Origin of the sequence: Roseococcus pinisoli, from assembly GCF_018413645.1 — a bacterium.
GTDB classification, from domain to species: domain Bacteria; phylum Pseudomonadota; class Alphaproteobacteria; order Acetobacterales; family Acetobacteraceae; genus Roseococcus; species Roseococcus pinisoli.
This window is the reverse complement of the sequence record NZ_JAHCDA010000003.1, coordinates 287567-342662: the sequence shown is the minus strand read 5'-3', so window position 1 is coordinate 342662 and position 55096 is coordinate 287567. Positions and strand designations below refer to the sequence as shown.

The 55096-nt window shown below is 68.4% G+C and carries 55 protein-coding genes and 2 tRNA genes (2 of these 57 cut by a window edge); 20 read left to right on the top strand and 37 right to left on the bottom strand.

The annotated features are described in order from the left end of the window. From ychF to KHU32_RS16625, 7 genes are all read right to left on the bottom strand, one after another. Positions 1 to 583 carry the 5' portion of a redox-regulated ATPase YchF gene (gene ychF, locus KHU32_RS16655; protein ID WP_213671278.1) on the bottom strand. Its footprint begins 512 nt before the window's first position, so only the first 583 of its 1095 coding nucleotides appear in the window; its start codon is at positions 581 to 583; the stop codon falls past the left edge of the window. Positions 584 to 596: 13 nt separating this feature from the next. Then, positions 597 to 1043, bottom strand: coding sequence for a hypothetical protein (locus tag KHU32_RS16650; protein ID WP_213671277.1), 447 nt, complete (start codon positions 1041 to 1043; stop codon positions 597 to 599). Next, positions 1043 to 1618: an aminoacyl-tRNA hydrolase gene (gene pth, locus KHU32_RS16645; RefSeq protein ID WP_213671276.1), complete on the bottom strand. Its 576-nt coding sequence runs from the start codon at positions 1616 to 1618 to the stop codon at positions 1043 to 1045. Before pth ends, KHU32_RS16650 begins: the two co-directional genes overlap by 1 nt. A gap of 9 nt (positions 1619 to 1627) precedes the next feature. Beyond that, the gene (locus KHU32_RS16640; protein ID WP_213671275.1) at positions 1628 to 2305 is read right to left on the bottom strand and encodes a 50S ribosomal protein L25/general stress protein Ctc; all 678 of its coding nucleotides are present in this window, start codon (positions 2303 to 2305) and stop codon (positions 1628 to 1630) included. A gap of 191 nt (positions 2306 to 2496) precedes the next feature. Next, the gene (locus tag KHU32_RS16635) at positions 2497 to 3438 is read right to left on the bottom strand and encodes an amidohydrolase family protein (RefSeq protein WP_213671274.1); all 942 of its coding nucleotides are present in this window, start codon (positions 3436 to 3438) and stop codon (positions 2497 to 2499) included. A 146-nt stretch (positions 3439 to 3584) separates the two neighbouring features. Then, the gene (locus KHU32_RS16630) at positions 3585 to 4478 is read right to left on the bottom strand and encodes a hydroxymethylglutaryl-CoA lyase (protein WP_213671273.1); all 894 of its coding nucleotides are present in this window, start codon (positions 4476 to 4478) and stop codon (positions 3585 to 3587) included. Continuing rightward, a complete protein-coding gene (locus KHU32_RS16625) occupies positions 4475 to 5641 on the bottom strand; it encodes a CaiB/BaiF CoA transferase family protein (RefSeq protein WP_213671272.1) in 1167 nt (388 codons plus the stop codon). The genes KHU32_RS16630 and KHU32_RS16625 overlap by 4 nt, the downstream gene beginning before the upstream one ends. Positions 5642 to 5772: 131 nt before the next feature. Between KHU32_RS16625 and KHU32_RS16620 the strand changes: the two genes are divergently transcribed. The 4 genes from KHU32_RS16620 to KHU32_RS16605 are packed head-to-tail and all read left to right on the top strand — an operon-like array spanning position 5773 to position 8968. Then, entirely contained in the window at positions 5773 to 5952 is a 180-nt protein-coding gene (locus tag KHU32_RS16620; protein WP_213671271.1) for a hypothetical protein, read from the top strand. Continuing rightward, a complete protein-coding gene (locus KHU32_RS16615; RefSeq protein WP_213671270.1) occupies positions 5949 to 7313 on the top strand; it encodes an amidase in 1365 nt (454 codons plus the stop codon). Before KHU32_RS16620 ends, KHU32_RS16615 begins: the two co-directional genes overlap by 4 nt. Further along, on the top strand, positions 7306 to 7950 hold the full coding sequence (locus tag KHU32_RS16610; RefSeq protein ID WP_213671269.1) for a phosphorylase family protein: 645 nt from the start codon (positions 7306 to 7308) through the stop codon (positions 7948 to 7950). The genes KHU32_RS16615 and KHU32_RS16610 overlap by 8 nt, the downstream gene beginning before the upstream one ends. A gap of 55 nt (positions 7951 to 8005) precedes the next feature. Further along, a complete protein-coding gene (locus KHU32_RS16605; RefSeq protein WP_213671268.1) occupies positions 8006 to 8968 on the top strand; it encodes a Bug family tripartite tricarboxylate transporter substrate binding protein in 963 nt (320 codons plus the stop codon). 9 nt (positions 8969 to 8977) lie between these two features. Here the strand turns inward: KHU32_RS16605 and KHU32_RS16600 are convergent, their stop codons facing one another. Then, positions 8978 to 9814 carry an SDR family NAD(P)-dependent oxidoreductase gene (locus KHU32_RS16600; protein WP_249681260.1) on the bottom strand — a complete coding sequence of 279 codons (837 nt, stop codon included), beginning with the start codon at positions 9812 to 9814 and terminating at the stop codon, positions 8978 to 8980. A gap of 277 nt (positions 9815 to 10091) precedes the next feature. Between KHU32_RS16600 and KHU32_RS16595 the strand changes: the two genes are divergently transcribed. Further along, on the top strand, positions 10092 to 10652 hold the full coding sequence (locus KHU32_RS16595; RefSeq protein ID WP_213671267.1) for an NADPH-dependent FMN reductase: 561 nt from the start codon (positions 10092 to 10094) through the stop codon (positions 10650 to 10652). 21 nt (positions 10653 to 10673) lie between these two features. Here KHU32_RS16595 and KHU32_RS16590 read toward each other — a convergent pair whose 3' ends face one another. The 7 genes from KHU32_RS16590 to cyoA are packed head-to-tail and all read right to left on the bottom strand — an operon-like array spanning position 10674 to position 17411. Next, a complete protein-coding gene (locus tag KHU32_RS16590) occupies positions 10674 to 11210 on the bottom strand; it encodes a response regulator transcription factor (protein ID WP_213671266.1) in 537 nt (178 codons plus the stop codon). Then, entirely contained in the window at positions 11207 to 12511 is a 1305-nt protein-coding gene (locus tag KHU32_RS16585) for an ATP-binding protein (RefSeq protein ID WP_213671265.1), read from the bottom strand. The genes KHU32_RS16590 and KHU32_RS16585 overlap by 4 nt, the downstream gene beginning before the upstream one ends. Continuing rightward, positions 12508 to 13245 (bottom strand): SURF1 family protein, encoded by a 738-nt coding sequence (locus tag KHU32_RS16580; protein ID WP_347265565.1) that lies wholly within the window; start codon positions 13243 to 13245, stop codon positions 12508 to 12510. The genes KHU32_RS16585 and KHU32_RS16580 overlap by 4 nt, the downstream gene beginning before the upstream one ends. Continuing rightward, a complete protein-coding gene (cyoD, locus tag KHU32_RS16575) occupies positions 13242 to 13598 on the bottom strand; it encodes a cytochrome o ubiquinol oxidase subunit IV (protein WP_213671264.1) in 357 nt (118 codons plus the stop codon). The genes KHU32_RS16580 and cyoD overlap by 4 nt, the downstream gene beginning before the upstream one ends. Further along, on the bottom strand, positions 13595 to 14224 hold the full coding sequence (gene cyoC, locus KHU32_RS16570) for a cytochrome o ubiquinol oxidase subunit III (protein WP_456315948.1): 630 nt from the start codon (positions 14222 to 14224) through the stop codon (positions 13595 to 13597). Before cyoC ends, cyoD begins: the two co-directional genes overlap by 4 nt. Then, positions 14221 to 16194 carry a cytochrome o ubiquinol oxidase subunit I gene (gene cyoB / locus KHU32_RS16565; RefSeq protein ID WP_456315951.1) on the bottom strand — a complete coding sequence of 658 codons (1974 nt, stop codon included), beginning with the start codon at positions 16192 to 16194 and terminating at the stop codon, positions 14221 to 14223. Before cyoB ends, cyoC begins: the two co-directional genes overlap by 4 nt. Positions 16195 to 16238: 44 nt before the next feature. Next, on the bottom strand, positions 16239 to 17411 hold the full coding sequence (cyoA, locus tag KHU32_RS16560) for a ubiquinol oxidase subunit II (protein WP_249681259.1): 1173 nt from the start codon (positions 17409 to 17411) through the stop codon (positions 16239 to 16241). 145 nt (positions 17412 to 17556) lie between these two features. Between cyoA and KHU32_RS16555 the strand changes: the two genes are divergently transcribed. Further along, positions 17557 to 18867, top strand: a complete 1311-nt coding sequence (locus tag KHU32_RS16555; RefSeq protein ID WP_213671262.1) for an MFS transporter — start codon at positions 17557 to 17559, stop codon at positions 18865 to 18867. Positions 18868 to 18891: 24 nt separating this feature from the next. Here KHU32_RS16555 and KHU32_RS16550 read toward each other — a convergent pair whose 3' ends face one another. Next, positions 18892 to 22470 (bottom strand): ABC transporter ATP-binding protein/permease, encoded by a 3579-nt coding sequence (locus tag KHU32_RS16550; RefSeq protein WP_213671261.1) that lies wholly within the window; start codon positions 22468 to 22470, stop codon positions 18892 to 18894. Between the two features lie 111 nt (positions 22471 to 22581). Between KHU32_RS16550 and KHU32_RS16545 the strand changes: the two genes are divergently transcribed. The 4 genes from KHU32_RS16545 (at position 22582) to KHU32_RS16530 (ending at position 27602) form a co-directional block, all read left to right on the top strand. Continuing rightward, entirely contained in the window at positions 22582 to 23481 is a 900-nt protein-coding gene (locus tag KHU32_RS16545) for a LysR substrate-binding domain-containing protein (RefSeq protein ID WP_213671260.1), read from the top strand. Positions 23482 to 23618: 137 nt separating this feature from the next. Further along, positions 23619 to 23870, top strand: a complete 252-nt coding sequence (locus KHU32_RS16540) for a GlsB/YeaQ/YmgE family stress response membrane protein (RefSeq protein WP_213671259.1) — start codon at positions 23619 to 23621, stop codon at positions 23868 to 23870. Positions 23871 to 24033: 163 nt separating this feature from the next. Further along, positions 24034 to 24960 (top strand): DMT family transporter, encoded by a 927-nt coding sequence (locus KHU32_RS16535; RefSeq protein WP_249681257.1) that lies wholly within the window; start codon positions 24034 to 24036, stop codon positions 24958 to 24960. A 347-nt stretch (positions 24961 to 25307) separates the two neighbouring features. Next, positions 25308 to 27602: a PAS domain-containing protein gene (locus KHU32_RS16530; RefSeq protein ID WP_213671258.1), complete on the top strand. Its 2295-nt coding sequence runs from the start codon at positions 25308 to 25310 to the stop codon at positions 27600 to 27602. Positions 27603 to 27864: 262 nt separating this feature from the next. On the opposite strand, the gene KHU32_RS16525 is transcribed toward KHU32_RS16530, so the two are convergent. The 11 genes from KHU32_RS16525 to thrS form a co-directional block, all read right to left on the bottom strand. Next, positions 27865 to 27940, bottom strand: a tRNA-Arg gene (locus KHU32_RS16525). A gap of 78 nt (positions 27941 to 28018) precedes the next feature. Next, the gene (leuB, locus tag KHU32_RS16520; protein ID WP_213671257.1) at positions 28019 to 29131 is read right to left on the bottom strand and encodes a 3-isopropylmalate dehydrogenase; all 1113 of its coding nucleotides are present in this window, start codon (positions 29129 to 29131) and stop codon (positions 28019 to 28021) included. A 10-nt stretch (positions 29132 to 29141) separates the two neighbouring features. Beyond that, a complete protein-coding gene (leuD, locus tag KHU32_RS16515) occupies positions 29142 to 29753 on the bottom strand; it encodes a 3-isopropylmalate dehydratase small subunit (RefSeq protein ID WP_213671256.1) in 612 nt (203 codons plus the stop codon). A gap of 3 nt (positions 29754 to 29756) precedes the next feature. Further along, the gene (leuC, locus tag KHU32_RS16510; protein WP_408887855.1) at positions 29757 to 31193 is read right to left on the bottom strand and encodes a 3-isopropylmalate dehydratase large subunit; all 1437 of its coding nucleotides are present in this window, start codon (positions 31191 to 31193) and stop codon (positions 29757 to 29759) included. A gap of 70 nt (positions 31194 to 31263) precedes the next feature. Beyond that, positions 31264 to 31680 (bottom strand): 50S ribosomal protein L19, encoded by a 417-nt coding sequence (gene rplS / locus KHU32_RS16505; RefSeq protein WP_213671254.1) that lies wholly within the window; start codon positions 31678 to 31680, stop codon positions 31264 to 31266. A 26-nt stretch (positions 31681 to 31706) separates the two neighbouring features. Further along, the gene (trmD, locus tag KHU32_RS16500; RefSeq protein ID WP_213671253.1) at positions 31707 to 32420 is read right to left on the bottom strand and encodes a tRNA (guanosine(37)-N1)-methyltransferase TrmD; all 714 of its coding nucleotides are present in this window, start codon (positions 32418 to 32420) and stop codon (positions 31707 to 31709) included. Next, on the bottom strand, positions 32417 to 32926 hold the full coding sequence (gene rimM, locus KHU32_RS16495) for a ribosome maturation factor RimM (protein WP_213671252.1): 510 nt from the start codon (positions 32924 to 32926) through the stop codon (positions 32417 to 32419). Before rimM ends, trmD begins: the two co-directional genes overlap by 4 nt. Positions 32927 to 32951: 25 nt before the next feature. Continuing rightward, positions 32952 to 33284 carry a 30S ribosomal protein S16 gene (rpsP, locus tag KHU32_RS16490; RefSeq protein WP_213671251.1) on the bottom strand — a complete coding sequence of 111 codons (333 nt, stop codon included), beginning with the start codon at positions 33282 to 33284 and terminating at the stop codon, positions 32952 to 32954. A gap of 49 nt (positions 33285 to 33333) precedes the next feature. Further along, a complete protein-coding gene (gene ffh / locus KHU32_RS16485; RefSeq protein WP_213671250.1) occupies positions 33334 to 34707 on the bottom strand; it encodes a signal recognition particle protein in 1374 nt (457 codons plus the stop codon). 216 nt (positions 34708 to 34923) lie between these two features. After that, a complete protein-coding gene (gene infC / locus KHU32_RS16480) occupies positions 34924 to 35448 on the bottom strand; it encodes a translation initiation factor IF-3 (RefSeq protein WP_213671249.1) in 525 nt (174 codons plus the stop codon). A gap of 73 nt (positions 35449 to 35521) precedes the next feature. Continuing rightward, the gene (gene thrS / locus KHU32_RS16475; protein WP_213671248.1) at positions 35522 to 37480 is read right to left on the bottom strand and encodes a threonine--tRNA ligase; all 1959 of its coding nucleotides are present in this window, start codon (positions 37478 to 37480) and stop codon (positions 35522 to 35524) included. 116 nt (positions 37481 to 37596) lie between these two features. Between thrS and KHU32_RS16470 the strand changes: the two genes are divergently transcribed. Then, positions 37597 to 38412, top strand: a complete 816-nt coding sequence (locus KHU32_RS16470) for an NYN domain-containing protein (RefSeq protein ID WP_213671247.1) — start codon at positions 37597 to 37599, stop codon at positions 38410 to 38412. On the opposite strand, the gene KHU32_RS16465 is transcribed toward KHU32_RS16470, so the two are convergent. Beyond that, positions 38394 to 39299, bottom strand: a complete 906-nt coding sequence (locus KHU32_RS16465; RefSeq protein WP_408887854.1) for a glycosyltransferase family 9 protein — start codon at positions 39297 to 39299, stop codon at positions 38394 to 38396. The genes KHU32_RS16470 and KHU32_RS16465 overlap by 19 nt on opposite strands. Beyond that, positions 39296 to 40408, bottom strand: coding sequence for a glycosyltransferase family 4 protein (locus tag KHU32_RS16460; RefSeq protein ID WP_213671246.1), 1113 nt, complete (start codon positions 40406 to 40408; stop codon positions 39296 to 39298). The genes KHU32_RS16465 and KHU32_RS16460 overlap by 4 nt, the downstream gene beginning before the upstream one ends. A 59-nt stretch (positions 40409 to 40467) precedes the next feature. Here KHU32_RS16460 and KHU32_RS16455 point away from each other — a divergent pair, with 59 nt between their 5' ends. Beyond that, entirely contained in the window at positions 40468 to 41217 is a 750-nt protein-coding gene (locus tag KHU32_RS16455; protein ID WP_213671245.1) for an alpha/beta hydrolase, read from the top strand. On the opposite strand, the gene KHU32_RS16450 is transcribed toward KHU32_RS16455, so the two are convergent. Next, positions 41167 to 42036: a Rossmann-fold NAD(P)-binding domain-containing protein gene (locus KHU32_RS16450; RefSeq protein ID WP_213671244.1), complete on the bottom strand. Its 870-nt coding sequence runs from the start codon at positions 42034 to 42036 to the stop codon at positions 41167 to 41169. The genes KHU32_RS16455 and KHU32_RS16450 overlap by 51 nt on opposite strands. 194 nt (positions 42037 to 42230) lie before the next feature. On the opposite strand from KHU32_RS16450, the gene lexA reads away from it, so the two are divergent. Next, on the top strand, positions 42231 to 42920 hold the full coding sequence (lexA, locus tag KHU32_RS16445; RefSeq protein WP_213671243.1) for a transcriptional repressor LexA: 690 nt from the start codon (positions 42231 to 42233) through the stop codon (positions 42918 to 42920). 3 nt (positions 42921 to 42923) lie between these two features. Here lexA and KHU32_RS16440 read toward each other — a convergent pair whose 3' ends face one another. Next, positions 42924 to 43787 carry an N-formylglutamate amidohydrolase gene (locus tag KHU32_RS16440; protein ID WP_213671242.1) on the bottom strand — a complete coding sequence of 288 codons (864 nt, stop codon included), beginning with the start codon at positions 43785 to 43787 and terminating at the stop codon, positions 42924 to 42926. A 104-nt stretch (positions 43788 to 43891) separates the two neighbouring features. Here KHU32_RS16440 and KHU32_RS16435 point away from each other — a divergent pair, with 104 nt between their 5' ends. Further along, the gene (locus tag KHU32_RS16435; RefSeq protein ID WP_213671241.1) at positions 43892 to 44698 is read left to right on the top strand and encodes a DUF169 domain-containing protein; all 807 of its coding nucleotides are present in this window, start codon (positions 43892 to 43894) and stop codon (positions 44696 to 44698) included. A 117-nt stretch (positions 44699 to 44815) separates the two neighbouring features. Here KHU32_RS16435 and KHU32_RS16430 read toward each other — a convergent pair whose 3' ends face one another. Next, positions 44816 to 45022, bottom strand: a complete 207-nt coding sequence (locus KHU32_RS16430) for a hypothetical protein (protein ID WP_213671240.1) — start codon at positions 45020 to 45022, stop codon at positions 44816 to 44818. 13 nt (positions 45023 to 45035) lie between these two features. On the opposite strand from KHU32_RS16430, the gene KHU32_RS16425 reads away from it, so the two are divergent. From KHU32_RS16425 to KHU32_RS16415, 3 genes are all read left to right on the top strand, one after another. Then, a complete protein-coding gene (locus KHU32_RS16425) occupies positions 45036 to 45644 on the top strand; it encodes a hypothetical protein (RefSeq protein ID WP_213671239.1) in 609 nt (202 codons plus the stop codon). Positions 45645 to 46001: 357 nt separating this feature from the next. Continuing rightward, positions 46002 to 47423 carry an amidase gene (locus tag KHU32_RS16420; RefSeq protein ID WP_213671238.1) on the top strand — a complete coding sequence of 474 codons (1422 nt, stop codon included), beginning with the start codon at positions 46002 to 46004 and terminating at the stop codon, positions 47421 to 47423. A gap of 91 nt (positions 47424 to 47514) precedes the next feature. Beyond that, positions 47515 to 47943, top strand: coding sequence for a DUF4260 domain-containing protein (locus KHU32_RS16415; protein ID WP_213671237.1), 429 nt, complete (start codon positions 47515 to 47517; stop codon positions 47941 to 47943). Positions 47944 to 48119: 176 nt separating this feature from the next. Here the strand turns inward: KHU32_RS16415 and KHU32_RS16410 are convergent, their stop codons facing one another. After that, positions 48120 to 48863, bottom strand: coding sequence for a class I SAM-dependent methyltransferase (locus KHU32_RS16410; protein ID WP_213671236.1), 744 nt, complete (start codon positions 48861 to 48863; stop codon positions 48120 to 48122). A 373-nt stretch (positions 48864 to 49236) separates the two neighbouring features. Then, complete coding sequence (locus KHU32_RS16405) at positions 49237 to 50142, bottom strand: MurR/RpiR family transcriptional regulator (protein ID WP_213671235.1); 906 nt, start codon at positions 50140 to 50142, stop codon at positions 49237 to 49239. Between the two features lie 107 nt (positions 50143 to 50249). On the opposite strand from KHU32_RS16405, the gene KHU32_RS16400 reads away from it, so the two are divergent. Next, positions 50250 to 51599, top strand: a complete 1350-nt coding sequence (locus KHU32_RS16400) for an aspartate aminotransferase family protein (RefSeq protein WP_213671234.1) — start codon at positions 50250 to 50252, stop codon at positions 51597 to 51599. After that, positions 51596 to 52612, top strand: a complete 1017-nt coding sequence (locus KHU32_RS16395; protein ID WP_213671233.1) for an amino acid ABC transporter substrate-binding protein — start codon at positions 51596 to 51598, stop codon at positions 52610 to 52612. The genes KHU32_RS16400 and KHU32_RS16395 overlap by 4 nt, the downstream gene beginning before the upstream one ends. Before the next feature lie 181 nt (positions 52613 to 52793). Here the strand turns inward: KHU32_RS16395 and KHU32_RS16390 are convergent. From KHU32_RS16390 to KHU32_RS16380, 3 genes are all read right to left on the bottom strand, one after another. Further along, positions 52794 to 52870, bottom strand: a tRNA-Arg gene (locus KHU32_RS16390). A 9-nt stretch (positions 52871 to 52879) separates the two neighbouring features. Further along, positions 52880 to 53203 (bottom strand): ETC complex I subunit, encoded by a 324-nt coding sequence (locus tag KHU32_RS16385; RefSeq protein ID WP_213671232.1) that lies wholly within the window; start codon positions 53201 to 53203, stop codon positions 52880 to 52882. A 38-nt stretch (positions 53204 to 53241) separates the two neighbouring features. Next, positions 53242 to 53982, bottom strand: a complete 741-nt coding sequence (locus tag KHU32_RS16380; RefSeq protein WP_213671231.1) for an SGNH/GDSL hydrolase family protein — start codon at positions 53980 to 53982, stop codon at positions 53242 to 53244. Positions 53983 to 53998: 16 nt separating this feature from the next. Between KHU32_RS16380 and KHU32_RS16375 the strand changes: the two genes are divergently transcribed. Then, positions 53999 to 55096, top strand: partial view of an OpgC family protein gene (locus KHU32_RS16375; RefSeq protein ID WP_213671230.1) — the 5' portion only. It continues 63 nt past the right edge of the window; only the first 1098 of its 1161 coding nucleotides appear in the window; its start codon is at positions 53999 to 54001; its stop codon lies beyond the right edge, outside the window.

Genomic DNA, 55096 nt, shown 5'->3' with positions numbered 1-55096 from the left:
CGAGGCGGCGGGCCGCCTCCTCCTCGCCCTTCGGCACGGCCGTCCGGGCGGAGCGGCCCGCCTGCAGCGCCGGCAGGATCGCCTCGATCAGAGCGAGCTGGGCAGCGGCCTCCTTGTCGTTCCCGCGCGCCTTCTTCTGCAGCGCGGGCACACGCTTCTCGAGGCTGTCGAGGTCGGCGAGCATGAGCTCGGTCTCGACCGTCTCGGCGTCGCGCAGCGGGTCCACGGCGCCATCCACATGGGTGACGTCGCCATCCTCGAAGCAGCGGAGGACATGCACGATGGCATCGACCTCGCGGATATTGCCGAGGAACTGGTTGCCCAGCCCCTCACCCTTCGAGGCGCCGCGGACCAGGCCCGCGATGTCGACGAATTCCAGGCTGGTCGGGACGATCTTCTGGCTCTTGCCGATGGTGGCGAGCTGCTGAAGCCGGGGATCCGGCACCGCGACCCGGCCGACATTCGGCTCGATGGTGCAGAAGGGATAATTGGCCGCCTGCGCCGCGACCGTCTGGGTCAGGGCGTTGAAAAGCGTGGACTTGCCGACATTGGGAAGGCCGACGATACCGCAGTTGAAACCCATCTTTCCGATCCGTTCAGGCGTTGAGCGCGGCAGCCAGTTCCTGCACGCGGATAGCGGCGGCGATGCGCGCGGAGGCGTCGTCCGTCGGCAGGGAGAGGGAGGCCGCGCGCAGCGGCGGCAGCAGGATCTTGGGCGGCAGGCCGGCGCGCTTCGTGGCGGCAGCCAGCGCCGCGGCGAGCTCGGGCACCGTGCCGCCGGGGGCCAGGATATCGGCGGTCTCCAGCAGCAGGGCCGCCCGGCTGGCGGCCTCGGCGGCGGCGAGGGCCACAGACTTCGCGCGGCGGATGTCGCTGATCGGGCCAGGGTCGGTCGCGCCCGGCAGGCAGGCGCGCAGGCCGGCAGCGGCCTGGGCCTCCGTCGCGGCGAACTGGCGAAGCGCCTGGGCGATGGCGGCCGCCGCGTTCAGTAGGTCCTCGGGCCCGGGGCCGCCGAAGAACTCATCCACCACCAAGGGTTCCATCAGTTCTTCTCCTGGGTCAGCAGCGCGACCCGCGTCATGAAATCCTCGGGCTTTCCCTGGGCCAGCAGCGGCGCGGCATCGGCCAACGCATCGAGCAGCGGCTCCACCCAGGTCTCCACCTTGGCAAAATTGCCCAGCACATGGCCGGTCACGCGGTCCTTATGGCCGGGATGCCCGATGCCGAGGCGGATGCGCCAATAATCCGGCGTGGCGAGGGCGCGCTGCATGTCGCGCAGCCCGTTATGGCCGGCAGCACCACCGCCCTTCTTGATGCGCACCTTGCCCGGGGCGAGGTCGAGCTCGTCGTGCCAGGCCCAGATATCGGCGGGGGGAATCTTGTGGAAGCCGGCGGCCGCCTGCACGGCATTGCCGCTGGCATTCATGTAGGTCATGGGCTTGAGGAGCAGGATCTTCTGCGTCCCGAGGCTGCCTTCGGCCACCTCGCCCTTGTACTTGGACCGCCACGGGGAAAACCCGTGGCGGCGAGCAATGGCGTCGAGCGCCATGAAGCCGATATTGTGGCGCTGCTTCGCGTATTCCGGCCCGGGATTGCCGAGCCCTACCCAGAGCAGCACGATGCGGCCTTACTTCTTCTTCGCAGGGCCCTTGGTCGAAGCCGAGGCGGCACCGGCCGGGTTCTTCTGCTTGGCGGCTTCCGGAGCGGCAGGGGCAGCCGCGGGGGCATCCTCCACCACGGTCGGCGCGGCCAGCGTGGCCACGACGAAGTCACGGCCCACGATGACGGGCTTCGTGCCGGAGGTGTCCTTGACCGCAGACCAGCGCAGGCTGTCGCCGATCGTGGCTTCGCCCAGGTCGATCTCGAACTTCTCGGGCACCGCGTCGGGGTCGGCCAGCACTTCGATCTCGCGACGGACGACGTTCAGCACGCCACCGGTCTTGAGGCCCGGGCTGGTGTCCTCGTTGAGGAAGGCCACCGGCACCTTCACGCGGATGCGCGCGCCAGGGGCCAGACGCTGGAAGTCGATGTGCAGGGGACGATCCGTGACCGGATCGAACTGCACGTCGCGCATCAGGGCGCGCTCGGTCGGGCCGTCCTTGACCGCCACCTCATAGAGGTGCGACTGCCAGCCGCCCTTGTTCAATTCCTTCATGATGTCGCGGGGATCGAAGGCGACCAGAGTGGCCTCCTGCTTCGCCCCATAGACAACACCGGGGACAAGCCCCTCTCGCCGGGTCGCGCGCGCCGCCCCCTTACCGGCACGCCCGCGCGCCGCAGCCTCGATCCTGATGGTTTGGACCATGCTACTCGCTCCTATTGGGTGTGTTTGCTTCCGCACAAACGGAAACGGGCGGCCTCCAGGGGTGCCACCTTGCGGGGGTGTCTAGGGGATCGGGGCTGGGACGCCAAGCCCCGAAATGGACATGCCTCACACGAGAGGGCTTCCCGCCGGAACCGGCGCGCTACCGCTCTCGCCGTCCCGGGTAGCAGATCTCAGGTCGCGGGGAAGTCGTAGAGCAACGCCGGGTTGTCGACCAATACCTTGTGCCGGGCGCGCTCATCCGGGACCCAGTCGCTCAACAGGTCGAAGAGGGTGGCGTCGTTCGGCCTGTTGTCGGCCCGCTCGGTCGGGTGCGGCCAGTCGCTGCCCCAGACCACCCGCTCCGGGGCAGCGGCGGCGAAGGCGCGGGCCACCAGGGAGGCGTCCGCATAGGCCGGCGCGCCGGTCTTGGTATCGGCATAGGCGCCGGAGAGCTTCACCCAGGTATTGCCCTGGTCCAGCAGGCGGCGGATGAACTTGTAGGTGTCACTATCGACGCCGGCCGGATGCGGCACATGCGCCAGGTGATCGAAGACCATTTTGCCGCGAACCCGCAGGAAGGTCGGGCCGGCCTCCACGATCTTGTCGCCGGGCATGTTGACCTGGCAGTGCCAACCCAGCGCATCCACCCGGGCGGAGAGCGGCTCCACCATCTCGAGCGTGGTGGTGCCGGCCTGCGCCAGATTGAAGCGGATGCCACGCACGCCGAGGCCGTGCAGACGCTGGAGCTCCGCATCGGTGACGGAGGTGTTGACCACCGCGACCGCGCGGAAATTCGGGCCGAGAGCGGCCATGCCGGCCAAGGTCGGCTCGTTGTTCACCCCGTAGAGCGAGGGCTGCACCACCACGCCCCGGGTCGTGCCGATGCGCGCCTGCAGCTTCCGGTAGTCATCCGGGGAAGCATTGGCTGCGGGCAGCCCGCCCGGCGCGGGCGGGAAGCGGTTGTCATAGATGTGGAAATGGCAGTCGCAGGAATTCGCCGGGGCGCGCAGCGCAGGGGCATTGGTGCCGGTGGAGAAAGGCACGTCGTGGGTGGCGGTTGGCTGGGCGAAGGCGGGCCCCGCGGCCACCCCCGCAGCTGTGCCAAGCAGGGTGCGGCGATCCAGATAGGTCATGGCAGCCTCCATCGCCGCCTCTCCGGGCGGCATCAGGCGAGGCTAAGGCGCCGTGCAGGGCCTGCCAAGGTAACAATTCGACTTGGCAACGGCCGCCTGGAGCGATCGCGGCCCGCAGGCCGGATCATGCACCAGACGCCACGACTTCAGGCGGCGGCGCGGGCGCCCGGAACCCCACGAACCCGTCCGCCGGGCATGCCCCCCGGAATGGCGGCCGCCATATCCGCCGCGGCGAGCAGCCGCTGCCAGTCGATGCCCGTCTCGGCCCCCATGCGGCCGAACATCCAGACCGCATCCTCCATGGCCGTGTTGCCCGTCGCACCCGGTGCATAGGGGCATCCGCCAATGCCGCCCGATCCCGCGTCGAACACGCGGCAGCCCGCGCCCCAGGCCGTGGCCATATTGGCCAGGCCCATGCCGTAGGTGTCATGGCCGTGGAAGGCGAAGCGCGGCCCCCAATGCTCGATGGAATGACGCATCAGCCGCCCCACCTGGTCGGGCGACGCATTGCCGGTGGTGTCGCAGAGCGCGACCTCCATCTCCGGATCCAGTGCCTGGACGCGCTCCACCCATTCCAGCGCCTCGGCCTCCGGCACAACGCCCTCGAAGGGGCAGTGGAAGGTGCAGGAAAGGTTGAAGCGGAGCTTCACGTCCCTGGGCGTGTCCCGCACGATGGCGGCGAGATCGGTGAAGCTCTCCATCCGCGTGCGGTTGAGGTTCGCCTTGTTGTGGCCCTCCGTCACCGACATGAAGAGGCCGAGCCGGTCCGCCCCGGCGGCGATCGCCGTGTCGAAGCCGCGGCGGTTGGGCACCAGCACGGTGCATTCCAGCCCTTCGAGCTGCTTGGCGACCTTCAGCACCTCGCCCGTATCGGCCATCTGCGGGATCGCCCGGGGGCTGACGAAGCTGCCGACCTCCATGCGGGTGATGCCTGCCTCATGCAGGGCCCTGACGAGGGCGATCTTCGTCTCGGTCGGGACGAAGTCCTTGATCGGCTGCAGCCCGTCGCGCGGGCTGACCTCGGAAAGCGTGACCTTCATCGGGTTTCCCCCAGCAGCTCGTAGAAAACGTGGTCATTGTCGGCGCCGGCCGCGCGGCCTGTCCAGCGCACCATCTCCGCCGGCGTAACGCCGTCCAGCCGGAAAGGCGGCGCCGGGTGCAGGACGGGGCCGAGCAGAGGGTCCTCCACCTCCATCACCATGTCGCGCGCCCGGAAATGCGGGTCGGCCGCGCAATCGGCGATGTCGTAGAGGCGGGAGCACGGAACCTCGGCCGCCTCCAGCGCGGCCTCGGCCTCGACCGCCGGCAGGGTCTTCGTCCAGGCGCCGATGGCGGCGTCGAGCTCTCCGGCATGGGCGCAGCGGCCGCCATTGGTCGCCATGCGCGGATCCGCGGAGAGTTCCGGGCGGCCGATCATCTCCATGAGCCGGCGGAAGATCAGGTCGGAATTGCCGGCGATGCAGAGCCATTTCCCGTCGGCGCAGAGATAGGTGTTGGTCGGCGCGGCGGTCGGGATGGCGGCACCGGCCGGCTGGCGCACCCAGCCGAAGAGCCCGTGCTCCGGCAGCATGCCCTCGGAGAGGCTGAAGACGCTGCTCACCAGGTCGAGGTCGAGGACACGGCCCTTGCCCTGCCCGCGATCGCGGCCCCAGCAGGCGGAGACGAGGGCCAGCGCCGCATACATGCCGGCCAGGTCGTCGCTGATCGAGACGCCGCAGCGCGGCGGCGGATGGTCGGTGACGCCGGGATTGGCGGTGAGGTGGCGCAAACCGCCCATCGCCTCCCCGATGGCGCCGAAGGCGGGCTTGTCGCGATAGGGGCCGTCCTGCCCGTAGCCGCTGATGCGCGCGATCACGAGGCCCGGATTCTCCGCCTGCAGCACGTCGGGGCCAAGGCCGATCCGCTCCAGGTAGCCCGGGCGGAAATTCTCCACCATGGCATCGGCGCGGGCGCAAAGGGCCTTCACGCGGCGCTTGCCCTCCTCGCTCTTCAGGTCGAGCGTGACGGAGAGCTTGTTGCGGCCATGCACGCTGAACCAGACGGAATGCCCGTCCTTCTGCGCGCCCCAGCCGCGGAAGGGGTCGCCGCCCAGCGGCTCGACCTTGATGACCTCGGCGCCGAGATCGGCCAGCAGCCGCGTGCAAAAGGGAGCGGCGATGTAATGGCCGAGCTCCACGATCTTCATACCCTGCAGCGGCAGCATGCATCTTCCCCCGGATTTAGGGTGTGGATAGCGAAAAGCGGGCGTGGGCGGAACCTCATGGCCCGCCGGCCCAGCTTCCCGCGCGGGATCGCCTGGGCCAAGCTGGCCCCCACAAGCACGAGAGAATTCCGATGGATGACGCGACCCTCGCGGCCCTGATCCGCGCCGCCGGCCTGGAAGAGACCGCGCGCCAGTTCCCCGACGACGTCCGCGACGCGCTGGCGACCGTCGCCCGGCAGCGCGCCAACCTGCCGCGCTCCAGCGATCCGACGCTGGAGCCCACGCCCGCCTACCAGGCGCCCCGCCGATGACCGCGCCGCATCAGCTCACCCTCGCCGAGGCCGGCGCCCGGATCGCCGATGGCCGCCTTTCCCCGGTGGAACTGCTGGAGGATTGCCTGGCCCGCATCGCGGCCGTCGATCCACGCCTGAACGCCTTCGTCCGCCTCACGGAGGACGAGGCCCGCGCGGACGCCCGCGCCGCGGAGGCCGAGATCCGGCGCAGCGGCCCGCGCTCGCCGCTGCATGGCATCCCCGTAGGCATCAAGGACATCATCGACCTCGCCGGCCATCCGACGACCTGCCATTCCCGGCAGCTGCTGGACCACCGGGCCGAGGGCGACGCCCAGGTGGTGGCGCTGCTGCGCGCGGCCGGCGCGGTCTTCCCCGGCAAGCTCTCGACCCATGAATTCGCGATCGGCGGCCCGGCCTTCGACCTGCCCTTCCCGCCCGCCCGCAACCCGTGGAACCCGGCGCATCACCCCGGCGGCTCCTCCTCCGGCTCCGGCGCGGCAGTCGCGGCGCGCATGATGCCGGCGGCGCTGGGCACCGACACGGGCGGCAGCGTCCGGCATCCCGCCTCGCATTGCGGCATCGTCGGGCTGAAGCCGACCTATGGGCTGGTCTCGCGCGAGGGCGTCTTCCCCCTCGCCTTCTCGCTCGACCATGTCGGCCCGCTGACCCGCACGGTGCGGGACGCGGCGCTGATGCTGAACGTCATGTCCGGCGGGCGCGAGGATTATGCCCGCGACCTCGGAAAGGGCGTGAAGGGGCTGCGCATCGGCTTCGTGCGCCATTTCCACGAGACCGACATGCCGGCCGATCCGGAGATGACGGCGGCGCTCGAAACAGCGGCGAAGGTTCTGGAGGCCGAGGGCGCCACCCTCCACAACGTGACCCTGCCCCCGCTCAGCGAATTCGCCGCCGTGAACCGCACCGTCCTCCAGTCCGAGGCCGCGGCGGTGCATGAGGAATGGCTGCGGACGCGGCCGGAACTCTATGCCGGCGTCACGCGGCGCCGCCTGCTGCCGGGCCTGTTCATTCCCGCCGTGGACCTGATGCACGCCGCCCGGCATCGCACCCGGCTCATCGCCGCCGTGGAGGCCGCCTTCGCCAAGGTGGACCTGCTGCTCACGGCGAGCAGCATGGATCCCGCCTGCCGCATCGACGACACGGAAACGGTGGAGCGCACCTATCCGCGCCAGGCGCGCACGCCCTTCAACCTGACCGGCCATCCGGCGGTGACGGTGATGGCGGGGCTTTCCTCCGGCGGCCTGCCGCTCTCCCTCCAGCTCGCGAGTCCGTCCGGCACCGAAGCGCTGCTGCTGCGGGCGGCCGAGGGCTACGAGCGCGCGACCCCCTGGAAGGACAAGGCGCCGCCCCTCGATGACTGAGCCCCTGGTCCCCGATCGGGGCGTCGTCGTCGTCGGCCTGCGGAGCGAGGCCGCGCTGCTGCCCGCCGGCACCACCGTGGTCGTCTCGGGCGGCGATCCGGGCCGGCTGGCGGCGTTGCTGGAGGCGCTGCCGCCCGGCGTCTCGGCCGTGCTCTCCTTTGGGATCGGCGGCGGGCTGGGACCCTCGGTCGCGACCGGCGACGTCTTCGTCGCGACGGCGCTGCGCTCGCTGTCCGAAAGCTTCCCGGTCGATGCGGAATGGCGCGCCGCGCTGATCCGGCGGACCTCGGCGGCCTCGGCGATCCTGGCGGCGAGCGACACGCTGCTCGGCTCGGTGGAGGCGAAGCGTGCCCTGCATCTGGCCACGCGTGCCGTCGCCGTGGACATGGAGAGTGGCGTTGCCGCCCGCTTTGCCCATGCGAGAGGAATTCCCTTCGCGGTCCTGCGCGCCGTGGCCGACGGCCCCGGGGAAGCCCTGCCCCAGGCGGCCGGCGTGGGCCTGAAGCCCGACGGGTCACCAGCGCCGCTGCGTGTCCTGGCGGCGCTGGCGCGACGGCCCTGGGAGCTGCCGGCACTGCTCCGGCTCGCCCGGACCAGCGCGGCTGCCCATGCCGCCCTGCGCCGTGCTCTGAACTGACCTTGCCCCTGCGGGGGCCTGGCCCTATGGCCGATTCAAATCCGGAGGACATTCCATGCATCGCCGCGCGCTTCTGACCGCTGCCGCCCTTCCCCTGGCCCTTCCCGCCTCGGCCCAGGGCTGGCCGGGCGGGCCGGTGCGCGGGATCGTTCCCTTCGCCGCCGGCAGCGCCACGGACATCGTCTCCCGCCTCTATGCCGAGCGGATGCGCGAGGTGCTCGGCCAGCCGGTGGTGATCGAGAACCGCGCGGGCGCCTCGGGCCTCATCGGCGCAGAATCCGTGGCGCGGGCGGCGCCGGACGGCCTGACCCTTCTCTTCGGCACGAACTCGACCAATGCCGCCGCGAACGCCCTCTTCCGGCGCGTGCCCTTCAACATGGAAAGCGACTTCGCCGCGGTGTCGCTGCTGGCTTCCGTGCCGTTGCTCGTGGCCGTGGCCGAGAACAGCCCCCACCGGACCCTGAACGACCTGCTCGCCGCCGCGCGCAGCCGCCCGGAGGCAGTCTCCTATGCCTCCGCCTCGGCATCGCAGCGCGTGGCGACGGAGATGCTCGCCTCCATGGCCGGCGTGCGGCTGCTCGACGTTCCGTATCGGTCCTCGCCCCTGGCCGTCCAGGACCTCATCTCGGGCCGCGTGGACGTCTTCGTGGCGGACCAGGCGGTCATCCTGCCCGCGGCGCAGAACGGACAGCTGCGCGTGCTGGCGGCGACGACCAAGACCCGCTCGCCGCAATTGCCCGACGTGCCGACGGTGGCCGAGGCCGCGAACCTGCCCGATTACGAGCTCTTCGCCTGGTTCGTGATGGTGGTGCCGGCCGCGACGCCGGCCCCGGCCATCGCGCGGCTCAACGCCGCGGTCCGCCATGCCGGCGCCAATCCGGAGCTTCGCCAGCGCCTCGAGGAGACGCTGGGCATGACGGTGATGACCTCGACGCCCGAGGAGGCCGCCGCCTTCGTCCGCAGCGAGATCATCAAGTGGACCAATGCCATCCGCGCCGCGGGCATCCAGCCCGAGTAGGGCGATGCCTCAGGGACGGGGCGCGCGGTCCGGCAGGTCGAGCGAGGTGGTCGCCGTCGCGCCGGCATCGACGGGAAGGATCGTGCCCGTGACCCAGCGCGCATGGCCCGAGGCGAGGTAGAGGACCGCCGCGCCGCAGTCCCAGCCGTTGCCTTCCGTCCGCAGGAGGGAGCGGTTGCGGCGCGCCACCCGCATCTCCTCGGTCATGCCCTGCGCGTAGACCATCGGCGTGTGCAGCATGCCGGGGCAGACGCAGTTCACGCGAATGCCGTCCCGCGCATGATGCACCGCCATGGCCCGCGTCATATTGACCACCGCGCCCTTCGAGGTCGGGTAGAGCAGGTTGGGCGTGCCTCCCTTGAGCCCTGCCACCGAGGCGATGTTGACAATGGCACCGCCGCCTTGCCGGATCATCTCGGGGATGGCGTATTTCGCCATCAGCATCATCGAGGTGACGTTGACGAGCAGGCCCTGGCTCCACTCGTCCAGATCCACCTCCAGCGCCGTTCCCCTGGCGCCGCCGATGCCGACGTTGTTCACCAGCACATCGACGCGCCCGAACTTCGCCACGGCTTCCTCCACGATGCGCGCGCATTCGGAGGCGGAGGTGACGTCGGCCTCCACGACGAGGGAGCTGCCGCCCTCGGCCGCGATCATCTCGGCCGTGCGTTCGGCCCAGCCGCGATTCCGGTCCACCAGCACGACATGCGCGCCGGCCTCGGCCAGCAGGATCGACGCGGCCCGGCCATTGCCGATCCCCTCGGCGCGCGAGCCCGCCCCCGTGACAATGGCGACGCGGCCCTCAAGGTCCCGCGAGATCCGGCGTGGCATTTGCTCCCCGCTCATTTCTACCTCCCTGCTTTGATGGGCCGAGCTTAGGAGCCTCCCCCTCCACGGCAACAGAGGCGCGACGAGCGGCGGCGCCCGCGCCGATCGCCGCCTGTGAATTTTGCAGGACGCGACGACAAACACCGCCATAGTCTTCGCCACGGAAGCTTTAAGTCGACCAGGTCGCAGCCGAGCCGCGCCTTCGGTCGTTGGAACCGGGAGCAAGCCCGCGGGATCGGATGCCCGCCGCGAGACATTGTGAACCGACCCGATCCCCACCGCCAAGGAGAATGCCATGACCACCTATAAAGTCGCGACCTTCGTCGGCAGCCTTCGCAAGGCCTCCTTCACCCGCAAGATCGCCAATGTCCTGAAAGACCTTGCGCCCGAGCAGCTCGAGCTCGAGATCATCGAGATCGGGGACCTGCCGATCTACAACCAGGACCTGGATGACGAAGGAAAACCGCCGGCCGCGTGGACCGCTTTCCGCGAGAAGGTGATTTCCTATGATGCGGTGCTCTTCGCGACGCCGGAGTACAACCGGTCGGTGCCCGCCGTTCTCAAGAACGCGCTCGATGTCGGTTCGCGGCCCTATGGCAAGAGCGTGTGGAACGGCAAGCCGGGCGCCGTCGTCAGCGTCTCCCCCGGCGCGTTGGCCGCCTTCGGGGCGAACCATCACCTGCGCCAGTCGCTGGTCTTCCTGAACGTGCCTACGCTGCAGCAGCCGGAAGCCTATATCGGCAACGTGGCCAAGCTCCTCGACGAGGAAGGCAGGATTTCCAACGAGGAGACCCGGAAGTTCCTCGCCGAATTCCTCGCCCGCTTCGCCGAATGGATCGAGCGAAACCATCGCTGAGGGATCAACCCACCGAAGCAGCTAACGAAGCCGCCGCTTCTCCAGCTTTCGCGCCAGGGTGCGCCGATGCATGCCGAGGCGCCGTGCCGCCTCGGAAATGTTGAAGTCGGTCTCCACCAGCGCCTGGTGGATATGCTCCCACTCCACCGTCTTGATCGAGGACTGCCGGCCATCCACCGGCGCGGTCGGATCGCCCTCATGCCGTTCGAAGGCGGCCTCGATATCGTCGGTGCTCGACGGCTTGGCGAGGTAGTAGGAGGCGCCGAGCTTGATCGCCTCCACCGTCGTTCCGATACTCGCGAAGCCGGTCAGCACGACGATGGACATCGCCGCGTCGGTGGCCCGCAGCGCCTTCACGCAGGCCAGGCCGGAGGTGCCGCCGAGCTTGAGATCCACCACCGCATAGCCGGGCCGGTGCCCTTCCTGCAGCAGCGCCGTCAGCTCCTCATGGCTTGCGGCGGAGAGCACGGCATAGCCCCGCCGCTCGAAGGAGCGCCGGAGCGTCCGGGCAAAGGCGGCGTCGTCCTCGACGATGACCAGGAGCCTTCCTTCGCTCATCGGGCCGGCTCCGCGGCATAGGCGAGCACGTCGAGCGGCAGCATGAGCCGGACCACCGCGCCGCCATCCTCCCGGTTCCGCGCCTCCGCGCCGCCGCCCAGCTTGCGCAGCACATTGACCAGGAGGAAGAGGCCGAGCCCGCCCCCGGAGCGCCCCTTGCTCGAGCTATAGGGCTGCCCGAAGCCATCCAGCATCTGGCGCGAAAAACCAGGGCCGCGATCGGCAATCTCGAGCACCAGCAGATCCTGTTCCCGGCTCGCGGTGATGCCGATCCAGTGGGGCGAGACCTCCAGCGCATTGTCGATGACGTTGCCGATCACCTGCTTGAGCGCGGGGTCCGAGACGATGGTCACGTCGTCGCCGAAGCGATCCGTGTAGTAGATGGTCTGCGGCAGCCGCATCGCCCGCCAATCGTCGACGATACCGTCGAGGAAGCGACGCATGGTCGTCACCACCGGCGCCTCGCCGCGCGCCTCGCCGGCCGACATCAGGATGCCGCCGACGATCGTCTTGCAGCGGGCCACCGCCGCCTGCATGTCCGCGATGTCCGGCCCGAGCTCCGGATCCTCGCCGACCCGTGGCATGCGCTGCCAGTCGCCGAGAATGACCGAGAGCGAGGAGAGCGGCGTGCCCAGCTCATGCGCCGCGCCGGAGGCGAGCAGGCCCATCCGGATGATGTGGTTCTCCTCGGCGGCCTGCTGCCGCGCGCGCGCCAGGGCCGCGTCGCTGTCGCGCAGGTTGCGGCTGATCCGGGTCACGAAGAGCACAAGCAGCACCGCGATCAGCGCGAAGCAGATCAGGCTGCCCTGCAGATAGAGGCCGAGCGGGTCGGCCAGATGGTGCTCCCGCAGGTCGAGCGGCACGGGATCCAAGGTCAGCAGCGCGAGCGCAACGCCCGCCGCGCCGACCAGGGCCCAGCTCGAGGCGGGGCGGAGCAGCATGGCGCCGATCACCACCTGGAGCAGGAAGAGCGAGGTGAAGGGATTGGCGAGGCCGCCCGTCTGGTGAAGCTGCCAGGCGAGCGCCGCGATATCGACCAGCAGTTCGGCCGTCAGCTCGCCATTGCTGACGCCGGTCCGACGGCGCATCAGCAGCAGGCTGAGCAGGTTGATGGCCACCAGCAGCATCGGCACCGGCAGGAGCGAGGCGAGCGGCAGCCGGATCCCCATGAGCCAGTGAACGACGGCGATGGTGACGAGCTGCCCGCCCACCGCGATCCAGCGCAGCTGGATCAGGAGGCGCATGTTCCGCCGGCCGGCTTCCGCCTCCGGCAGACCGATGCCGCGTGTCCCGCCGCTCATTCCGCCCCCGGGGCCGCCGGAGCTCCGGCCCGGCCGCGGAACAGGACCATGAAGGCCGCCCAGGCGGAGAGAAGCGCCAGGCCGAACCAGGTCAGTGCATAGACCAGGTGGTTGTCGGCGAAGCGCACGACCGTCAGCCCTCCCACCGGGTAGCGTCCCGGCTCCGGCGCGGCTTCCGCGTCGACGAAGAAGGGCGCCGTCTCGCCGAGGCCGCGCCGGCTCGCGATGGCCGCCACGTCGCGCGAATACCAGCGGTCATTCGCCGGATCGTTGGTGCGGAGGAAGCCGCCCCCGGGCTCGCTCAGGCGCAGCAGTCCGACCACCCGGACGGGGCCGTCGTCGCCCCCCTCCCCGCGCGTCGCCGGGGCGCGCCGCTCCGGCGGGACGAAGCCCCGGTTGACCAGGACCGTGCCGTCAGCCGTCTGAAGAGGAGTCATGACCCAATAGCCGCCTCCCAGCGCCGTGGTCGCCTGCACGAAGGTCTCGCGGTCCGGCAGGAACCGCCCCTCGACGACAACGCGCCGATAGGCGTCCTGCGCGGAGAGGCCGGGCCACTCCGCCCGTCCCGGCGGGGGGACCGGGGCGGCGTGAATCCTGGCCTCGACCTGTGCGATGAGCTCGTGCTTCCACTCGCGGCGATGAAGCTGCCACAGGCCGAGGCCAATGAGCAAAGTCATCATCGCCAAGGCGCCCCCGCCGGCCAGGGCCGGAACGAGGGCGCGGCGGAGATTCACGGAACGCCGCCCAGCGCGTGCGGCATCGGCATCATGTTCGTGTTGAGGTGGTACATCACCCAGAGCGAGCCCGTCATGGTGATCGCGACGACGATAAGGGTGAAGACGAGCGCGATCATGGTCCAGCCGCCTTCGGAGCGGCCATTCATATGGAGGAAGTACACCATATGGACGAGGATCTGCGCCACCGCGAAGCCCATGATGAGCACGCCTGTAAGGCCCGCCGACAGCGGGCGCTCCATGACGAGCCAGAAAGGGATCGCCGTCAGCACCACGGAAAGGCTGAAGCCGATCACATAGTCCCGCAGCGAGCCGTGGGGAGTGCCCTCCGCGTGATGCGCGTCGTGGCTCATCGCAGGACTCCCATCAGGTAGACGAAGGTGAAGACGCCGATCCAGATGACGTCCAGGAAGTGCCAGAAGAGGCTGAGGCACATCAGGCGCCGCTGGTTCGCCGGGATCAGGCCGCGCCGCCCCACCTGCACGATGAGGGTCACGATCCAGATGAGGCCGAAGGTCACGTGCAGCCCATGCGTGCCGACCAGCGTGAAGAACGCCGAGAGGAAGGCGCTGCGCTGCGGCGTGGCGCCGATATGGATCAGATGCGCGAATTCGTAGAGCTCGATGCTCAGGAAGGCCAGGCCGAAGACGGCCGTGACCGCGAGCCAGGCCCGCGTCGCGCCCGGGCGGCCCGCCTGCATCGACAGCATGGCGAAGCCGTAGGTGATGGAGGAGAAGAGCAGCATCGCCGTGTTGAGCGCGACCAGCGGCAGTTCGAACAGATCGGCCGGCGAAGGCCCGGCCGCGTAGTTGCCGCCCAGCACCGCGAAGCAGGCGAAGAGGATCGCGAAGATGAGGCAGTCGCTCATCAGGTAGATCCAGAAGCCCAGCATGGTGCTGCCGCCTTCCGGATGGTCGTGCTCCTCCGTGTCGTAGAACCGCACGGGGGAGGCCTGCGTGGCCATGGCGTTGGTCATCATTCGGCTGCCACCAGGGCTGGCGCCCTTTCGCTTTCGGTCGCGGCCACGGTTGCAGCCGGGATGTGGAAATCACGATTGTAGTTGAAGGTATGGGTGATGGCGGTCACCAGGATGGCCAGGAAGCTCAGCGCCGCGAGCCACCAGATGTGCCAGACCAGGGCAAAGCCGCAGACCAGGCTGATCGCCGACAGCACCACGCCCGTCCCGGTATTCTTCGGCATGTGGATCGGCCGGAAGCCGGCGACGGGCCGCTCATGGCCGCGCCGCTTCATGTCATGCCAGGCGTCCAGATCATGGATGATCGGGGTGAAGGCGAAGTTGTACTCCGGCGGCGGCGAGGAGGTGGACCATTCCAGCGTCCGCCCGTTCCAGGGGTCGCCATCCACGTCGCGCAGCGCCTCGCGCCGCATGAAGCTGACGACGAACTGGATCAGCATCGCGGCGATGCCGATGGCGATGACCACGGCGCCGACGCCGGCTACGACGAACCAGATCTGCAGCGAGGGGTCGTCGAAGACGCGCATGCGGCGCGTCACGCCCATCAGGCCGAGGATGTAGAGCGGCATGAAGGCCATCCAGAAGCCCACCACCCAGCACCAGAAGGAGACCTTCCCCCAGAAGACGTCCAGCTTGAAGCCGAAGGCCTTGGGGAACCAGTAGTTGATCGCCGCGAAGAGGCCGAAGAGCACGCCGCCGATGATGACGTTGTGGAAATGCGCGATCAGGAAGAGCGAGTTGTGCAACACGAAGTCCGCCGGCGGCACGGCGAGCAGCACGCCGGTCATGCCGCCGACGACGAAGGTGAGCATGAAGGCGACGGTCCACATCATCGGCAGCTCGAACCGGATGCGGCCGCGATACATGGTGAAGAGCCAGTTGAAGAGCTTCGCGCCCGTCGGGATGGAGATCACCATGGTGGTGATGCCGAAGAAGCTGTTGACGCTGGCGCCCGATCCCATCGTGAAGAAGTGATGCAGCCAGACCAGGTAGGAGAGGATGGTGATCACCACCGTGGCGTAGACCATGGAGGTGTAGCCAAAGAGCCGCTTGCCCGAAAAGGTCGAGGTGACTTCCGAGAAGACGCCGAAGAGCGGCAGGATGAGGATGTAGACTTCCGGGTGGCCCCAGATCCAGATGAGGTTCACGTACATCATCGGGTTGCCACCGAAGTCGTTCGTGAAGAAGTTCGTGCCGACGTAGCGGTCCAGGCTGAGCAGCGTCAGCACCGCGGTCAGCACCGGGAAGGAGGCGACGATCAGGACGTTCGTGCAGAGCGAGGTCCAGGTGAAGACCGGCATCCGCATCATCGTCATGCCCGGCGCCCGCAGCTTCACGATGGTGACGATGAGGTTGATGCCCGATAGCGTCGTCCCCACGCCGGCGATCTGCAGCGCCCAGATATAGTAGTCCACGCCGACATCCGGGCTGTAGGCGAGGCCCGAGAGCGGCGGATAGGCCAGCCAGCCGGTCCGGGCGAACTCACCGACGAAGAGCGACATCATCACCAACACGGCGCCGGCCGTGGTCATCCAGAAGCTGAAGTTGTTCAGGAAGGGGAAGGACACGTCGCGCGCGCCGATCTGCAGCGGCACGACGTAGTTCATGATCCCGGTGACCAGCGGCATCGCCACGAAGAAGATCATGATCACGCCATGGGCGGTGAAGATCTGGTCGTAGTGATGGGCGTTGAGGTAACCCTCGGACCCGTTGAAGGCCAGGGCCTGCTGCAGCCGCATCATGATGGCGTCGGCGAAGCCGCGCAGCAGCATCACCAGGCCGAGCACCATGTACATGATGCCGATCTTCTTGTGGTCGACGCTGGTGAACCACTCCTTCCAGAGATAGCCCCAGAGGCGGAACCAGGTGAGCAGCGCGAGCAGCGCGACGCCGCCCAGCGCCACGGCCGCGAAGGTCGTGACGAGGATCGGCTCGTGCAGCGGAAGGGCATCGAGCGAGAGCCTCCCGAAGATCGGGCTCACGACGGCGGAGGGAGCGGACATGGCGATCTCGGCGCTCAGGATTCAGGGATTGCCGGCGGGCGGCTCGCCGCCAGCGGCAGAAGGCGGGAGGAGAGCGGCCGCAGCAGCCCGGCCCCGGCCAGCGGCGCGGGATTGACGGGCTCCCGCCAGGGCCGCTCGGCCGAGGGGCCGGGGAGCGTACAGATGGAGCTCACGACGGTCCGCTCCGGGAACAGGGCGCGCCCGCGGCCCGCGCCACGGTCATAGGCGAGGCGCTGGACGTTCCCGATCCCCGCCACGCCCAGGCCGCCCTGCGCATCGATGGACATCATGTCGTGCATGCACATCTTCCCGGGCTCGACGCACATGTTCACGATGGCGTCGAAGAGGTCCGCATCCACTCGGGAGAAGTGGCGCGCGGGCACGTTCTCGCTCGGCCGTTCCAGCGCGAGGTAGCCGGGACGGTCCAGCGCCTGGGCGCTGCCGCGGACCTCGGACACCCAGCCCTGGAAGTCCTCGGCCGAGAGGCCCCGGAAGCGGAAGCGCATGCCGGAGAAGCCCGCGCCGCTGTAGTTGGCCGAGAGGCCGCGATAGTCGCCCGGCTGATCGATCACGGCGTGCAGCTTCGTCTCCATGCCAGGCATGGCGTAGATCTGGCCCGCCAGCGCGGGGATGTAGAAGGAGTTCATCACCGAGGAGGCGGAGATCCGGAAGCGGATCTCCCGGCCCACCGGCGCCGCCAGGTCGTTCACCGTCGCGATCCCGTATTCCGGCAGGATGAACAGCCACTTCCAATCGAGCGCGACGACATTCACCTCGAGCGGCCGCTCGGCCTCCGCCACCGTCCGCTCCACCGCCCCGCGCGCCAGCGGGCGGAAGGGATCGAGCAGGTGCGTGGCGGCCCAGGTCAGCGCGCCCAGGCAGATGATGATGATCAGCGGCGCCGCCCAGATCACCAGCTCAAGCCCGGTGGAATGGGACCATTCCGGCTCGTAGGCCGCTTCCTTGTTGGCGGCCCGGTACCGCCAGGCGAAGAAGATCGTGAGCGCCATCACCGGCACGATGATGATCAGCATCAGCGCGGTGGAGATCATCACCAGGTCGCTCTGGCGCCGCGCCACCTCGCCCGAGGGGGACAGGACCACGAGGTTGCAGCCGCCGAGCAGCGCCGGCAGGGCCAGGAGGGCGGACAGGCGCAAGGCCCGGCCCATGCGGTGAAGCGGGATCATGGGTTCGCCATAATCCTGGGCCGCCGCGCGAGACATAGGACATTTTGTCCAATCCCCTCCGGCCGCGCTGGCGGTCAAGTTGCCGATCCGCGGCGGGACGCCCCTGCCCTCGATGAAACGGCTGCGCGCCGGAGAGCCCGACCTGATGAGCATACAGCCAGTAGCCGCCCAGCCGGCGGAGCACGACGCGCATGAACACCGCATCGCCCCGGGCGAGATCGCGATCGGCGTGGTGATCGGCCGGACGTCGGAGTTCTTCGACTTCTTCGTCTACGCCATCGCCTCGATCCTGGTCTTCCCGAAGGTCGTCTTCCCCTATGTCGATCCGCTGACCGGCACGCTCTACTCCTTCGGGATCTTCGCGCTGGCCTTCCTGGCGCGGCCGGTCGGCACGCTGATCTTCATGGGCGTGGACCGCGCCTATGGCCGCGGTCCCAAGCTTACCGCCGCGCTGTTCCTGCTGGGCGGGTCGACCGCCGCCATCGCCTTCCTGCCCGGCTACGAGACGATCGGCCACGCCTCCGCCCTGCTGCTGGCGCTGTTCCGCATGGGCCAGGGCGTCGCGCTGGGCGGGTCCTGGGACGGGCTCGCCTCGCTGCTGGCGCTGAACGCGCCGGAGCGTCGCCGCGGCTGGTACGCGATGATCCCCCAGCTCGGCGCGCCGATGGGGCTGATCGTGGCCAGCCTGCTCTTCGCCTATTTCACGACGATCCTCTCGGCGGCGGATTTCCTCGACTGGGGCTGGCGCTATCCCTTCTTCGTGGCCTTCGCCATCAACGTGGTGGCGCTCTTCGCGCGGTTGCGCATCGTCGTGACACCGGAATACGCCCGGCTGTTCGAGCACCGCGCGCTGGAGCCCGCCCCGATCTCCGAGACGCTGCGTTCGGAGTGGCGCATCATCGCGGCCGGCGCCTTCGCGCCACTGGCCAGCTTCGCCATGTTCCACATGGTCACGGTCTTCCCCCTCTCCTGGGTCTTCCTCTTCACGACCGAGGGCCCCTCGCGCTTCCTGGTCATCGAGACCATCGCTGCCGCCCTCGGCACCGCCGCGATCGTGGCCTCGGGATTGATCGCCGATCGCGTGGGCCGGCGGACGCTGCTGGGCTTCTCCGCCGCCGCCATCGCCGTCTTCAGCGGCTTCGCACCGCAGTTGCTGGATGCGGGCGAGACCGGCGAGGTGGTGTTCATGATGCTCGGCTTCGTGCTGCTCGGCCTGTCCTTCGGGCAGTCTTCCGGCGCGCTGTCCTCGAGCTTCTCGCTGCGCCATCGCTACACGGGGTCCGCCCTCACGGCGGACCTCGCCTGGCTCTTCGGCGCCGGCTTCGCGCCGCTGGCCGCGCTGCTGCTGTCCAGCCATTTCGGGCTGCTCTCGGCCGGCGCCTACCTGCTGTCGGGCGCCGTCTGCACGCTGGTGGCGCTGTGGCTCAACCGCGAGCTCGCGCGCACGATTGAATAGCCGGTTGGCGCGGGGCCTGCGGCGCTACTGCGCCGCCTGCTCCGTCGCCTCCATCTGCCGCGATACCAACCGGAAATAGACCGCCTGGCGCGAGAGCAGCTCGCCATGGCTCCCCGCCTCCACCAGACGCCCCGCCTGCATCACGAGGATGATGTCGGCGTTGCGGATGGTCGACAGGCGATGGGCGATGACCAGCACCGTGCGGTCCCGCATCAGCGTGTCCAGCGCCTTGCGGACCTGGGCTTCGCTGATGGCGTCGAGGTGCGAGGTCGCCTCGTCCAGGATCAGCACCGGCGCGTCCTTGAGGAAGGCCCTGGCGATGGCGATCCGCTGGCGCTGACCGCCCGAGAGCTGCACGCCCCGCTCGCCGACCGGCGTCGCCAGGCCCTGCGGCAGGGCGGCCACGAAGTCGCGCAGCGCCGTGCGCTCGATGGCCTGTGCGAGCTCCGCCGCGCTGGCCTCGGGCCGGGCCAGGCGGATATTCGCCTCCAGCGTGTCGTTGAACAGATAGGTATCCTGCGCGACCAGAGCGACGTGGCGGCGCAGCCCGTCCAGGGTCAGGTCGCGCAGGTCGACGCCGTCCAGCAGCACGCGACCGGCCTGCGGGTCCCAGAAGCGCAGCAGAAGGCTGGCGACGGTCGACTTGCCGGCGCCCGAAGGCCCGACCAACGCCGCGGTGCGCCCGGCGGGGATCGCCAGGTCCAGTCCCGACAGCGCCGGGCGGGCGCGGTTGGGGTAGGTGAAGTCGACGCCCTCGAAGCCGACCGTCGAGCCACCCACCGGCGCCAGGGGTTCCAGATGGCCATCGGTGGTGGCCGGCTGCTCGCGCTCGACCACCCGCAGGCGGCGCGTCGAGGCGATCGTATCGGCAAGCTGCCGCCCCACCTGGGCGATTTCCGAGACGGGCAGGAAGGCCGCGATGGCCAGCAGGATCAGCACCGGCAGCAGCCCCGCCTCCAGGCTCCCCTGGGCAACCAGCACGGCGCCGCCGGCCGCGACCGCGAGCCCGCCCAGGCCGGTCGCGACGTCGAGCGCCGCGGTGGCCCGGCTCTGGTCGTGCTGCAGGGCGAGCCGGCGCTGCTGATAGGCCGCGATCCGGGCGAGGAAGGCCTCGCGCCGACGCCCCACCGCCTGGAAGGCCAGCAGGTCGCCCAGGCCCTGGATGGTCTCGGTGACATGCGCCCCGATCTCGCCCAGCGCACCCCGCGCCTCGGCGCCCAGCCGGTCGATGCGGGCGCGTCCACGCAGGGGCGACAGACCGGCAAAGACCAGGAAGGGCAGCAGCGCGAGGGCGAGCGGCCAGGCGGCGACCGCCAGCACCACCAGCACCGTCGCCGGCACGAGCAGCGCGACCACGGCGGGCGCCACCGTATGGGCGTAGAAATACTCGACCGTCTCCACATCCGTCGTGGCCAGCGAGACGAGGTCGCCTGCGCGGCGCCGCATCAGATAGGCCGGCCCCAGCCTGTCGAGCCGCGCAAAGAGGTCGATGCGCATCTCGGCGAGGAGGCGATAGGCCATGTCGTGCGCCAGCCAGGATTCCAGCCAGTGCAGCCCGCCGGCGACCGGGGCCGCGATCAGCAGCGCGATGGCGAGGCCCATCGTCGGCTGCCCCTCCCGCAGGGCCGCGATCAGCAGCGCGCCGAGCACGCCGACGCCGATGAAGGCGATGACGCGGCCGATGCCGAAGGCCACCACCGCCGCCAGCATCCGCCGCCAGGGGAGGATGTAGCGGACCAGGCTGGAGAGGGTCTCGCGCCAGCCGATGGCCGCGGCCTCGGCCGCCAGCTCGATGGGCACGGGCCCGCCGGCCTCCTCCTCCGTCGCCGCTTCCAGCCGGTCGGCGGCCGGGGCGGCGGGATGCGGCGCGACGGTGCCGCGCTCGGCATCCTGGGCGCCCATCAGCTGGCGATAGATCCCGTTCTGGCCCATCAGCTCCGAATGGGTGCCGGATTCCGCCACCCGGCCGCGATCCAGCACCAGGATGCGGTCCGCGCCGATCACGCTGGAAAGGCGATGGGCCAGGATCAGCGTGGTGCGGCCCTGCATGAGCCGGTCCAGCGCCTGCTGGATGAGGGCCTCGTTCTCGGCATCCACCGCCGAAAGCGCCTCGTCGAGGATGAGGATCGGCGCATCGCGCAGCAGGGCCCGGGCGATGGCGAGGCGCTGGCGCTGACCGCCGGAGAGCCGCGCGCCGCGCTCGCCGATCATCGCCTCGTAGCCGCCCGGCAGTGCGCGGATGAAATCATGGGCATGGGCAGCGCGGCAGGCGGCCTCGAGCTCCTCCTGCGTCGCCGCCGGCCGGCCCAGCCTCAGGTTCTCCGCGATCGTCCCATGGAAGAGCGTCGCATCCTGGGCCACGATCGCCACATGGGCCGCGATGCTGGCGGGGTCGATGCCACGCAGGTCCTGGCCCGCGATCCGGATCGTGCCGCCCTGGGCGTCGTGCTGCCGCAGCAGCAGCCGCAGGATCGAGGATTTCCCCGCCCCGCTGGGCCCGACGATGCCGATGCACTCGCCGCCCTGGATGCTGAAGGCCAGGCCGTCATGCGCCGGCTGCCGGCCGCCTGGATAGGCGAAGCGGATGCCGTCGAACTCGATGGAAGGTGCATGGTCCTTCAGGACGAGCGCCGCGCCGCCCGGCGTCACCTCCGGCTGCGCGTCCAGCAGGGCATGCACGCCGGACGCCGCCGACTGCCCGATCATCCCCTGGTGCAGCACCGAGCGGAGGTCACGCAGCGGCCGGAAGATCTCGGTGCCGGCCATCAGCACCACCAGCAGCGCCTCCAGGCTCATCTCGCCCGTGCTGACCCGGTGGGCGCCCAGGATCAGGGCGATCGCGGCGCCCAGCGCCATGCCCGTATCGGTGATGCCGCGCGTCAGGACCGAGAGGCCCAGCACCTTGAAGGTGGTGCGGTACAGGGCGCGCGCCTTCTCGGCGAGGCGGGCGCCGTAGCTGGCGCTCTGGCCAAAGGCCTGCAAGGTCGGCAGGCCCTGCACCGCATCGAGGAATTCGGAGCCGAAGGCCTTGAACTCGCGCTGCCGGGCCAGGGCCGCCCGCTTGTCCCAGCTGTGCACGAGCGCCGGCAGGACCAGCGTCGCCAGCGCGGCGACGAGCAGCACCAGCGCCACCGGCACATCCCACCAGCCGATGAAAAGGAAGATCGCCAGCGGAGCCACCGCCGCGATCGCCAGCTGCGGCAGGTACTGGCCGAAGAAGGTCTGCAGCTGCTCGACGCCATCGACCATGGAGAGCATGACGCCACCGGTGCGCTCACCAGCGAACCAGGCCGGCCCGAGGGCCGCGATCCGGTCGAACAGCGCCGCGCGCAGCTTGGTCTGCACCTGCGCCGCGGTGTGGTGGGCCATGCCCAGCCGCACCCGGTCGAGAAGGCCCCGCAGCAGCACGGCGACGACCGCCCCGGTCAGCGGCCAGGCGGCCCCCGCCAGCCCTTCGCCCTCGAAGACCCGGGCCAGCGCGATGCCCAGGAAGGCGAAGCGGGCAATGCCCGCCGCCAGCGCCGCCAGGCCCAGCAGAACCCCGGCGAGCATACCCAGACGCAGGCCCTCGGTCAGGCGCCAGAGGCGAAGGTCAAAATACATCTCAGGACTCCGGTGGGGGCCGGCGTATCTCCGGCCCGCGGAAGATCGTCCCGGTCGAAGGCCGCGGCAAACGCAAGATTTTCATCAGCTGTTGAGCTATATTGAACGGCGATGATCGCCCTTCCCTCCCTGCCGGCCCTTCGCGCTTTCGCCATGGTGGCTCGCGAAAGCAGCTTCGTGCGCGCCGCCGCGCAACTGAACGTCACCACCAGCGCCGTCAGCCATCAGATCCGGCAACTGGAGGAGCAGCTGGGCACGCCCCTGCTCGTCCGCGCCCGCAACGGCTCCGGCCATAGCCGCACGGTCCCGACCGCCGCCGGGCAGGAGCTGCTGATCGCGGTGGAGGACACCCTGGCCCACCTCGCGGAGGCCTGCGGCTCGATCCGGGAACGGGCGGCGCAGCGGCGCTCCAGCCTCGTCGTCTCGGCCAACGGCTCCTTCGCCTCGCTGTGGCTCGCACCGCGGCTGGCCGCCTTCGCCGCGCTGCATCCCTCGGTCTCCTGGCACATGCGCGCCGTGGAAGTGGAGGCGCTCGACATGGCGGAACATGGCATTCACCTGGCCATCCTCCGGGCCCGCCCGGACGCCATCGTGCCCCCGGACCAGCTGCTCTTCGAAGAGACCGTGTTTCCGGTCTGCAGCCCGCATCTGGGCTTCGCCGGGGATCCGGACGCGCTGCTGCGGCAGAACCTGCTCGAGGAAGAGCATCACAAGCTCAGCCCGGAGAAGGGCTGGAAGACGTGGCTGGCGCTGCTCGGGCAACCCACCGCCGGGGCGCGCATCGTGCGCTTCAGCAGCTTCAACCAGGTGATCGGCGCCGCCGTCGCCGGGGCCGGGATCGCCCTGGGCCGCTCTCCGATGGTGGAGGCCGAGCTGGCCGCCGGGCGGCTCGTGCGCCTCTTCGCCCCGTTGGCCCTGCCCTGCGCCATGGCCTTCACGCTCCGGGTCAACCCGGAGGTTCGCCGGGACCCGCATGTGACACAGCTGCGTGACTTTCTGCTGAGCGGCTGAGGCCGCTCAGCCACTGGTCGCCACGGCTGGAGGCCGCTGATCCCCATGGGCTCCGCGCCAGGCGAAGTTTTTATGCCGGATGCGACAAACTTAATGCCACACTGTGCCTTGTAGGATTCTCTAACCGGAGACTTTCTATGGAAGACGCACGCGTCGGCTGGATTGCAGCCATCATCATCGGCGGCCTGGCGGGCTGGATCGCCTCCAACTTCATGAAAAGCGACACGGGGATATTCGCCAATATCCTCCTCGGCATCATCGGCGCGGCCGTCGCCAGTTTCATCTTCGGCTTTCTTGGTGTTTCGTTCGGCGGCTGGCTCGGCTACCTCGTGGCCGGCTTTGTCGGCGCCTGCATCCTGATCGGTCTCGCCAGAGCGATCAGGCGCTAAGCAACAGGGGCTCCGCTGCGCCCGTAGCGGGGCCCTTTCTCTCCTGAGCTCCTCGGGCTGCTGGCATGCCGCTTCGCGGGCTTTCCAGCGGAATACCCTGTCGATATCCCTGCGCCGCGCTGCCCATTCCGGGCGAAGAGCGCTGCGAAGGGTGCTGTTCGTCTTGTCCGCTCTACTGCGTCTGATCGCCCTGCCAACGGGCCCCATGGGCGGCATCATGATGATGCTCGTCGGCGTCCTGCTCTTCGCCGTCAACGACACGCTCGGGAAATGGTTGGTGGGCGGCTACACGGTCGGGCAATTGCTCCTGGTGCGCAGCATCGCGGGCTTGGCGGCCATGGCGCCGGCTATCCACCAGGCGGGGCCCTATGCCTTTCTCAAGGCGCCTCGCCCCGGCCTCCAGTTGCTGCGCGTGGTCTTCTCCACCCTGGAATCATCCCTCTTCTTCTGGGCCCTCACGCAGCTGCCCCTGGCGGAGGTCATGACCTACTACATGGCCGGCCCCATCTACGTGACGGCGCTCTCTCCCTTCCTGTTGAAGGAGCGCGTGGGCTGGCGCCGCTGGACGGCCGTGGCGGTGGGCTTCGGCGGCGTGGTGCTGGCGCTGCACCCCTCGCCCGACTCCCTCTCCATCGGCGCGCTCTGCGCCCTGGCCGGCAGCTTCAGCTATGCCTGCTTCCTGATCGCCACGCGCAAGCTGGCCGGCACGCCGGGGACCGTCCTGATGACGGCGCAGCTCGTGGCGGCGCTGACCTTCGGTGGCACCCTGGTGCTGGTGCAGGGCTGGACGCCCCCGGGCGTGCTGGACCTGATCCTCATGGCCTTTCTCGGCATCGGCTCGCTGGGCGGCAATCTCTGCGTGAACCAGTCGTTGAGGATGGCCCCGGCCTCCGTGGTCGTGCCCTATCAGTACACGCTGATCCTCTGGGGCATGATCTTCGGCTACGTCTTCTTCGACGAGCTGATCAAGCCGCTGACCCTGGCGGGAGCCGCCATCATCATCGGCGCGGGTCTCTTCATCTTCCTGCGGGAACAGCAACTGCGCCGCGAACGCTCCCGGGAGGATGCTGGGCAACCGTCGTCGACATAGACCCGCACGAGGTAAGCCGAGCCGCTCCACGCGGGCCGCCGACGATGGAGACGAAGGAGCACCCGGCGCTGATGACAACTGTCGGACGGGTGGCCACCCCGGCTCGCGCCGCGGAAACCATTCAGCTCTGCAATCGTGTTAAAATCTTTCATCGCCGCGGCCGCCGGGCCAGTCCGATAAACGGTCGCTCCTGAAGATTCAAAAGGATGCCGCCCGCTCTTATAATCAACAATCAGAAAAAATATTTCCAGAAACGCAATTTTGATTTCTCTGCCGCATAAATAGAAAAAGATCGCCCCAAGGGTCTGATGTGTTAATTTGCGCCAGTTTTATGCGGGGAGACTTAGATGAACTCCGTAGAAGGCGCTGCATGGGGCAGAAATGCCAAGCACGTCTTGCGCCTGCCCTCGGCTTCGATTTCGCCCGCCCTCATCATCGGTGTCATCAGCTTCACAGCCTGCGCGCTCGGTATCGTGACGAGGCCGAGCGCGCATCTGGCGATGATATGGCCGGCCAATGCGGTCGTGCTCGGCTTGCTTGTTCGCCTGCCCGATACACGCCGCACATCGGTTTGGCTGGCAGCCGCGGCGGCCTATATGGCGGCCGACCTGATCGCCGGCACCGATCTCTTAAAAGCCCTTCTGCTCAATGCAGCGAACCTCTGCGGCATTGGGGCTGCCTATCTCGTCTATCAGTATCTTCCGGAGAATGCCCTGCGGATGCGCGAGCCGGTTTCCGCGCTGTACCTCGTCCTTGTCTCGGCGGTGGCGGCAGCCGTGACGGGGCTCGCGGGCGCTCTCGCGGATCCTTTCCTGCTGAGGCTCGGAGCCGTCAATGCAGGGACGTTCTGGTTCGTCACGGAACTCGTCAACTACATCGCCTTGCTGCCCGTGATCCTATCTGCACCGCTCCCTCAAAGTTTGATCCCGGATCTCCGATCATGGAGCTTGGCGCTGTGCACGCGGAAGGCCGTTCCGGTCCTGGCGCTGGCGGCGTCCGGCGCCTTCGCGATGATGGTCGGAGGACCAGGCGCCATCGCCTTCGCAGTGCCGGCGCTGCTTTGGTGCAGCCTGGCCTATTCCGTTTTCGTCGTCTCCCTTCTCGCCTTCGTGTTCAACTGCTGGTCGCTGATCTTCATGTGCGCCGCCTACCTTCCGGATGTCGCGGGCGCCCATGCCGACCATGCCATGGTCTCCATGAGATTGGCGGTCTTCATGATCGCGATGGCACCGATCACCCTGTCGATCGTGATGCGCAGCCGGGAGGAGCTGGCCAGTAAGCTCTCGCTTGCCCGGCAGCGTGCCGATCTGGCGCTGGATGCAGGCGGGATCGTCGCCACGTGGGAGCTGGACCTGACGGACAGCGACATCACGGGCGAAGGCAAATTCCCGCAACTGTTTGATGTCGGGAAGGGCCGCGGCCTTCTCCATGGCAAACTCGCCAAGCTCATTCACCCCGACGATCGGGAACGCGTCTACGGCGCCCTCGGCGCCGCGATAGCGACCGGCTCTGACTATCGCTGCCAATACAGGGTAACGACGCCGGCAGGTGAGATCCGACGGTTCGCCGCTTTCGGGAAGCCGATGCGCGACAAGAATGGCGCGGCGTCATGCCTGGCGGGGATCCTCGTCGATATCACCGAGCAAACCGAAGCTGTCGAAGCGCTTGAACAAAGCAACAGGCGCTTCAACATCGTGAGCGAGTCCATTCCGGAGATTGTCTGGAGCACGGACGCCCAAGGGCAGCACGACTATTTCAACTGCCGCTGGACCGAGTTCACCGGCATCGCCACCGAAGACATCTTACCCGAAACCTGGAAGGAGCTGGTTCATCCCGACGACAAACCCAGGGTCGATGAAACCTGGAAAACCTGCCTCGCAACGGGAGAGACCTACTCGATCGACTATCGCTTCCGATATCGCGACGGCAGCTATCGCTGGCTCAAGGTGCTCGCCAAGCCGCTGCGAAATCCGGAGGGCGCGATCACGCGCTGGTACGGCACCTCCACGGATATCGACGACGCGAAGCACCTCGAGGCCGAGCGCGAGATCGTGGCGCGTGAACTGGACCATCGGATCGGCAACCTCTTCGCCCTCGTGAACGCCCTGGTCCGCCTCACCGCCTACGAAGCCTCGGACGTGGCTGCCGTGACGGAGGCTCTTCAGGGCCGTTTGAAGGCGCTCCACGATGCGCACCGCCTCATCCGCCGGAACCAGGACAGGGCTTCCACCACCACGACGGAACTGCTGCGGCGTCTTCTCGCTCCCTACGATACGGGCGGGGACCGCATCACGATCACCGGCGACGATCTGCCGGTCGATTCAACGGCCCTCACCCCGATCGCGCTGATCTTCCACGAACTGGCGACGAATGCCGTCAAGTACGGCGCGCTCAGCGATGGCGAAGGCCGGCTTCGAATCGAGCTCAGCCACGTCGATGATCGCTGCCGGATTCGCTGGCTAGAGGTTGTCGCGTCACAACCGTCGAGCCACCAGGGCGCCGGGCTTGGCTCCCAACTGTTCGACGCCATCGTCGAAGGGCAGCTTCAGGGTAAGGCGACACGGTCAGCGTCGCCGGAGGGCCTGACCATTGAGATCGACCTGCCCGTCTCGTCGTTGAACAGCGCCGCCGGGACGCATTGAGGAGGCACGGCTCTTACGTCGGCCTCCGGGCGCTCGAAACGGGCCACAGCCGCTGCGGCGCCTATGCCCAGAGTGTTCACCCGCGCTGCCCACGGCAGATTCGGATCAAACCAGGCAGGCGATTTGGAGAAGCACCGCGGCCTCCGCCTTATCTGCGGATCCCGTGACTGGATGATGAAGCTAGATCAGGAGTGCCCGACAAAGGCATGGCGCTTCGAACTGGAACCTGCCAGTCTTCAATCATCGCAGCGCTGAAGAGAAGTGGCGCACCCGGAAGGACTCGAACCTCCAACCCCCAGATTCGTAGTCTGGTGCTCTATCCATTGAGCTACGGGTGCGTGCCGTGGGCTGGGAATTACCTCTCCCGCTCGAGGGGCGCAAGCCCCCCGGGCCCAAGGTTTTTTACAGAAATGCGATCAGGCGCTCAGACGGTCGAGTTCGCGCAGCACCGCCGCGCCCATTTCGGCCGTACCGGCGCGGTTCTTGCCCGTCTGCATGATGTCAGCCGTGCGCAGACCGCCCGCGAGAACCTGCTCCACGGCACGCTCGATGAGGCGCGCATCCTCCTCCATGCCGAAGGACCAGCGCAGCAGCATCGCGAAGGACAGGATCTGCGCGGAGGGATTGGCGATTCCCTTGCCCGCGATGTCCGGCGCGGAGCCGTGAATCGGCTCGTACAGCGCATGGCGCTTCCCATTGGAGCCCACCGCTCCCAGCGTCGCCGAGGGCAGCATGCCCAGCGAGCCCGTCAGGGCGGCCGCCAGGTCGCTCAGCACGTCGCCGAAGAGGTTGGATGCCAGGATCACGTCAAACTGCTTGGGGCGCGAGCAGAGCTGCATGGCCGCGTTGTCGGCGTACATGTGCTCAAGTTCGACATCGGCGAACTCGGCCTTGTGGACCTCGCTGACCACGGCGCGCCAGAGGCGGCCGCTCTGCATCACATTGGCCTTCTCGGTGCTCGTCACCTTGTTGCGGCGCTTGCGCGCGAGGTCGAAGGCGACTCGCGCGACGCGGGCGATCTCGTCCTCGGAATAGACCTCGGTGTCGATGCCGACGCGCTTGCCGTTCGAATCGGTGTGAACACCGCGCGGCTCGCCGAAGTAGATACCGCCCGTGCTCTCACGCACGATCATGACGTCGAGGCCGCGCACGACGTCCTGCTTGAGCGAGGAGGCATCGGCCAGCGGATCGAACACGATGGCCGGGCGCAGATTCGCAAAAAGGCCCAGGTCCTTGCGCAGGCGCAGGATGCCGAGCTCGGGGCGCTGGTCGAAGGGCAGCGAATCCCACTTCGGGCCGCCGACGCTGCCGAAGAGCACGGCATCGGCATCGCGCGCCGCCTCGACCGTCTTGTCGGGGCACGGCGTGCCCTCGGCATCAAGGGCGGCGCCGCCCACGAGGCCCTCGACGATCTCGAAGCTGGCGCGGCGGTTCCGCCCCATCCAATCGATCACGCGACGCACCTCGGCCATCACCTCGGGGCCAATGCCGTCGCCGGGCAGAACCAGCAGCTTCTTGTTCGCAGACATCAGGATTCTCTCAACCGTAGAGCCAGGGCTGCGCGGCGCGCTGACGCGCCTCGAAGCCATCGATGGCGGACTTGTGCTGCAGCGTCTGACCGATGTCGTCGAGGCCGTTCAGCAGGCAATGGCGGCGGAAGGCGTCGATCGCGAAGGGGATTTCCTCCCCGTTCGGCCGGATGACGACCGAGCGCTCGAGATCGACGGTCAGGCGGGCATTGCCGCCCAGCTTCGCGTCTTCCATGAGCTTCTCGCAGATCTCCCGCGGCAGCTTCACCGGCAGGATGCCGTTCTTGAAGCTGTTGTTGTGGAAGATGTCGGCGAAGTCCGGCGCGATGACGCAGCGGATGCCGAAGTCCAGCAGCGCCCAGGGCGCGTGCTCACGCGAGCTGCCGCAGCCGAAATTCTCGAAGGCAATGAGGATCTCGGCATTGCGGTAGGCTGGCTGGTTCAGCACGAAGTCGGGCTTCTCCGAACCATCCGCGTTGAAGCGCATATTGGCGAAGAGATGCTTGCCGAGGCCCGTGCGCGCGATGGTCTTGAGGAAGCGCGCCGGGATGATCTTGTCGGTGTCGACATTGGCGGCCGGCAGGGGCGCCGCGACGCCAGTCAGGGTCGTGAAGGGCTTCATGGATCAGGCGCTCCCAACGGGTTGCCAGTCGCGGACATCGGCCAGATGCCCCGCCAGCGCGGCCGCGGCCGCCATGGCCGGCGACAGCAGATGCGTCCGGCCGCCCGGGCCCTGCCGCCCCTCGAAGTTGCGGTTGGAGGTGCTGGCCGAGCGCTGGCCCGGCGTCAGCTTGTCCGGGTTCATGCCGAGGCACATCGAGCAACCGGCCTCGCGCCACTCGAAGCCGGCCTCGACGAGGACGCGGTCGAGGCCCTCGGCCTCTGCCTGCTGCTTCACCAGCCCCGATCCCGGCACGACCATCGCCCGGACGCCCTCGGCGACATGGCGGCCCTTCGCGATGGCCGCCGCGGCACGGATGTCCTCGATGCGGCTGTTGGTGCAGCTGCCGATGAAGACGACATCCACCTTGAGGTCGGTGAGCTTCTGGCCCGGCGTCAGGCCCATATACTCCACCATGCGCTGGAGCTGGGCGCGGCGCGTCTCGTCATCCGCCGCGTCCGGATCGGGCACCAGGGCCGTGATGGGCGCCACGTCCTCGGGGCTCGTGCCCCAGGTCACCATGGGCACGATCTCCTCGGCGCGGAGGGAGACTTCCTTGTCGAAATGCGCGCCCGGATCGCTCGGCAGGGTCGACCACCAGGCCACCGCACGGTCGAAGGCCTCGCCCTGCGGCGCGTGCGGGCGCCCCTTCACGTAGTCGAAGGTCGTCTGGTCGGGGGCCACCATGCCGGCGCGGGCACCGGCCTCGATGCTCATGTTGCAGACCGTCATCCGCCCCGCCATGTCGAGCGCGCGGATCGCCTCGCCGGCGAATTCGATGACGTGGCCGGTGCCGCCGGCCGTGCCGATCTTGCCGATGATGGCCAGCACGATGTCCTTGGCGGTGCAGCCCATGGGCAGCTGGCCGTCCACCGTCACGCGCATGTTCTTCGCCGGCTTCTGCAGCAGCGTCTGCGTGGCGAGGACGTGCTCCACCTCGCTCGTGCCGATGCCGAAGGCGAGCGCGCCCATGGCGCCATGGGTCGAGGTGTGGCTGTCGCCGCAGACGATCGTCATGCCGGGCAGCGAGAGGCCGAGCTCGGGCCCGATCACATGGACGATGCCCTGCCGCGCATCGAGCAGCGGGATGTAGGGCACGCCGAAGGCGGCGACGTTCTGCTCCAGCGTCTCGACCTGCAGGCGGCTCTCGGGATCCAGGATCCCGGTGCGGCGGCTGCTGTCGGTCGCGATGTTGTGGTCCACGACGGCGATGGTCGCGTCGGGACGGTGCACCGGGCGGCCGGCGACGCGAAGGCCTTCGAAGGCCTGGGGGCTGGTGACCTCGTGGACGAGGTGGCGGTCGATGTAGAGAAGGGCCGTCCCGTCGGCGAGCGTGTCCACGACGTGATGCGCCCAGATCTTATCGAACAAGGTGCGCGGCTTTTCGGCGCTCATTAGCATTTCCCCCAATACCTACAGGGTATGGATCAAAAAAGGCCGCGCCTCGCGGCGCGGCCTGTTGGTGGAGGCCTCAGGCCTCGCTGGCCTCGCCGGCTGCCGCGGGGGCCGCCGCCTGAGCGGTGGGTCGCAGCCCCAGCTTCTCGGCGATACGCGCCGACTTACCCGTCCGGCCGCGCAGGTAGTACAGCTTGGCGCGCCGCACCTTACCACGACGCACGACGACGATGTCGGCGATCGCCGGGGAATGCACCGGGAAGACGCGCTCCACGCCCTCGCCGTAGGAGAGCTTGCGGACCGTGAAGTTGCTGTGCAGGCCGCGGTTGGACCGCGCGATCACCACGCCCTCGTAGGCCTGGGTGCGGACGCGCTCGCCCTCGACGACCCGGACCATCACGCGCACGGTGTCGCCCGGGGCGAATTCCGGCACGGGCCGCGTGGCGATGAGGCGGGCCTTCTGGTCGGCATCGAATTGCTGCAGCAGGTTCATGGGATTAGTCCTTTCGATATGTGCATCTAGGCTGCGGCGCCATCGGCGGCAACCTGCGTTCGGGTCCATAGGTCCGGCCGGCGCTCGCGCGTCGCGGCCTCGGATTCCTGCCGCCGCCAGCGCGCGACCTCGGCATGGTGGCCGGAGAGGAGCACTTGCGGCACGGCGCGGCCCTGCCATTCGGCGGGCCGGGTGTATTGCGGGTATTCGAGGAGCCCGGCGCTGTGGCTTTCCTCGACCGCGCTCTCGGCCGCGCCCATGACGCCGGGCAGAAGCCGGATGCAGGCGTCAAGCAGCGTCAGCGCCCCGATCTCCCCGCCGGAGAGGACGTAGTCCCCGATGGAGACCTCGATCATCCCGCGGGCCTCGATCACGCGCTGGTCGACGCCCTCGTAGCGGCCGCAGAGCAGCACCACGCCCGGCCCGGCCGCCAGCTGACGGACCAGCGCCTGGTCGAGCAGCCGCCCGCGCGGCGTCAGGTAGATCAGCGGGCGCGGATCGCCTGCCGGCATGGCCGCGGCGATCGCCGCATCCACCACGTCCGGCCGCATCACCATACCCGCGCCGCCGCCGAACGGCGTGTCGTCGACCGTGCGGTGCCGGTCCAGCGCCTGCGCACGGATGTCGCGCGCCTCGCAGGACCAGATGCCCTCGCGCAGGGCGCGCCCGGCGAGCGAGGTGCCGAGCGGACCCGGGAACATCTCGGGGAAGAGCGTCAGGAGGGTGGCGGACCAGCTCATGCGCCCTCCTCCCCTTCCACGACGACCTCGGCAGGCGGCGCCACGACGATGCGCCCAGCCGCCAGGTCCACGACCGGAACCGACGCGCGCGTGAAGGGGACCAGCCGCTCGGGCGGACCCTCCAGCACCAGGAAGGCCCCTGCCCCGTGATCCTCGACGGCACGAACCCGGCCCAGCGAAGCCCCGTCCTCGGTGAAGGCGGGAAGACCCTCGAGATCCGAGAGGTAGAACTCCTCCGGATCCTCCGTCGGCGGCAGCGCATCGCGAAGGGCGTAGAGCTTGGTGCCGGTCAGCCGCGCCGCGGCATCCCGGTCCTGCACCCCCTCGATCCGCGCGAGATCGGCGGTGAGCAGCTCCAGCGCGAAGCGCCGGGTGCCGCTCTCATCCGTCAGCGGACCATAGGCCGTCAGGCCCTCCGGCTCGGCGGTGAAGCTGCGGACGTGCACCAGGCCCCGCACGCCGTGCGGCCTCCCGATCTCGCCCAACAGGACCTTCGTGTCCGCCATCTGCCTTCAGCCCAATGCCTTCAGATCAGCGCGCGGCAGCCGCGGCGCGCTCCTGCGCCTTCTTCTTCGGCGCGGACTGCTTCGGCTGCTCGGGGTAAACGGGCATCTCGATGATGCCGGCCTTACCGAGGAACTTGGCCACGCGGTCGGTCGCGAGCGCGCCCTTGCCCAGCCACTCCTTGATCTTCTCGTCCTGCAGGCGGATGCGATCCTCGTGCTCGGCCGGCAGCATCGGGTTGTAGCTGCCCAGCTTCTCGATGAAGCGGCCGTCGCGCGGCGAGCGGCTGTCGGCCACCACGATGTGGTAGTAGGGGCGCTTCTTGGCGCCGGCGCGGGCAAGGCGGATCTTAAGGCCCATCGGGGACTCTCCTTAGTTGGAACTGGAAAGGGTGTACGGCCGGTTCATCTCAGAACGGCCGGCGGCCTTGGGGGAGGAGCGCGGCGAGCCCGCCACGCATCAGCCCCTTCTGACCCATCTTGTTCATGCGCTTCATCATGTCGCGCATGTCCTCGAACTGCTTGAGCAGCTTGTTCACCTCCTGCACGGAGGAACCGGAGCCGCTGGCGATGCGCTTCTTGCGCGACGCCTTGATGATCTCGGGCTTGCGGCGCTCGCCGATCGTCATGCTGCCGATGATGGCCGCCTGACGCTTCAGGATCGACTGATCCAGGTTGGCGTCGCCCAGCTGCTGCTTGATCTTCTGGGCACCGGGCAGCATGCCCATGATGCCCGACAGGCTGCCCATCTTGCCGATCTGCTTCAGCTGGCTCGCATAGTCCTCGAGGCTGAACTGCCCCTTCTGCATGCGCGCCGCGAGCTTCTCGGCCTCGGCCTGGTCGATGGTCTCGGCCGCCCGCTCCACGAGGGAGACGATGTCGCCCATGCCGAGGATGCGGTTGGCGATGCGGTCCGGATGGAACTCCTCCAGCGCATCGAGCTTCTCGCCCGCGCCGAGCAGCTTGATCGGCGCCCCGGTCACGGCCCGCATCGAGAGGGCGGCGCCGCCACGGGCATCGCCGTCCACGCGGGTCATGACGATGCCGGTGATGCCGACGCGCTCGTTGAAGGCCCGGGCCGTGTTCACGGAGTCCTGGCCTGTCATGGCGTCGACGACGAGCAGGGTCTCGTGCGGCTTCACCGCCGCCTTGACCGCCGCCACCTCGTCCATCAGCGCATCGTCGATGGCGAGGCGGCCGGCGGTGTCGAGGATGACGACGTCGTAGAGCTCGCGCCGACCCAGATCCATGGCGCGCTCGGCGATCTGGAGCGGCGACTGGCCGGCGACGATGGGCAGGCTCACCACCTCCGCGCGCTCGGCCAACTGGGCGAGCTGCAGCTGCGCAGCGGGGCGATGCACGTCGAGGCTCGCCAGCAGGACCTTCTTGCGCTCGCGCCCCTTGAGGCGCAGCGCGATCTTGCCGGAGGTCGTGGTCTTACCGGAGCCCTGCAGGCCGACCATGAGGATGGGGATCGGCGAAGGCGCGTTCAGGTCGAGGCCACGCGCGCCCTCATCGCCACCACCCAGCGCCTCGACCAGCGCGTCATGGACGATCTTGACGACCTGCTGGCCCGGCTGGATCGAGCGGATGACCTCCTGCCCGACGGCCCGTTCACGGACCTTCGCGATGATGTCCCGCACGACCGGCAGGGCGACATCCGCCTCGAGCAGGGCGACGCGAACCTCGCGCAGCGCGTCGGACACGTCAGACTCGGACAGCGCGCCACGGCCGCGCAGCCGGTCGAACACTCCCTGAAGCCTATTGCCAAGCGCTTCGAACACGCGAAACCCACTCCAAACAAAAACGCGCCGCTGCGCGAAACTCGCGGAGCGACGGGAATCCCACCTGATGCGGGACTCATGTCGGGCGATGCCGACAGGAAGCGCCTAAGCGCCCAATCTCATAAAGTCAAGCGATGGATGGGCGGGAGCCCGGAAACACCGGGACCGACCCGCATGCGGCCCGGCCAGCCCGGAGGCCGGCCGGCAGCGTCGCCCTTACTTGGGGGCGAGCACCATGATCATCTGCCGGTTCTCGAGGCGAGGCATGGACTCGACCTTCACCAGCTCGACGAGCTCGGAACGGATGCGCTCGAGAAGCTTCACGCCAAGCTCCTGGTGCGCCATCTCGCGTCCACGGAAGCGCAGGGTGACCTTCACCTTGTCGCCCTCGCCAATGAAACTCCGCGCCTGCTTCATCTTCACGTCGTAGTCATGGTCATCAATGTTCGGACGAACCTTGATTTCCTTGATCTCGACGACCTTCTGCTTCTTGCGGGCCTCGTTGGCCTTCTTCTGCTGCTCGTACTTGAACTTGCCGTAATCGGTGATCTTGCAGACAGGCGGGACCGCGTTCGGGCTGATCTCGAGCAGGTCGAGCCCCGACTGGTACGCCTTGTACAGCGCGTCCCGGATACTCATCACGCCCAGCATTTCACCGGCCTCGTCGATGAGGCGCACCTGCGGAACACGGATCTCCTCGTTCACGCGCGGCCCCTCGCGGGAAGGGGGCGTCTGGGGCATAGGGCCTCGTGCTATCGTCGTCTCCTGTCTCAGTTACGGCGGAATTTCAGATCGTCTTATGCGTCGCGGCGCGTCAGGCCGCAACCACATCCGCCAGCGACTTCGCCATATCGGGAGGAGTCGCCTCCTTTACGAGATGCTCCACGGCCTCCGCCAGCGAAAACACCTGCTGCTCGCGCCCCGGCAGCCGGCGCAGCACGACCTGGCCCTGCTCCGCCTCCCGCCGCCCGATGACCGCCAGCACCGGCACCCGCTGCTCGATATGGTCGACCACCTTGCGGTTGATCTTCTCGTTCCGCAGATCGAACTCGACGCGCAGGCCGGCCTTGTCGAAGGCGGCCTTCACCTGGCGGGCATAGTCGTCGGTGTCGGACACGATGGTCGCCACGACGATCTGCACCGGCGCCAGCCAGAGCGGGAAGCGGCCGGCATACTGCTCGATGAGCATGCCGAGGAAGCGCTCGAAGCTGCCGAGGATGGCGCGGTGCAGCATGACGGGCCGCTTGCGGGTCCCGTCCTCGGCCGCATAGGTCGCGTCCAGGCGCTCCGGCATCACGAAGTCGACCTGCAGGGTGCCGCACTGCCAGTCGCGGCCGATCGCGTCGCGCAGCACGAATTCCAGCTTCGGGCCGTAGAAGGCGCCCTCCCCCGGATTCAGCTCGAAATCGACGCCGGCGATCTTGCAGGCCTCCTTGAGGGCGCCCTCCGCCCGGTCCCAGGTGGCGTCGTCGCCGGCGCGCACCTCGGGGCGGTCGCTGAACTTCACGCGGAACTCGCTGAAGCCCAGGTCGCGGTAGATGCCCGAGAGCAGCTCGACGAAGCGGACGGTCTCCTCGGCGATCTGGTGCTCCTCGCAGAAGATATGGGCGTCGTCCTGGGTGAAGGCCCGCACCCGCATGATCCCGTGCAGCGCGCCCGAGGGCTCGAAGCGGTGGCAGGCACCGAACTCCGCCATGCGCAGCGGCAGCTCACGGTAGCTGCGGATGCCCTGGTTGAAGATCTGCACGTGGCAGGGGCAGTTCATCGGCTTCAGCGCATAGGTGCGGTCGCCCTCGTCCTTGTCCTCGACCCTGGCGAGGAACATAGCGTGGCGGAACTTCTCCCAGTGGCCGGAAGCCTCCCAGAGGCGCCGGTCGACGAGCTGGGGGGTCTTCACCTCCTGGTAGTCGGCCGCGTCCAGCTGCCGGCGCATGTAGTCCTCGACGGTCCGGTAGAGCTTCCAGCCCTTCGGGTGCCAGAAGACGCTGCCAGTCGCCTCCTCCTGCAGATGGAAGAGGTTCATCTCCTTGCCGATGCGGCGATGGTCGCGCTTCTCGGCCTCCTCGATCATGTGGAGATAGGCGTCGAGCTCCTTCTGGTCGCGCCAAGCGGTGCCGTAGATGCGCGACAGCACCGGGTTCTCCGGCTTGCCGCGCCAATAGGCGCCGGCCACCTTGGTCAGCTTGAAGGCGGTGCCGATATCCGCGGTGCTGCGCATATGCGGCCCGCGGCAGAGGTCGATCCAGTCGCCCTGGCTGTAGAGGCTGATGGTTTCGCTCTCGGGTAGGTCCTGGATGAGTTCGACCTTGAAGCGCTCACCCTTCTTCTGGAAGAGCTCGATCGCCTCCTCGCGGCTCACCACGCTGCGCCGGAAGGCCGCACCGCGGCCGACGATCTCGCGCATCTTCGCCTCGATGGCGGCGAAGTCCTCGGGGGTGAAGGGCTCGTTGCGGGCGAAGTCGTAATAGAAGCCGTTCTCGATCGACGGCCCGATGGTGACCTGGGTGCCGGGGAACAGCTCCTGCACGGCTTCGGCCAGCACATGGGCGGTGTCGTGCCGGATGAGCTCGAGCGCCTCGGCGTCGCGGCGGGTGATGAAGCGCAGCGACGCGTCGGCGGCGATGGACTCGGAGAGGTCGGTGAGCTTGCCGTTCACGGCCATGGCGAGCGCCGCCTTGGCGAGGCCGGGACCGATGGCCGCAGCCACCTCCGTCCCGGTCACCGCACCATCGAACTGGCGGATGGAACCGTCGGGCAGGGTGATGGCGGGCATCTAGGATATCTCTTGCTGTGACTGGCTGGAAGCGAACGGCGGACCATGGGGAGAGCGCCTTTTCCGGTCAAGGCCCGACTCATTGCGTCGAAGCACCGGGAGCGGCAAAATCATGCATGCCCCCAATGCCCGAATTGCGCAGCGCGATCTTCCTCGACTTCGACAATCTCGTCTCCGGCCTGCGGGAGGGCGCCGGCAGCGAGGCCGCGCTCCGCTTCGCCCAACAGCCCGAACTCTGGCTGGAACGGCTTCTGGCCGATCGCCCGCGGAGGGCGCTCATCCGCCGCTGCTACATGAATCCGGCGGGGATGCTGGATCATGACGGCTCCCGCTTCCGCTATGCGGATTTCCGCTGGGCCTTCATGGCGAGCGGCTTCGACGTGGTCGACTGCCCCAAGCTGACCCGGCTGAAGAACGCGGCGGATGTCCGTATCGCGCTGGACGCGATGGAGGCGATGCTCTCGCCCACGCATCTGGACGAATTCACGCTGCTTTCGACCGATTCGGACTTCGTTCCGCTCCTGCTGCGCCTTCGCGCGGCGGACCGCCGCACCCGGCTGGTGGCGCATCCGGAGGTTGGGCGCATCGTCCGCTCGGCCGCCGACGAGGTGATCGGCCTCGACGTCCTGGCCGGCTGGCTCGGCTGGCAGGCCTCCCCGGAGCCGGGCGAGGCCTTCGGCGAGACGACCGCCACCGATCTCCTCGGCGTCGTGCGCGACATCATGATGGAGGCACAGGACCCGGTGCATGTGCCCCATCTCGGGCAGATGGTGCGCGACAGGACCGGCTGGACGCTGCGCGGCAGCGACTTCGCCGGCCACGGCACGCTCGACGCGCTGCTGAAGGCCGCGGGCGGCTTCATCCGGCAGGATGGGCCGGGCGGCGGCCATGTGCTGCGGCCCGAATGGGCCCTTCAGCCACCCGAGGCCTGAAGCACCTCGTCCACCGGCAGCTCCGCGAGCGGCTTGCGGCGCAGGATCGTCACGGACCTTCCGCGCGGCGCGCAGAGGGCGGGATCACTCTCATCGCCGAAGAGGGCCACGGTCGGGCAGCCGACCGTCGCGGCGAGATGGGTGGGGCCGCTGTCATTGCCCACCGCCCGGCGCGCCAGCCGGGCCACCGCCGCCAGCTGCCGCAGGTTCGTCCGCCCCGTGAGGTCGATGGCATCCGGGGCGTGACGGCGGATTTCCTGCGCCAGAGGACCTTCGGACGCGATCCCGCAGACGACCGTGGGGCCGCCGAGGCGCGCCGCCAGCTCGCCGAACCGCGCTGCCGGCCAGCGCTTGCCCGGCCGGGTGGGCGAGGCGCCGGGAAGCAGCAGCGTGAAATCGCGCGGCAGCCCGAGCCCGGACACGTCCGAATCCAGCCAGACGGTATCTGACTCGGGGAAATCCGTGATGCCGGCGGCCATCAGCTGGCCGCGCTGACGCTCGGCAGTGTGAAGCTGGTTGCGACGCGGATCCAGGTCGGGATGCGAGGCGCCGCGCGCGATGCCGGACCACTCGACGCCGGAACCGACGAAGCAGCGGTAGCGCGACGACCTTCCGGAGGTCTGGAGGTCATAGACGCGGTCGAACCGCGCGGCGCGAAGCCGGCGCGCCAGGCGCAGGACCCCGGCCAGGTCCCACCATGGGGGCCGCCCATCCGACCAGACGCGATCGAACCAGGGGCTATCGGCCGCGAGCGGCGCGAAGGGCCGCGTGGTCAGCAGCGTGATCTCGGCATCGGGGTGATGCCGCCGGATCGCGGCGAAGGGCCCGAAGGCCTGCACGAAGTCGCCCAGCGCCGCGAGCTTGATGACGAGGATGCGCCGGGTCACAGCAATTCCCGATACACGGCCAGCGTGGCCTGCTGCATGGCCTCCAGCGTCGGTACGCCGCGGCGCGCCGCCTCCCCGATGGCCGCGAGGTCCGCGGCGGGCAGCTCCAGCACCTTAGCAATAGTGCCGGCCAGCGCGGGCGCATCCCCGGGCGGGGTCAGCCAGCCCGTGATACCGTCCTCCACCGTCTCACGCGGCCCGCCGAGATCGGCAGCGATGACCGGGCGTGCGAGGGCCTGGGCTTCGGTGACGGTCCGCCCGAAGGCCTCCGGCTCGATGCTGGCATGGATCACGAGATCGGCCCCGAGCATCGCCGCCGGCATGTCCGTGACGTGGCCCGCGAAGCGGAGGCGCCCGGCCACGCCCTCCGCCTCCGCCAGGGCGCGCAGCTCGCCCACGTAGCGTTCGCGGCCCGCGGTATCGCCCGCCAGGACCGCCACCACCTGCGGAAGACGGGGAAGCGCGCGGATCAGCACCTCATGCCCCTTCCAGCGCGTCATGCGCGCGGGCAGGAGCGCGACCTGGCTGCCGGCCGGCAGGGACCAGGATTGCCGCTGCGCCTCGATGCGCGCCGGCGCCACGGCGGCCGGGTCGAAGCGCCGCAGGTCGACGCCGCGGTGGATCACGCGGATGGCCTCGCGAGGCCCGTAGATGCGGCGGATGTGATCGGCGATGTGGTGGCTGATCGCGATCACCCGCTCCCCGCGGACCATCACGGAATTATAGAGCCGCTTGCCCGGCCAGCCCTCGCCATAGGTGCCGTGATAGGTGGTGACGAAATGCGCGCCGCTGCGCCGCGCCGCCAGCAGCGCCGACCAGGCCGGCGCGCGGGAGCGCGCATGGATGATCCGCACGCCTTCCTCCCGCGCCAGCTCGGTCAGCCGGGCCGCGTTGCGCCAGATGCCGGCCGGCGACTTGGTGACGAGCGGCAGGGTGACGTGCCGCGCACCCAGCGCCTCCAGCTCCGGCACCAGGCGGCCGCCGGCCGAGGCGACGATGGCCCGGAAGCCCGCCGCCTGGATGGCTTCGGCGATCTCGAGGGTTCCGCGCTCGACGCCGCCGGACTCCAGCGCGGGCAGCACCTGCAGGATGGCGGGGGGGCGGGACATATGACGCGTTGCTAATCCCGGCCATGGACGACGGCAACCATGCGTGCCATCGAAAGCGCATGCAGGAACGCATCGGAAATCTGGGCGAGACGCCCCTCGCCTACCGCGCGATCGAGGGCAAAGGCCCCGGCGTGGTCTTCCTGGGCGGCTTCCACAGCGACATGACGGGCAGCAAGGCCGCCTATCTCGCCGAGTGGTGCGCGGCGCGCGGCCGCGCCTTCCTGCGCTTCGACTACAGCGGTCACGGCGCCTCGGGCGGCCGATTCGAGGAGGGGACGATCGGCGCCTGGACCGCCGATGCCGCCTCCGCCCTCCAGGCCCTGACGACCGGCCCGCAGATCCTGATCGGCTCCTCCATGGGGGGATGGATCGCGCTGCTGCTGGCGCTGCGCCATCCGGAGCGCGTCGCGGGCGTGATCGGCATCGCCCCTGCCCCGGACTTCACCGAGGAGCTGATGTGGGCGCAGTTCCCCCCTGCCGTCCGCGAGGAGATCCTGCGCGAAGGGTCCTGGACGCGGCCGAGCGCCTATGGCGACGCCTATCCCATCACCCGCGCGCTGATCGAGGACGGCCGGAACCACCTGATCCTCGGCGGGCCGATCGAACTCGACGTTCCGGTCCGGCTGCTGCATGGGCAGGACGACCCGGACGTGCCCTGGCAGCACAGCCTGCGCATCGCGGAACGCCTCACCGGGCAGGACGTGGAGATCGCACTGATCAAGGACGGCGACCATCGCCTGTCCCGGCCGCAGGATCTCTCACTCCTGGGCCGGACCCTGGGCGCGCTCCTCGGCGAGGATGGCGCCTAGCCCCTCCCGATAGGTCGGATAGGCCCAGTCGAGGCTGAGCGCCGCCTTGGTCGCGACGTTCGAGACGCGCCGGTCCTCCGACCAGAAGCTGCGCCCCATCTCGCTCATTCCCGCCCATGCCTCTTCGAAAGGCGTCAGGGGCGGTGGCGCCAAGCCGAGCAGCCGGGCGGCCTCGGCCGTGACGGCAGAAGGCTCGGCCGGCTCGTCATCGGCCAGGTGCAGGATGCGCGAGCCATCTCGGGGCGCGGAGCTCATGGCGGCCAGGACGGCCCTCGCAATGTCCTCGCGATGGATACGGCCGAAGGCATGTCCCGGCCGGTCGATCCGCCGCGCCTTCCCTGCCCGCAAATCGTCGAAGGCGCTGCGACCGGGACCGTAGATGCCTGCCGTGCGGAACAGGTCGAGGGCGCAGACGGTCTCGAGCGCCGCCCATTGGCCTTCCGCCGACAGGCGCCTCCGGCTGCGGGACTGGCCCGGCGCCGGTGCGGTGTGTTCATCCACCCAGGCGCCCTGCCGATCCCCATAGACGCCCGTGGTCGAGAGATAACCGGCCCACCGCAGCGGCGCGGCCTTCAGCGCCTCGCCATGCAGGGCCCAAACCGGATCGCCCTCCGGGCCCGGCGGGGCGGTGGCGATGAGATGCGTCGCCCTGGAATAGGGCGCGGGATCGGCGAAATCGCACAATTCCACGCCGTTGGGCGCAGAGGCGCTGCGAGGGGAGCGCGTCGTCGCGACCACCCGAAACCCCGACCGCGCAGCCCGCGCGGCGATGGCGCTGCCGCTGAAGCCCCACCCGACCACGAGCAGCGTGCCCTTCACGTCGTTCTCTTTCAGCTCGCTCAGGGGTCTTCTCCAGGAACATCCGCCGTCATGCATGACAAAACATTGTGACAGCGTCATTTTTTCATTGACCGATTCTAAGGAACTTTCCTAGAACGAATTTCTAGTTGCCGGTTTGTTCACGCCGGCCCGAGGGAGGGCAGACCTCCCGTCTTGGGAGAGGTTCAGATCCGATGCTGACGCGGAAACAGCATGAGTTGCTCATGTTCATCGATCGACACCTCGAGGAGACCGGCTTCTCCCCCTCCTTCGACGAGATGAAGACCGCGCTCGACCTCAAGTCGAAATCCGGCATCCATCGGCTCATCACGGCGCTCGAGGAACGCGGCTTCCTGCGGCGCCGCGCGCATCGCGCCCGGGCGCTCGAGGTCGTCCGCCGCCCCGGCAGCGCCGCCCCTCCCCGCATCGAGATGAACGAGGAGGCCTCGCCCAACGTCGTGCAGGGGAATTTCGGCCGCCCTGCGAAGCAGGACAAGCCGAACGCCATCACCCTGCCCCTCTTCGGGCGGATCGCGGCGGGCAGCCCGATCGAGGCGCTGCGCGACCAGGGCCAGGGCGTGGACGTGCCGGTCGGCATGCTGGGCAGCGGCGAGCATTATGCGCTGGAGGTGGCAGGCGATTCGATGATCGAGGCCGGCATCCTCGACGGCGACACGGTGGTGATCCAGCGCGGCGATTCCGCTGAGAACGGGGACATCGTGGTCGCCCTCGTGGACGAGAACGAGGTCACCCTGAAGCGCCTGCGCCGGCGCGGCAATTCCGTGGCCCTCGAACCCGCCAACCGCAATCATGAGACCCGCATCTTCGGACCCGACCGGGTGCAGGTGCAGGGCCGGCTGGTCGGTCTGATCCGCAGCTACTGAGGACTATCTGGCGACCAGGGCCTTCCAGTCCTGGGTCGCGAGGTTCTCGATCAGAAGGGACAGATCGGCCTGGAGCCGCTCGAAGTTCGGGCTGCGCTGGATGCGCTGCTCGTCCATGTAGAGCGGGCGGGCGATCTCCATCTGAATGACGTGGACGCCCTCCCGCGGGCGCCCATAGTGCCGGGTGATGTAGCCGCCGGCATAGGGGTCGTTGCGGCGCACCCGATAGCCGAGGTTCTGCAGGCCGCTTTCCACCACCCGCGTGACCTTAGGGGCGCAGGCCGTCCCATGGACGTCGCCCAGGACGAAATCCGGGGGGTCATGCGCCTGCGCCGGATGGGCGGGCATGGAATGGCAATCGACCAGTAGGCAGAGGCCGAACTGCTCGCGTGTCGCCATGATCAGGCTGGCCAGGGCTGCGTGATAGGGCTCCCAGCAGGTCCGCACCCGGCGCTCGGCTTCCCAGAAGGAAAGGCGGTGGCGGTAGATCGTCTCGCCCGTCGCCACGACCCGCGCGATGGTGCCCAGCCCCGCACCGACCCGCGGGCTGGCGCTGTTCACCCAGCTCGGCAGCGGCGTGTCGAACATGCCGGGATCCAGCTCCCACGGCTCCCGGTTCGCGTCGCACCAGGCGCGGGGGAAGCGGGCCGTCAGAAGGGGCGCGCCGAAAGCAGGGGCGGCCGCGAAGAGCTCGTCGACGAAGGCATCCTCGCTGCGCCGGATGCCGACCGCATCCAGGCGTGTCGAGGCCAGGAAATCCTCCGGGTAGTCGCGGCCGGAATGCGGGGAGGCGAAGACAAGCGGGCTCGTCTGCCGTTCGGGACGCAGCAGGTCGAAAGCCGGGGGCAGAGAGGCCAGATCATCCATACGGTGCCGATATTAGGCCATGACGCTACGCCTTTGTCACTCGGGCGCCGCTTTCATCGCCCCCTGCCGTGTGCAACCCTCCTCGTAATAAAGGAGGAAACAACATGCACGACGGCTCCGCCGAGGCCCCGGCCCCCAATGCGGCCATCATCGCCGAACTCGGGAATTCCCTGTCCGATCTTCTTCGCCTGCGCTCCCTCCCCTTCGGCATGAAGCTTTTCCGCGACAGCGCCGAGATGGAGGCCATCCCGGGGCTGCGCCGCCCACAGGAGGGAAAGCGCTTCTCGACCTGCCAGCTCGTCACCCAGGCCCGGATGGCGGGTTTCACGCTGGCCATCACGCACGACAACGTGCCGGAATTCAGCAATTGCGGCGGCGTCATCGGACTGAACGCGCCGTCCGAGCTCTATACCTCCGGCCGCAAGATGGACGGCGTCTGGTTCCAGAACATCGAGGCCTCCGCCGCGCACCAGGCGCAGATGCCGCGGGTGCCGCCCGAATATCATGGCCTCGTCGTCTCGCCGCTGCGCTCGGCCCGCCTCGATCCGCCGGATGTCTGCCTGTTCTATGGCAACCCCGCGCAGATGATCCTGTTCATCAACGGGCTGCAATGGCGGAACTATCGCCGCTACGACTTCTCCATCACCGGCGAGAGCGCTTGCGCCGACAGCTGGGGCCGGGCGCTGCGCGACCGCACCGTCTGCCTTTCGCTGCCCTGCTACGCGGAACGCCGTTACGGTGGCGTCGCGGATGACGAGATGCTGATGGCCTTTCCACCGGCCGATCTGGTGCGCGCAGTGGAGGGGCTGAAGGGCCTGTCTAAGGCCGGGCTGCGCTATCCCATCATGCCCTATGGCCCCCAGGCCGATCCGGCCGCCGGCATGGGCAAGAGCTACGCCGGCAAGGCCTGAACGTCGTGATCACCGATACGCCTCCGGAAGGGATGGCGTGTCGGTATGATGACTGGAGGTAGGCAAGCGAAGCGCGCACCGGTTCCGCCGGACGGAACCGGTTTTGTCGCTCGTCACTCACACGACAAATTTATCCTTGATCAATTTTTGTCCGCCAGCATCATTCCAACCGTCGCAAGCAATCGCTTCGTGCATAGCTTTTTTGGAATGCAATTCCGGCTCCAACCCTTCCTTGCCTTCGAGGGCAAGGAACCGACGCCACCCCAGATCAAGGACACTCGCGATGACCAGACCAAGGAGCAACGCCATCGTCGGCGTGATCAAGGCCGGCGATATCATGATCAAGTATTCGGATGGCAGCGCCGTCAGCAAACTCATCAGGTTCGGGCAGCTCTTTGGCCGTGGTTCTTCGGAATACGTTCATGCCGGCATCGCCTCGTCGCCCACGCAAATCATCGAGATGAGCGGAAGCGGACTCAACGAACACAATCTCCTGACCGAGAATGCCAGCTACAAATACGAAGTGTTCCGCTGCAACTACCCGACCGTTGCGGAAGGCGCCGCGGAAACCGGCAAGATGATGTACGAGGGCTTCAAGGCCTTTCAGGCATCCGGCCAAGGAATGAAGATTTCGTACACCCTTGCCGGGGCCGCCCGATCCATCTCGAAGAGCGTCGGCTGGGACGGCGACGATGTGATCAACATCGCGCTGGACAGCCTGCTCAAAGCCGATGGTGCGGCCTATTTCTGCTCGGGCCATGTCGTCCTTTGCTACCAGTCGTCGCTGGGTCAGCATCAGATCCAGGGCATTCTGCCGGTCCAGCACGCACAGCAGATCTTCAGCCTGACGGATACCTGCTACCAGCCCGCCTATCTTCACAAGATGCTGTCCAAGAGCACGCACTTCACGCGCGTGGGCACGGTCAAGGGCGCTCGGCTGGTCTGAAGGCGGTCAACGTTGCGGCGGGGATAGCGACCCGCCGCATTGGCAGGCCTTCGTTATCGGAAGCCTGGTAGAACGCTCCCAGCGAGCATGGCGGCGTGCCCCTTCATTTCGCGCGGCACGCTCCACACGCTGCCCTTTCGCATCACTTTATCGAAGGGCCTCGTGTCAGCGAGGGCGACAAGCGCCCTCGGTCCTGCGCAACGGCACACGACGGAAAAGCCAGGTTGATGGACCGCGAAATTCACGCCGCGCCAATTGCGAAGCCGCGCAGGAACTGCCCTGATATCGAACGTCCCATGAAGCACCTCCGCCGATGAGCGGAGGTGCGCCGTTCTCTGCAGAAAAGGCCACTCTTCCATGGCATCCAACCCGCTCTGGCAGCTTTCCGCCACCGAACTCAGCAGCCTGATCCAATCCGGTGAGGTCAGCGCCGTCGAAGCCGTTCAGTCCTCCGTCGATCGGATGCGCGCGGTCAATCCGGGCCTCAATGCCGTCGTGACCGACCTTGCCGCCTCGGCGCTGGAGCGCGCGAAGGCGCTCGATGCTTCGACCGCCCCCAAGGGGCCGCTGCATGGCCTGCCAATCACCATCAAGATCAACATCGACCAGAAAGGCGAAGCCAGCTCGAACGGCGTCGTCGCCTTCAAGGATCTCATCGCGCCGGACGATGCCCCGCTGGTGAAGAACCTGCTCGACGCCGGCGCCGTCGTGATCGGCCGCACCAACGTGCCGGAATTCTCCCGCCGCTGCGAAAGCGACAATCCGCTGTTCGGCCCGACCTGGAATCCCTGGGGCAAGCATGTCAGCGCGGGCGGATCGTCGGGCGGCGCGGGCTCGGCCGTCGCGGCCGGCATCGGCGCGCTGGCGCATGGTAACGACATCGGCGGCTCGCTGCGCTTCCCGGCCGCCGGCAATGGCGTCGTCACGGTGAAGCCGGGCGTCGGCCGGGTCCCCGTCTACAATCCCTCCGCGAGCGCCGAGCGCGGCATCCTGGCGCAGCAGATGTCGGCCCAGGGGCTGCTCGTGCGTTCGGCGCGTGACCTGCATCTGTCGATGCCCTCGCTGATCGCGGCCGACGCGCACGACCCGTTCCACGTGCCCCTGCCCTGGCGCGGCCCGGCCCTGGAAGGCCCGATCAAGGTCGCCTTCAGCCTCGAGGCGCCCGACCTGCCGCTGCACCCGGAAGTCGAGAAGGCGCTGCTGGACACCAAGGCCGCCCTGACGGAAGCCGGATATGTCGTCGAGGAAGTGGCGCCGCCCTCGCTGCGTGAAATCGCCTTCGAGGGCCGGACCGGCCTGATGACGGAGAGCTACCACCTGATGTGGGAGGAGGTCTCGAAGTACGGCTCGCCTCAGATCGTGAACGTGTTCGAGCAGAATTTCCGTCGCACGCCCTCGGTCGACATGCCCGAACTCCTGAAGATCCTGGCGCGCCGGACTTTCTACGCGCGGCAGTGGTCGGTGCTCATGGACGAGTATCCGCTGTTCCTCTCGCCCTTCCTGCCCCAGCCCTTCTATGCGCCGGGTCGTGATGCCGAAGGCGCGGAAGGACTTCGCGAGACCATCGGGCAAGCCTTCTGGTCGACGGTCGGCAACTACCTCGGCCTGCCGGCCGGCGTGGTGCCCGCGCGACTGACCGAATTCCCGGAAGGCCCGAAGCCGATCGGCGTCCAGATCCTGGGCCGCCGCTGGCGCGAGGACCTGGTGGTCGATGCGATGGTCGCGATCGAGGATCGGCTGGGCACGCTATCGCAGCAGCTCTGGTCGCGCATGGGCTGACACTGTCAGCGATACCCCGGGGCGCCGAAACGCCCCGGGGCAGCGAGTACGGATAGTCCATTCTTCTGACGCCAACGAAGAAGGTCGCAGCATGTCCGGAACCACTAAGGGAGCGCCGAGGGCGCTCCTGCGCTTCGAAGCCCTGTTCGTCCTCATTGCGGCCTCGGTGGCCTATGCTCGGCTGGATGCCAACTGGTGGATGTTCGCCGCCCTTTTCTTCGCACCCGATCTTTCCATGCTGGGCTATCTCGCCGGACGCAAAGCGGGAGCTGCGGTCTATAATCTTGGCCACTGGTATGGCCTGCCGTTGGCCTGCATCGCCTGGGGCGTGTTCGGACAGGCCCCGCAGATTCTGGCGGTCGGTCTGATCTGGGTGGCGCATATCGGCTTGGACCGCACCCTCGGATACGGCCTCAAATACACCGACGGCTTCGGCGTCACCCATCTCGGCCTCGTGGGCAAGGCTCGCGGTGCGGCACAAGGCTCGACGCGGGATGGTACGCAACGAGAGCGATACTAATCTTGGGAGCTTAAAAGTGGCGCCGAGCCAACTGACACTCGGATGATCCACCGCCCGGCGGCTGGCTCCGATCTATCAGAGCCTAGCTCGACAAATCCGCAGGCTTTTTTCGTTCGAGGCCGACACTGACCAAGGGATGGTCGCCAGACTCAGGAGCTGCGCGCCTTCTAGCCAGTCTATCGCATTTCTTTCCCGACGACCGCCCAAGGAGCCTGAAAATCTCTGATATTGAACGCTTCGGCCATAAAACCCGGATTCACCAGCACGGGCGCCGCACCAATTTGGGAGCCCTGGGTAAATAACGTTAAGCAATCGTGCAAATGATCACCACCCCAATTGATCACTTCCTGCAGAAGCACACGACCTCCACCGCGATTCACGATATCAGCAACTAAATCGGCGGAAACGGTGCTTCCCCGGGCATGTGGCTGTCCAATCGAGCCCTGGAATGGCAGTAGGTTGCTATGATGGATAAAGGCTACTCCGCCCGGCGCCAGCACACGAAGAATCTCCGGGACATAACCCCGAATCACATCTGCTTCGACATGGACTAACGAATCAAAACTAAATACGAAGTCCACAGATCCGGATGCAACACCAGGAAGACTAGCTCCATCTGTCTTCACAAAACGAGCATGATTTGCTTTTTCGAAGGTGATTCGGCATGCATCTATACACTGCTGCGATAGCTCCACACCCACATATTCTCGGCATGTAGGCAGGAGAAACTTTGCCCATCGCCCGAATCCCTGGGCTATCTCCAATATACTTCCCGCCGGCAAGAAACGGTGAATTCGGGGAAGGAGAGATCCAAACCACTGCGCCTCACTCCCTCCCCAGACGGCCGACCATTCTTCTCCTCCGGCCGCCCAATCATAGTCTGTTCCCCAGTATGACGCATTCAGCTCCAAATCCGGCACGGCTGAATATCCCTTTTGGTTTATTCGAATGATGGGTTATTCGGCGTGCGAAGGCCATAAAAATGGGTGTATTTCCTGTCTGCGCTGATACGGCTCAAGGTCTTGCTCTACTCTGGCACCCGGCTGCCCGTTGACAGCCTCACGGCCGCTGCGCAGGAAATCCGGGCATCGCCGCTGCCTAATCGCGGACGCTTGGCCTGAGGTGTCCGCGGGCTTGCAGGATTGTCCGCAGCCCCGGCGAGCGATTTCCTCACCTCTCGGCGTGGTGCGGATTGCGAGCACCTTTCAGGGTTTCATCTGTGGTCGGGCAACGCTCCCGGATCTCGAAAAGCACTAACATGCTCCCAATGGGACGCGCCGGCGTGGCCGCCGATCAGCGGACCGTCCGGGCCTCCAGATATTCACCGCCGGCGACGATCCGGCGCTCGTTTGCCCGGATGCGCCGCTGGGCCGGCGCGCCCAGCTTCGCCACGGTGAGGGCCACCAGCAGGTTTGCCATGGTCAGCGCGCCCACCGCCGATTCAGGAAAGGCGCGGGAGACGGTCGGTGCGATGAAGAGCAGCCGCCCCGCCAGCTTCCCGAGCGGCGCCGAGGGCGCGTCGGTGATGCCGGCGATCCGCGCGCCAGCCTTGGCCGCCGCGCTCGCCAGGCTGAGCGTCAGCCGGCTGTAGGGCGCGAAGGTGATCGCGACGAGCGCGTCGCCCGCCGTCACGTCCTCCAGGAAGGCCTCCGGCGCGCCCCCCATGTCATCGATGAGCGAAACATCGGGTCGAGCCTTGCGCAGCGCATAGGCAAGGGCAAAGGCCGCCGGAAAGGTGGTACGCCGCCCGACCACGTGGACGCGGCGCGCCCCGGCCAGCAGGTCGGCCGCCTCGTCCAGAGCGGTCTCGTCCAGTTGAGCGAAGCTGCTGCGCAGGATCTCCTGCTCGGCCGCGAAGAATTCGCCGGCGAAACCCAACGCCCCGTTGTTGCGCGCCGCGGCGGCAGCGATGTCGCGGGCCGCGTCGGCATTGCGATTGGCCGCCGGCCCGAGGAGCCGGCCGGCGCGCACGCCATCCATGTAGCGGCGGCGCAACTCGCCATAGCCCGGCAGACCCAGACGCTGCGCCAGCCGCACCATGGTCACCGGAGGCACCCCGGCACGGCGGGCAAGTTCGCGCATGGAAAAGACCGCGACATCCTCCGGATGGGCGAGCACATGCCGCGCCGCCCCGGCCATCTGCGCGCCGAGCTCGGGCAGGAGGGCAGCGAGGGCCGCAGAGGTTTGATCCGATTCCATGCCGAGATCATCGCATGGCCCCCACATCTGAACCAAATGATCCTCTTGCGGCGATTATGGATCATATGGTTCCATTCGTGCCAATAAACGATCCAAGAGGTTGGCCGATGAGTTCCTCTACGCTGCGCAACAACACGGAGATGGAGGCGCCGATGACGCGCTCCGCCGCCGCCTTCCTACGCGAGCAGCGCGTGGTGCCGGGCGGCTCCATGCGGCACGCCTCCTGGTTCCCGCCGCACCCGCCCTATGCCGCGCGCGGCGAGGGCTGCTGGATCGTCGATCTGGACAACCGACGCATCCTGGACTGCGCCAACAACTTCTTCTCGCTCGTGCATGGCCATGCCTTTCCCCCCATCGTGGCGGCGCTGACCGACGCCATCGCCAACGGCACCGCCTTCGGCCTGCCCATGGAGGGCGAGATCGCGCTGGCCGAGGCGCTGGCGGCGCGCAACCCGCGCCTGGCGCAGACGCGCTTCTGCAACTCGGGCACCGAGGCGGTGATGGCCGCCATCAAGGGCGCGCGCGGCACGACGGGCCGGCATCGCATCGCGAAGTTCGAGGGCTGCTACCACGGCTCCTACGACCACGCGGAGGTGAGCCTCGAGAGCAAGCCGGAGGAATGGGACGACGCGGCGGGCAACCCCGCCTCCATCGCCTATGCGAAGGGCACGCCGCCTGCCGTGCTCGCCGACACGGTGGTGCTGCCCTATGCCGACGCCGACCGCTGCGCCGCCATCCTGAAGCGCGAAGGGCCGACGCTCGCTGCCATCATCCTCGATCCGCAGGCGTCCAAGGCGGGGATGGTCCCGATGCCCGCCGAGGTGATCGCCGCCGTCAAGGAGGCCTGCCGCCGCGACGGTATCCTGCTCATCGTGGACGAGGTGGTGAACTTCCGGCTCGGCCTCGGCGGCATCTCGCCACTCTTCGGCCTGGAGCCGGACTTCGTGACGCTGGGCAAGATCATCGGCGGCGGTTTGCCGGTGGGCGCCGTCTCCGGCCCGGCCGAGCGCATGGCGGTCTTCAATCACGCGCAGGGCAAGCCGAAGGTGGCGCTGGGCGGAACCTTCAGCGCCAATCCCCTGACCATGGCGGCGGGCCTTGCCTCCCTCACCCATTACGACGAGGCGGCCGTCGCGCGCCTCAACGCGTTGGGCGAGGCGCTGCGCCAACGGGTGAACCAGGGCATGGAGGCCGCCGGCCTGCCCTGCCGCATGGCGGGCGCAGGTTCGCTCTTCCGCCTGCACCTGGGAGCGCGGAAGGTCGCGGACTACCGCAGCGCCCGGCCGCTGCCGGCCGAGACCGAGGCCCTGCCACGCATCCATGCGGCCGTCCTCGAGGCCGGCATCCTCCTCACGCCCAATTGCTCCGGCGCGCTCTCCACGCCGATGGGTGAGGCGCAGGTCGCGCAGATCGCCGACGCGCTGATCCAGGCTGTCACCGCGGAGGTGCGGGCATGAAGCGCATCCTCCTGGTCGCGGCGCTCGCGCTGATGACCGCGGCGCAGGCCCAGGCCGGCGCCGTGCTGGACCGCGTGCGCGCCAACAACACGGTGCGCTGCGGCGTGGGCGGCTCGCTCGCCGGCTTTTCGCTGCCCGACAGCCGTGGCGAATGGCACGGCATCGATGTGGACTATTGCCGCGCGCTGGCCACCGCCGTGCTTGGCGACCCGGCCCGCGTCACCTTCGTGCCGCTCACCCTCGCCACGCGCTTCGCCGCGCTGAGCTCGGGCGAGGTGGACGTGCTGGCGCGCGACACGGTGATCACCTTCTCGCGCGACGTGAGCCTCGGCATCGTCTTCGTCGGCGTGAATTTCTACACCGGCACGGGCGTCATGGTTCGCCGCGCTTCGGGCGTCACCAGCATGGACCAGCTCAATGGCGCCACCATCTGCGCCAGCGGCGGCGGCTCCAACCTGCCGGAGGTCTCGGACTATCTCCGCGCGCGCAGCCTCCCCTTCACGCCGATCACCTTCGACCGCCTGGCCACGGTGCTGGAGGCCTTCCTCGCCGGGCGCTGCGATGCGGTAACGGCAGGCGCGGCGGACCTCGCCTCGGCGGTGGCCGTGCAGGTGCCCAACCCACGCGACTACCTCGTCCTGCCGGAGGTGCTCAGCCGCGACCCCTACGGTCCTTCGGTCGCGCGCGGCGACATGGAATGGTTCGCCATCGCCCGCTGGACGCTGGCCCTGCTGGTCGAAGCGGAGGAGCGCGGGCTCACCCAGGCCAATGTCCGCGGCATGGTCGCGACGGCGACCGACCCGGCGCTGAAGCGCATCCTGGGCACGGAGGACAATCTCGGCGGCATGCTGGGCCTCTCGCGCGACTGGGCTGTGCGGGTGATCGCCGCGGTCGGCAATTACGGCGAGCTCTACGACCGCAATTTCGGGCCGAACACGGCGATCAACCTGCATCGCGGACAGAACAACGTCGTCTCGCGCGGCGGCCTGCACTACGGCATGCCCTTCCGGTGAGATGCGCATGAAGCGAGGCGCGGCTTTTCCAGCGGTGCTTCTGCTGGCGATACCCGCCCTCGCATCCTGCCTGCCCCATGTCGATCTTCGCCGCGAAGAAGCAGCCAGGTCGGCATGGGATAGGCTTCACCGAGGCGTGTGAAAGCTTCGGCCCACGAACATCACAAGATATTGAAATAGTTGGCGCGCCCTGGTGGATTCGAACCACCGGCCTGAAGCTTAGAAGGCTCCTGCTCTATCCATCTGAGCTAAGGGCGCGAACCCGATTCAATGCGTCCAGTTCTCGCCGCGGTTTGTGCGGAAGTTGTCCGCATAGACCTTGGGCTGGATCGGCTTCGGCGCCGGCGGCGTCTCCACTTCGAAGGAGATACCGCGCGTCTGCGCATAGGCCACGGCGGCCTCGCGGGTGGGGAAGCGCAGGCTCAGCTGATTGCGCGTGTCGCCCGAGCCCGGCCAGCCGGTCAGTGGGTCCAGGCGCACCCCTTCGGACGGGGCGTATTCGAGGACCCATTCATGCGTGTTCGCGCGGCCCGACTGCATGGCCGAGCGGGGCGGACGATGGATGCGGGCCAAGGGCTTCAAGCCGCTCATGAAAAATCTCCGGTATCGAAGGGAATATTACGCCTGGCTCAGCGGCCGGCAACCAGGGTTCTGGCGCCGCTCGCCTCGATCAGGGCGGCGGCGACGGCTTCCGCGAGGCAGGCATAGCCTCGGTCATTGTGATGCAGCCCGTCCGGGGACAGCAGCTCCGCGCCGGGAACACCGGCCGCGGACCACGCCGCCATGACGCGCCCGCGCGGAAACAGCGCCAGATGCCGCTCGCCGGCCAGGGCGCGCAACGCCTCGGGGAAGCGGTCATGGCCGGAGGACTGCTGAATGCGCGGGGAGAGCTGGTTGTCCATCAGGACGACGGGAATGCCCGCCGCGGCGAGACGGCCCAACCCCTCGCGCATCCGGACCGCGAAGGCTTCCGGGTCGGCGCCCTGGAGGGCTTCGTTCGCGCCGGCCTGCCAGATCACCAGATCCGGCCGGTGGGCGAGCACGTCGCGATCGAGGCGCGACAGCATCTGCGCGGTCGTATCGCCCGATCGCCCCGAATTGATGACCGTGATGGGCTGGCCCGGCAGCGCCGCGCGGAGCAAAACCTCGAGGCGCGCCGGATAACTCGCTTCCGGCCCGGAAGCCCCGGCACCTTCCGTGGAGGATGAACCGAAGGCCACGATGGTCACCGGATCGCGCGCCGCGATCTCGGCGCCCAGGCTGGGCAGCGGAGACAGGCTGACAGGCACGCCGGGGCATCCGCCCGACATCGTCTGGCCGGCCGTCGCAGACGCCAGCAACATCACAAGACCCAGCCCGACACGCATCATGCTAATCTAGCCTCGAATGGAACCGGACGCCACGCGCAACAAACTCACCCTTCGCGACCCGCGTGCGGACATCTGCCGAGGCATCGCGCTGTGGATGATCGTCGTCAACCACACGCCCGGAAACTGGCTCGGTTCCATCACCCTCAAGAACTTCGCCCTCAGCGACGCGACCGAGGCCTTCGTGCTGCTGGCCGGCTATGCCGGGGCCTTCGCCTATGCGGCGCGGGCCGACCGACTCGGCTGGATCAACGCGGCCACCAGCCTGACGCAGCGCGTCGGCAAGCTCTACGTCGCCCATATCTTCCTGATGGTCGTGTTCACGGCCCAGGTGGGCTACTCGGCCGCCACGCTGGACCGCGGCGCCTATCTGGACGAGCTGGCCCTGGACCCCTTCGCCGAGCAGCCCTACCGAACGCTGCTGGAGGCGCTGCTGCTCCGCTTCCAGCCGGCCTTCCTCGATATCCTGCCCCTCTACATCGTGCTGCTGGCCCTGCTGGTGCCCGGCTTGGCGCTCCGGAAATGGCCCGGCCTGCTGCTCGGCCTCTCCGCAGCGCTCTGGCTGGGCGTGCGGCTCGCCGATTTCAATTTTCCGCGCTGGCATGGCGGTGGCTGGTTCTTCAACCCGCTTGCCTGGCAGTTGCTCTTCTTCCTGGGCTTCGCCCTGGGCCAGGCGGCCCGCGGCGCCCCCTCCCTGCCGCTGCCGCGCCGAAGCCCCTGGCTCACTGCCGCCGCCGGCCTCGTCCTCGGCGCCGGGCTCCTGGCGATGATCGCCACCGAATGGGTTCCCTCCCTCGGCGAACGCCTGCCGGAAGCCATCCCGGCCTTCCTGGCGACGGTGGACAAGACGGCGATGCACCCCTGGCGCCTCGCCTCGATCCTCGCCCTCGCCTATCTCGTCGCCACCTATGTCCCGCGTGACGCCGCGGCACTTCGGGGCCGCTGGGCCCGCCCCCTGCTGATCATGGGGCGGAACAGCCTGCCGGTCTTCTGCGTGGGCATCCTGCTCTCCTTCATGTCGCGGCTCATGCTGGAGGCGGATGATGGCTGGGCCATGCAGCTGGCCTCCAACCTCCTGTGCCTGGGGCTGCTGGTGCTGGTCGGCTTCGTTTCCGAA

Coding starts and splice junctions, on each gene's coding strand:
- KHU32_RS16415 (WP_213671237.1), top strand. CDS start 47,515: ATGTCCGGAACCACTAAGGGAGCGCCGAGGGCGCTCCTGCGCTTCGAA.
- KHU32_RS16630 (WP_213671273.1), bottom strand. CDS start 4,478: ATGAAGGTCACGCTTTCCGAGGTCAGCCCGCGCGACGGGCTGCAGCCG.
- KHU32_RS16610 (WP_213671269.1), top strand. CDS start 7,306: ATGACTGAGCCCCTGGTCCCCGATCGGGGCGTCGTCGTCGTCGGCCTG.
- KHU32_RS16455 (WP_213671245.1), top strand. CDS start 40,468: ATGCAGGAACGCATCGGAAATCTGGGCGAGACGCCCCTCGCCTACCGC.
- KHU32_RS16425 (WP_213671239.1), top strand. CDS start 45,036: ATGATCAAGTATTCGGATGGCAGCGCCGTCAGCAAACTCATCAGGTTC.
- thrS (WP_213671248.1), bottom strand. CDS start 37,480: ATGCCCGCCATCACCCTGCCCGACGGTTCCATCCGCCAGTTCGATGGT.
- KHU32_RS16595 (WP_213671267.1), top strand. CDS start 10,092: ATGACCACCTATAAAGTCGCGACCTTCGTCGGCAGCCTTCGCAAGGCC.
- leuC (WP_408887855.1), bottom strand. CDS start 31,193: ATGCTAATGAGCGCCGAAAAGCCGCGCACCTTGTTCGATAAGATCTGG.
- KHU32_RS16600 (WP_249681260.1), bottom strand. CDS start 9,814: ATGAGCGGGGAGCAAATGCCACGCCGGATCTCGCGGGACCTTGAGGGC.
- rimM (WP_213671252.1), bottom strand. CDS start 32,926: ATGGCGGACACGAAGGTCCTGTTGGGCGAGATCGGGAGGCCGCACGGC.
- KHU32_RS16590 (WP_213671266.1), bottom strand. CDS start 11,210: ATGAGCGAAGGAAGGCTCCTGGTCATCGTCGAGGACGACGCCGCCTTT.
- KHU32_RS16625 (WP_213671272.1), bottom strand. CDS start 5,641: ATGCTGCCGCTGCAGGGTATGAAGATCGTGGAGCTCGGCCATTACATC.
- KHU32_RS16470 (WP_213671247.1), top strand. CDS start 37,597: ATGCCCCCAATGCCCGAATTGCGCAGCGCGATCTTCCTCGACTTCGAC.
- KHU32_RS16620 (WP_213671271.1), top strand. CDS start 5,773: ATGGATGACGCGACCCTCGCGGCCCTGATCCGCGCCGCCGGCCTGGAA.
- KHU32_RS16650 (WP_213671277.1), bottom strand. CDS start 1,043: ATGGAACCCTTGGTGGTGGATGAGTTCTTCGGCGGCCCCGGGCCCGAG.
- lexA (WP_213671243.1), top strand. CDS start 42,231: ATGCTGACGCGGAAACAGCATGAGTTGCTCATGTTCATCGATCGACAC.
- KHU32_RS16395 (WP_213671233.1), top strand. CDS start 51,596: ATGAAGCGCATCCTCCTGGTCGCGGCGCTCGCGCTGATGACCGCGGCG.
- infC (WP_213671249.1), bottom strand. CDS start 35,448: ATGCCCCAGACGCCCCCTTCCCGCGAGGGGCCGCGCGTGAACGAGGAG.
- cyoA (WP_249681259.1), bottom strand. CDS start 17,411: ATGATCCCGCTTCACCGCATGGGCCGGGCCTTGCGCCTGTCCGCCCTC.
- KHU32_RS16385 (WP_213671232.1), bottom strand. CDS start 53,203: ATGAGCGGCTTGAAGCCCTTGGCCCGCATCCATCGTCCGCCCCGCTCG.
- rpsP (WP_213671251.1), bottom strand. CDS start 33,284: ATGGGCCTTAAGATCCGCCTTGCCCGCGCCGGCGCCAAGAAGCGCCCC.
- KHU32_RS16615 (WP_213671270.1), top strand. CDS start 5,949: ATGACCGCGCCGCATCAGCTCACCCTCGCCGAGGCCGGCGCCCGGATC.
- leuB (WP_213671257.1), bottom strand. CDS start 29,131: ATGTCTGCGAACAAGAAGCTGCTGGTTCTGCCCGGCGACGGCATTGGC.
- KHU32_RS16550 (WP_213671261.1), bottom strand. CDS start 22,470: ATGTATTTTGACCTTCGCCTCTGGCGCCTGACCGAGGGCCTGCGTCTG.
- KHU32_RS16420 (WP_213671238.1), top strand. CDS start 46,002: ATGGCATCCAACCCGCTCTGGCAGCTTTCCGCCACCGAACTCAGCAGC.
- KHU32_RS16540 (WP_213671259.1), top strand. CDS start 23,619: ATGGAAGACGCACGCGTCGGCTGGATTGCAGCCATCATCATCGGCGGC.
- KHU32_RS16640 (WP_213671275.1), bottom strand. CDS start 2,305: ATGGTCCAAACCATCAGGATCGAGGCTGCGGCGCGCGGGCGTGCCGGT.
- KHU32_RS16440 (WP_213671242.1), bottom strand. CDS start 43,787: ATGGATGATCTGGCCTCTCTGCCCCCGGCTTTCGACCTGCTGCGTCCC.
- leuD (WP_213671256.1), bottom strand. CDS start 29,753: ATGAAGCCCTTCACGACCCTGACTGGCGTCGCGGCGCCCCTGCCGGCC.
- rplS (WP_213671254.1), bottom strand. CDS start 31,680: ATGAACCTGCTGCAGCAATTCGATGCCGACCAGAAGGCCCGCCTCATC.
- KHU32_RS16555 (WP_213671262.1), top strand. CDS start 17,557: ATGAGCATACAGCCAGTAGCCGCCCAGCCGGCGGAGCACGACGCGCAT.
- KHU32_RS16405 (WP_213671235.1), bottom strand. CDS start 50,142: ATGGAATCGGATCAAACCTCTGCGGCCCTCGCTGCCCTCCTGCCCGAG.
- KHU32_RS16435 (WP_213671241.1), top strand. CDS start 43,892: ATGCACGACGGCTCCGCCGAGGCCCCGGCCCCCAATGCGGCCATCATC.
- KHU32_RS16530 (WP_213671258.1), top strand. CDS start 25,308: ATGAACTCCGTAGAAGGCGCTGCATGGGGCAGAAATGCCAAGCACGTC.
- KHU32_RS16380 (WP_213671231.1), bottom strand. CDS start 53,982: ATGATGCGTGTCGGGCTGGGTCTTGTGATGTTGCTGGCGTCTGCGACG.
- cyoD (WP_213671264.1), bottom strand. CDS start 13,598: ATGAGCCACGACGCGCATCACGCGGAGGGCACTCCCCACGGCTCGCTG.
- trmD (WP_213671253.1), bottom strand. CDS start 32,420: ATGAGCTGGTCCGCCACCCTCCTGACGCTCTTCCCCGAGATGTTCCCG.
- KHU32_RS16635 (WP_213671274.1), bottom strand. CDS start 3,438: ATGACCTATCTGGATCGCCGCACCCTGCTTGGCACAGCTGCGGGGGTG.
- KHU32_RS16400 (WP_213671234.1), top strand. CDS start 50,250: ATGAGTTCCTCTACGCTGCGCAACAACACGGAGATGGAGGCGCCGATG.
- KHU32_RS16605 (WP_213671268.1), top strand. CDS start 8,006: ATGCATCGCCGCGCGCTTCTGACCGCTGCCGCCCTTCCCCTGGCCCTT.
- KHU32_RS16585 (WP_213671265.1), bottom strand. CDS start 12,511: ATGAGCGGCGGGACACGCGGCATCGGTCTGCCGGAGGCGGAAGCCGGC.
- KHU32_RS16545 (WP_213671260.1), top strand. CDS start 22,582: ATGATCGCCCTTCCCTCCCTGCCGGCCCTTCGCGCTTTCGCCATGGTG.
- KHU32_RS16460 (WP_213671246.1), bottom strand. CDS start 40,408: ATGTCCCGCCCCCCCGCCATCCTGCAGGTGCTGCCCGCGCTGGAGTCC.
- cyoC (WP_456315948.1), bottom strand. CDS start 14,224: ATGATGACCAACGCCATGGCCACGCAGGCCTCCCCCGTGCGGTTCTAC.